The sequence below is a fragment of the Nocardioides sp. J54 genome, assembly GCF_000519005.1.
In the GTDB taxonomy this organism is placed as follows: Bacteria; Actinomycetota; Actinomycetes; order Propionibacteriales; family Nocardioidaceae; genus Nocardioides.
This window is the reverse complement of the sequence record NZ_JAER01000023.1, coordinates 1-53,552: the sequence shown is the minus strand read 5'-3', so window position 1 is coordinate 53,552 and position 53,552 is coordinate 1. Positions and strand designations below refer to the sequence as shown.

Annotated in this window: 64 protein-coding genes (1 of these 64 running past the window's edge); 25 read left to right on the top strand and 39 right to left on the bottom strand. The window is 73.1% G+C overall.

All coding sequences use genetic code 11. The features are described from left to right. The 3 genes from NOCJ54_RS0114945 to NOCJ54_RS0114935 form a co-directional block, all read left to right on the top strand. Window positions 1-1,115, top strand: the 3' portion of a protein-coding gene (locus NOCJ54_RS0114945) for a hypothetical protein (RefSeq protein ID WP_028656140.1). 220 nt of this gene lie to the left of the window's left edge; only the last 1,115 of its 1,335 coding nucleotides appear in the window; its start codon lies beyond the left edge, outside the window; it ends in the stop codon at window positions 1,113-1,115. A 71-nt stretch (window positions 1,116-1,186) separates the two neighbouring features. Then, window positions 1,187-1,465, top strand: coding sequence for a hypothetical protein (locus tag NOCJ54_RS0114940; protein ID WP_157514918.1), 279 nt, complete (start codon window positions 1,187-1,189; stop codon window positions 1,463-1,465). A 94-nt stretch (window positions 1,466-1,559) separates the two neighbouring features. Further along, a complete protein-coding gene (locus NOCJ54_RS0114935; RefSeq protein WP_028656138.1) occupies window positions 1,560-2,525 on the top strand; it encodes a hypothetical protein in 966 nt (321 codons plus the stop codon). Window positions 2,526-2,543: 18 nt separating this feature from the next. On the opposite strand, the gene NOCJ54_RS0114930 is transcribed toward NOCJ54_RS0114935, so the two are convergent. After that, entirely contained in the window at window positions 2,544-2,993 is a 450-nt protein-coding gene (locus NOCJ54_RS0114930) for an Lrp/AsnC family transcriptional regulator (protein WP_028656137.1), read from the bottom strand. Window positions 2,994-3,153: 160 nt separating this feature from the next. Here NOCJ54_RS0114930 and NOCJ54_RS0114925 point away from each other — a divergent pair, with 160 nt between their 5' ends. Genes NOCJ54_RS0114925 through NOCJ54_RS0114915 form a run of 3 tightly spaced genes read left to right on the top strand, consistent with a single transcriptional unit; the run spans window position 3,154 to window position 8,729 of the window. After that, complete coding sequence (locus tag NOCJ54_RS0114925; protein WP_036518155.1) at window positions 3,154-4,251, top strand: Glu/Leu/Phe/Val family dehydrogenase; 1,098 nt, start codon at window positions 3,154-3,156, stop codon at window positions 4,249-4,251. After that, window positions 4,248-7,790 carry an indolepyruvate ferredoxin oxidoreductase family protein gene (locus NOCJ54_RS0114920; RefSeq protein WP_028656135.1) on the top strand — a complete coding sequence of 1,181 codons (3,543 nt, stop codon included), beginning with the start codon at window positions 4,248-4,250 and terminating at the stop codon, window positions 7,788-7,790. Before NOCJ54_RS0114925 ends, NOCJ54_RS0114920 begins: the two co-directional genes overlap by 4 nt. 54 nt (window positions 7,791-7,844) lie before the next feature. Beyond that, a complete protein-coding gene (locus tag NOCJ54_RS0114915; RefSeq protein ID WP_036518154.1) occupies window positions 7,845-8,729 on the top strand; it encodes an alpha/beta hydrolase fold domain-containing protein in 885 nt (294 codons plus the stop codon). A 1-nt stretch (window position 8,730) separates the two neighbouring features. Here NOCJ54_RS0114915 and NOCJ54_RS0114910 read toward each other — a convergent pair whose 3' ends face one another. The 3 genes from NOCJ54_RS0114910 to NOCJ54_RS0114900 all read right to left on the bottom strand — a co-directional run bounded on the left by NOCJ54_RS0114910 (window position 8,731) and on the right by NOCJ54_RS0114900 (window position 10,772). Further along, complete coding sequence (locus NOCJ54_RS0114910) at window positions 8,731-9,501, bottom strand: enoyl-CoA hydratase-related protein (protein ID WP_232221800.1); 771 nt, start codon at window positions 9,499-9,501, stop codon at window positions 8,731-8,733. Window positions 9,502-9,662: 161 nt separating this feature from the next. Beyond that, complete coding sequence (locus tag NOCJ54_RS0114905; protein WP_036518152.1) at window positions 9,663-10,277, bottom strand: TetR/AcrR family transcriptional regulator; 615 nt, start codon at window positions 10,275-10,277, stop codon at window positions 9,663-9,665. Window positions 10,278-10,391: 114 nt separating this feature from the next. Then, a complete protein-coding gene (locus NOCJ54_RS0114900; protein WP_028656131.1) occupies window positions 10,392-10,772 on the bottom strand; it encodes an MmcQ/YjbR family DNA-binding protein in 381 nt (126 codons plus the stop codon). Window positions 10,773-10,874: 102 nt separating this feature from the next. Here NOCJ54_RS0114900 and NOCJ54_RS0114895 point away from each other — a divergent pair, with 102 nt between their 5' ends. Together NOCJ54_RS0114895 and NOCJ54_RS26030 are read left to right on the top strand one after the other, a co-directional pair. Further along, window positions 10,875-11,168 carry a hypothetical protein gene (locus tag NOCJ54_RS0114895; RefSeq protein ID WP_028656130.1) on the top strand — a complete coding sequence of 98 codons (294 nt, stop codon included), beginning with the start codon at window positions 10,875-10,877 and terminating at the stop codon, window positions 11,166-11,168. After that, complete coding sequence (locus NOCJ54_RS26030) at window positions 11,165-11,701, top strand: hypothetical protein (protein ID WP_036518150.1); 537 nt, start codon at window positions 11,165-11,167, stop codon at window positions 11,699-11,701. The genes NOCJ54_RS0114895 and NOCJ54_RS26030 overlap by 4 nt, the downstream gene beginning before the upstream one ends. A gap of 41 nt (window positions 11,702-11,742) precedes the next feature. Here NOCJ54_RS26030 and NOCJ54_RS0114885 read toward each other — a convergent pair whose 3' ends face one another. Further along, on the bottom strand, window positions 11,743-12,999 hold the full coding sequence (locus tag NOCJ54_RS0114885; RefSeq protein ID WP_028656129.1) for an oxygenase MpaB family protein: 1,257 nt from the start codon (window positions 12,997-12,999) through the stop codon (window positions 11,743-11,745). Between the two features lie 61 nt (window positions 13,000-13,060). On the opposite strand from NOCJ54_RS0114885, the gene NOCJ54_RS0114880 reads away from it, so the two are divergent. Next, window positions 13,061-13,654, top strand: a complete 594-nt coding sequence (locus NOCJ54_RS0114880) for a TetR/AcrR family transcriptional regulator (RefSeq protein WP_028656128.1) — start codon at window positions 13,061-13,063, stop codon at window positions 13,652-13,654. 57 nt (window positions 13,655-13,711) lie between these two features. Here the strand turns inward: NOCJ54_RS0114880 and NOCJ54_RS0114875 are convergent, their stop codons facing one another. Further along, a complete protein-coding gene (locus NOCJ54_RS0114875) occupies window positions 13,712-13,960 on the bottom strand; it encodes a hypothetical protein (RefSeq protein ID WP_028656127.1) in 249 nt (82 codons plus the stop codon). A 25-nt stretch (window positions 13,961-13,985) separates the two neighbouring features. Continuing rightward, window positions 13,986-14,885, bottom strand: a complete 900-nt coding sequence (gene mca, locus NOCJ54_RS0114870) for a mycothiol conjugate amidase Mca (protein ID WP_051485888.1) — start codon at window positions 14,883-14,885, stop codon at window positions 13,986-13,988. A gap of 41 nt (window positions 14,886-14,926) precedes the next feature. On the opposite strand from mca, the gene NOCJ54_RS0114865 reads away from it, so the two are divergent. Next, window positions 14,927-15,337, top strand: a complete 411-nt coding sequence (locus NOCJ54_RS0114865; protein ID WP_028656125.1) for a DUF4307 domain-containing protein — start codon at window positions 14,927-14,929, stop codon at window positions 15,335-15,337. A gap of 151 nt (window positions 15,338-15,488) precedes the next feature. Beyond that, window positions 15,489-15,998 carry a transcription elongation factor GreA gene (gene greA / locus NOCJ54_RS0114860; protein WP_028656124.1) on the top strand — a complete coding sequence of 170 codons (510 nt, stop codon included), beginning with the start codon at window positions 15,489-15,491 and terminating at the stop codon, window positions 15,996-15,998. Between the two features lie 12 nt (window positions 15,999-16,010). Here the strand turns inward: greA and NOCJ54_RS26025 are convergent, their stop codons facing one another. Further along, window positions 16,011-17,432, bottom strand: coding sequence for an AI-2E family transporter (locus tag NOCJ54_RS26025; RefSeq protein ID WP_232221799.1), 1,422 nt, complete (start codon window positions 17,430-17,432; stop codon window positions 16,011-16,013). 52 nt (window positions 17,433-17,484) lie between these two features. Continuing rightward, window positions 17,485-18,675, bottom strand: a complete 1,191-nt coding sequence (locus NOCJ54_RS0114850; RefSeq protein ID WP_051485883.1) for a cystathionine gamma-synthase — start codon at window positions 18,673-18,675, stop codon at window positions 17,485-17,487. Window positions 18,676-18,793: 118 nt separating this feature from the next. On the opposite strand from NOCJ54_RS0114850, the gene NOCJ54_RS0114845 reads away from it, so the two are divergent. The 3 genes from NOCJ54_RS0114845 to NOCJ54_RS0114835 all read left to right on the top strand — a co-directional run bounded on the left by NOCJ54_RS0114845 (window position 18,794) and on the right by NOCJ54_RS0114835 (window position 20,776). Next, window positions 18,794-19,744, top strand: a complete 951-nt coding sequence (locus tag NOCJ54_RS0114845) for a DUF5995 family protein (RefSeq protein ID WP_232221798.1) — start codon at window positions 18,794-18,796, stop codon at window positions 19,742-19,744. Window positions 19,745-19,793: 49 nt separating this feature from the next. Further along, entirely contained in the window at window positions 19,794-20,435 is a 642-nt protein-coding gene (gene msrA / locus NOCJ54_RS0114840) for a peptide-methionine (S)-S-oxide reductase MsrA (RefSeq protein ID WP_028656121.1), read from the top strand. A 107-nt stretch (window positions 20,436-20,542) separates the two neighbouring features. Then, complete coding sequence (locus NOCJ54_RS0114835; protein WP_028656120.1) at window positions 20,543-20,776, top strand: YiaA/YiaB family inner membrane protein; 234 nt, start codon at window positions 20,543-20,545, stop codon at window positions 20,774-20,776. Window positions 20,777-20,890: 114 nt separating this feature from the next. On the opposite strand, the gene NOCJ54_RS0114830 is transcribed toward NOCJ54_RS0114835, so the two are convergent. Next, window positions 20,891-21,106: a hypothetical protein gene (locus tag NOCJ54_RS0114830; protein WP_028656119.1), complete on the bottom strand. Its 216-nt coding sequence runs from the start codon at window positions 21,104-21,106 to the stop codon at window positions 20,891-20,893. Between the two features lie 106 nt (window positions 21,107-21,212). Between NOCJ54_RS0114830 and NOCJ54_RS0114825 the strand changes: the two genes are divergently transcribed. Next, window positions 21,213-22,556, top strand: coding sequence for an ABC1 kinase family protein (locus tag NOCJ54_RS0114825; protein ID WP_028656118.1), 1,344 nt, complete (start codon window positions 21,213-21,215; stop codon window positions 22,554-22,556). Here NOCJ54_RS0114825 and NOCJ54_RS0114820 read toward each other — a convergent pair. From NOCJ54_RS0114820 to NOCJ54_RS0114775, 10 genes are all read right to left on the bottom strand, one after another. Beyond that, window positions 22,534-23,274, bottom strand: a complete 741-nt coding sequence (locus tag NOCJ54_RS0114820; protein ID WP_028656117.1) for a VOC family protein — start codon at window positions 23,272-23,274, stop codon at window positions 22,534-22,536. The genes NOCJ54_RS0114825 and NOCJ54_RS0114820 overlap by 23 nt on opposite strands. Next, the gene (locus tag NOCJ54_RS0114815; RefSeq protein ID WP_028656116.1) at window positions 23,271-23,657 is read right to left on the bottom strand and encodes a hypothetical protein; all 387 of its coding nucleotides are present in this window, start codon (window positions 23,655-23,657) and stop codon (window positions 23,271-23,273) included. Before NOCJ54_RS0114815 ends, NOCJ54_RS0114820 begins: the two co-directional genes overlap by 4 nt. A 30-nt stretch (window positions 23,658-23,687) precedes the next feature. Continuing rightward, window positions 23,688-24,467 (bottom strand): TSUP family transporter, encoded by a 780-nt coding sequence (locus NOCJ54_RS0114810; protein WP_028656115.1) that lies wholly within the window; start codon window positions 24,465-24,467, stop codon window positions 23,688-23,690. A gap of 10 nt (window positions 24,468-24,477) precedes the next feature. Beyond that, entirely contained in the window at window positions 24,478-25,029 is a 552-nt protein-coding gene (locus NOCJ54_RS0114805) for a hypothetical protein (protein ID WP_157514917.1), read from the bottom strand. A gap of 61 nt (window positions 25,030-25,090) precedes the next feature. Beyond that, entirely contained in the window at window positions 25,091-26,896 is a 1,806-nt protein-coding gene (locus NOCJ54_RS0114800; RefSeq protein WP_028656113.1) for an alpha/beta hydrolase, read from the bottom strand. A gap of 1 nt (window position 26,897) precedes the next feature. Continuing rightward, window positions 26,898-27,224, bottom strand: a complete 327-nt coding sequence (locus tag NOCJ54_RS0114795) for a hypothetical protein (RefSeq protein ID WP_145724035.1) — start codon at window positions 27,222-27,224, stop codon at window positions 26,898-26,900. Further along, a complete protein-coding gene (locus tag NOCJ54_RS0114790) occupies window positions 27,215-27,802 on the bottom strand; it encodes a hypothetical protein (protein WP_028656111.1) in 588 nt (195 codons plus the stop codon). The genes NOCJ54_RS0114795 and NOCJ54_RS0114790 overlap by 10 nt, the downstream gene beginning before the upstream one ends. Before the next feature lie 73 nt (window positions 27,803-27,875). Then, complete coding sequence (locus NOCJ54_RS26020; protein WP_036518148.1) at window positions 27,876-29,888, bottom strand: vWA domain-containing protein; 2,013 nt, start codon at window positions 29,886-29,888, stop codon at window positions 27,876-27,878. Further along, entirely contained in the window at window positions 29,885-30,280 is a 396-nt protein-coding gene (locus NOCJ54_RS0114780) for an OsmC family protein (protein ID WP_028656110.1), read from the bottom strand. The genes NOCJ54_RS26020 and NOCJ54_RS0114780 overlap by 4 nt, the downstream gene beginning before the upstream one ends. Beyond that, entirely contained in the window at window positions 30,273-31,685 is a 1,413-nt protein-coding gene (locus tag NOCJ54_RS0114775; RefSeq protein ID WP_028656109.1) for an AAA family ATPase, read from the bottom strand. Before NOCJ54_RS0114775 ends, NOCJ54_RS0114780 begins: the two co-directional genes overlap by 8 nt. A gap of 48 nt (window positions 31,686-31,733) precedes the next feature. On the opposite strand from NOCJ54_RS0114775, the gene NOCJ54_RS26015 reads away from it, so the two are divergent. After that, window positions 31,734-32,558 (top strand): adenylate/guanylate cyclase domain-containing protein, encoded by an 825-nt coding sequence (locus NOCJ54_RS26015; protein WP_036518147.1) that lies wholly within the window; start codon window positions 31,734-31,736, stop codon window positions 32,556-32,558. Here the strand turns inward: NOCJ54_RS26015 and NOCJ54_RS26010 are convergent. The 6 genes from NOCJ54_RS26010 to mshB all read right to left on the bottom strand — a co-directional run bounded on the left by NOCJ54_RS26010 (window position 32,506) and on the right by mshB (window position 38,426). Then, a complete protein-coding gene (locus NOCJ54_RS26010; protein ID WP_051485882.1) occupies window positions 32,506-33,444 on the bottom strand; it encodes a phosphatase PAP2 family protein in 939 nt (312 codons plus the stop codon). The two genes, NOCJ54_RS26015 and NOCJ54_RS26010, sit on opposite strands and share 53 nt — an antisense overlap. A gap of 134 nt (window positions 33,445-33,578) precedes the next feature. Then, entirely contained in the window at window positions 33,579-34,766 is a 1,188-nt protein-coding gene (locus tag NOCJ54_RS0114760) for a lipid-transfer protein (protein WP_028656108.1), read from the bottom strand. Continuing rightward, on the bottom strand, window positions 34,763-35,239 hold the full coding sequence (locus NOCJ54_RS0114755) for a Zn-ribbon domain-containing OB-fold protein (RefSeq protein WP_028656107.1): 477 nt from the start codon (window positions 35,237-35,239) through the stop codon (window positions 34,763-34,765). Before NOCJ54_RS0114755 ends, NOCJ54_RS0114760 begins: the two co-directional genes overlap by 4 nt. A 68-nt stretch (window positions 35,240-35,307) precedes the next feature. After that, a complete protein-coding gene (locus NOCJ54_RS26005) occupies window positions 35,308-37,107 on the bottom strand; it encodes a VanW family protein (RefSeq protein ID WP_036518143.1) in 1,800 nt (599 codons plus the stop codon). Between the two features lie 16 nt (window positions 37,108-37,123). Continuing rightward, complete coding sequence (locus NOCJ54_RS28390) at window positions 37,124-37,486, bottom strand: DUF6113 family protein (RefSeq protein WP_051485881.1); 363 nt, start codon at window positions 37,484-37,486, stop codon at window positions 37,124-37,126. Window positions 37,487-37,502: 16 nt separating this feature from the next. Continuing rightward, window positions 37,503-38,426, bottom strand: coding sequence for an N-acetyl-1-D-myo-inositol-2-amino-2-deoxy-alpha-D-glucopyranoside deacetylase (mshB, locus tag NOCJ54_RS0114740; protein WP_028656106.1), 924 nt, complete (start codon window positions 38,424-38,426; stop codon window positions 37,503-37,505). Window positions 38,427-38,451: 25 nt separating this feature from the next. Between mshB and NOCJ54_RS25995 the strand changes: the two genes are divergently transcribed. Further along, complete coding sequence (locus NOCJ54_RS25995) at window positions 38,452-39,492, top strand: hypothetical protein (RefSeq protein ID WP_036518140.1); 1,041 nt, start codon at window positions 38,452-38,454, stop codon at window positions 39,490-39,492. Here the strand turns inward: NOCJ54_RS25995 and NOCJ54_RS25990 are convergent. Then, on the bottom strand, window positions 39,470-39,772 hold the full coding sequence (locus NOCJ54_RS25990) for a hypothetical protein (RefSeq protein WP_036518137.1): 303 nt from the start codon (window positions 39,770-39,772) through the stop codon (window positions 39,470-39,472). The genes NOCJ54_RS25995 and NOCJ54_RS25990 overlap by 23 nt on opposite strands. Window positions 39,773-39,834: 62 nt before the next feature. On the opposite strand from NOCJ54_RS25990, the gene NOCJ54_RS0114725 reads away from it, so the two are divergent. Beyond that, a complete protein-coding gene (locus NOCJ54_RS0114725; protein ID WP_145724044.1) occupies window positions 39,835-40,875 on the top strand; it encodes a hypothetical protein in 1,041 nt (346 codons plus the stop codon). A gap of 83 nt (window positions 40,876-40,958) precedes the next feature. On the opposite strand, the gene NOCJ54_RS0114720 is transcribed toward NOCJ54_RS0114725, so the two are convergent. Then, entirely contained in the window at window positions 40,959-41,603 is a 645-nt protein-coding gene (locus tag NOCJ54_RS0114720) for a LysE family translocator (RefSeq protein ID WP_028656104.1), read from the bottom strand. Between the two features lie 111 nt (window positions 41,604-41,714). On the opposite strand from NOCJ54_RS0114720, the gene NOCJ54_RS0114715 reads away from it, so the two are divergent. Further along, the gene (locus NOCJ54_RS0114715; protein WP_145726513.1) at window positions 41,715-42,053 is read left to right on the top strand and encodes a hypothetical protein; all 339 of its coding nucleotides are present in this window, start codon (window positions 41,715-41,717) and stop codon (window positions 42,051-42,053) included. A 14-nt stretch (window positions 42,054-42,067) separates the two neighbouring features. Here the strand turns inward: NOCJ54_RS0114715 and NOCJ54_RS0114710 are convergent, their stop codons facing one another. Next, window positions 42,068-42,415 carry a VOC family protein gene (locus tag NOCJ54_RS0114710; RefSeq protein ID WP_028656102.1) on the bottom strand — a complete coding sequence of 116 codons (348 nt, stop codon included), beginning with the start codon at window positions 42,413-42,415 and terminating at the stop codon, window positions 42,068-42,070. Between the two features lie 32 nt (window positions 42,416-42,447). Beyond that, a complete protein-coding gene (locus NOCJ54_RS0114705; protein ID WP_028656101.1) occupies window positions 42,448-43,329 on the bottom strand; it encodes a LysR family transcriptional regulator ArgP in 882 nt (293 codons plus the stop codon). Window positions 43,330-43,411: 82 nt separating this feature from the next. Here NOCJ54_RS0114705 and NOCJ54_RS0114700 point away from each other — a divergent pair, with 82 nt between their 5' ends. Then, window positions 43,412-44,026 (top strand): LysE/ArgO family amino acid transporter, encoded by a 615-nt coding sequence (locus tag NOCJ54_RS0114700; RefSeq protein WP_028656100.1) that lies wholly within the window; start codon window positions 43,412-43,414, stop codon window positions 44,024-44,026. Between the two features lie 8 nt (window positions 44,027-44,034). Here NOCJ54_RS0114700 and NOCJ54_RS0114695 read toward each other — a convergent pair whose 3' ends face one another. Beyond that, window positions 44,035-44,691: a glyoxalase gene (locus NOCJ54_RS0114695; RefSeq protein WP_028656099.1), complete on the bottom strand. Its 657-nt coding sequence runs from the start codon at window positions 44,689-44,691 to the stop codon at window positions 44,035-44,037. A gap of 80 nt (window positions 44,692-44,771) precedes the next feature. Here NOCJ54_RS0114695 and NOCJ54_RS0114690 point away from each other — a divergent pair, with 80 nt between their 5' ends. Both NOCJ54_RS0114690 and bfr read left to right on the top strand, forming a co-directional pair. Further along, window positions 44,772-44,975: a (2Fe-2S)-binding protein gene (locus tag NOCJ54_RS0114690; RefSeq protein ID WP_028656098.1), complete on the top strand. Its 204-nt coding sequence runs from the start codon at window positions 44,772-44,774 to the stop codon at window positions 44,973-44,975. A 115-nt stretch (window positions 44,976-45,090) separates the two neighbouring features. Beyond that, on the top strand, window positions 45,091-45,579 hold the full coding sequence (bfr, locus tag NOCJ54_RS0114685) for a bacterioferritin (protein ID WP_028656097.1): 489 nt from the start codon (window positions 45,091-45,093) through the stop codon (window positions 45,577-45,579). Between the two features lie 53 nt (window positions 45,580-45,632). On the opposite strand, the gene NOCJ54_RS0114675 is transcribed toward bfr, so the two are convergent. The 3 genes from NOCJ54_RS0114675 to NOCJ54_RS0114665 all read right to left on the bottom strand — a co-directional run bounded on the left by NOCJ54_RS0114675 (window position 45,633) and on the right by NOCJ54_RS0114665 (window position 46,859). Beyond that, on the bottom strand, window positions 45,633-45,875 hold the full coding sequence (locus NOCJ54_RS0114675) for a DUF2798 domain-containing protein (protein ID WP_028656096.1): 243 nt from the start codon (window positions 45,873-45,875) through the stop codon (window positions 45,633-45,635). A gap of 41 nt (window positions 45,876-45,916) precedes the next feature. After that, a complete protein-coding gene (locus NOCJ54_RS25985; protein ID WP_028656095.1) occupies window positions 45,917-46,246 on the bottom strand; it encodes a hypothetical protein in 330 nt (109 codons plus the stop codon). Window positions 46,247-46,367: 121 nt separating this feature from the next. Next, on the bottom strand, window positions 46,368-46,859 hold the full coding sequence (locus NOCJ54_RS0114665) for a hypothetical protein (RefSeq protein WP_028656094.1): 492 nt from the start codon (window positions 46,857-46,859) through the stop codon (window positions 46,368-46,370). Between the two features lie 194 nt (window positions 46,860-47,053). Between NOCJ54_RS0114665 and NOCJ54_RS0114660 the strand changes: the two genes are divergently transcribed. Then, window positions 47,054-47,284: a hypothetical protein gene (locus NOCJ54_RS0114660; protein WP_028656093.1), complete on the top strand. Its 231-nt coding sequence runs from the start codon at window positions 47,054-47,056 to the stop codon at window positions 47,282-47,284. A 24-nt stretch (window positions 47,285-47,308) separates the two neighbouring features. Here the strand turns inward: NOCJ54_RS0114660 and ku are convergent, their stop codons facing one another. Further along, complete coding sequence (gene ku, locus NOCJ54_RS0114655) at window positions 47,309-48,340, bottom strand: non-homologous end joining protein Ku (protein ID WP_028656092.1); 1,032 nt, start codon at window positions 48,338-48,340, stop codon at window positions 47,309-47,311. Between the two features lie 167 nt (window positions 48,341-48,507). On the opposite strand from ku, the gene NOCJ54_RS28385 reads away from it, so the two are divergent. Further along, window positions 48,508-49,698 (top strand): hypothetical protein, encoded by a 1,191-nt coding sequence (locus NOCJ54_RS28385; RefSeq protein WP_051485880.1) that lies wholly within the window; start codon window positions 48,508-48,510, stop codon window positions 49,696-49,698. Between the two features lie 61 nt (window positions 49,699-49,759). On the opposite strand, the gene NOCJ54_RS0114645 is transcribed toward NOCJ54_RS28385, so the two are convergent. The 4 genes from NOCJ54_RS0114645 to NOCJ54_RS0114630 are packed head-to-tail and all read right to left on the bottom strand — an operon-like array spanning window position 49,760 to window position 52,279. Further along, complete coding sequence (locus NOCJ54_RS0114645; protein WP_028656091.1) at window positions 49,760-50,077, bottom strand: hypothetical protein; 318 nt, start codon at window positions 50,075-50,077, stop codon at window positions 49,760-49,762. Between the two features lie 10 nt (window positions 50,078-50,087). Continuing rightward, window positions 50,088-51,164 carry a redox-regulated ATPase YchF gene (gene ychF, locus NOCJ54_RS0114640; protein WP_028656090.1) on the bottom strand — a complete coding sequence of 359 codons (1,077 nt, stop codon included), beginning with the start codon at window positions 51,162-51,164 and terminating at the stop codon, window positions 50,088-50,090. A gap of 39 nt (window positions 51,165-51,203) precedes the next feature. After that, entirely contained in the window at window positions 51,204-51,434 is a 231-nt protein-coding gene (locus NOCJ54_RS0114635; RefSeq protein ID WP_157514915.1) for a hypothetical protein, read from the bottom strand. Window positions 51,435-51,460: 26 nt separating this feature from the next. Further along, window positions 51,461-52,279: a M57 family metalloprotease gene (locus tag NOCJ54_RS0114630; protein ID WP_028656088.1), complete on the bottom strand. Its 819-nt coding sequence runs from the start codon at window positions 52,277-52,279 to the stop codon at window positions 51,461-51,463. 512 nt (window positions 52,280-52,791) lie between these two features. Between NOCJ54_RS0114630 and NOCJ54_RS25975 the strand changes: the two genes are divergently transcribed. Continuing rightward, on the top strand, window positions 52,792-53,552 hold a 761-nt coding region (locus NOCJ54_RS25975; protein WP_036518132.1), incomplete at its 3' end, for a DUF222 domain-containing protein.

Below are 53,552 nucleotides of genomic sequence, written 5' to 3'. Positions count from 1 at the left end.
AGGTCGGCGAGAAGTTCTACCTGCGTGGCTACGTCGCCCTCGTCGGGCTGCCGTGCAGCGACAAGGTCTACACGATCCCCGAGATCCTCCCGCCGCCCGGCCTCGCCTACCCCGAGGAGCCGGTCATCTGGGGCATCAACCAGGTCGACCAGCCGGGCACGCTGACCGACGCCGACCTCGGCATCTGGGAGGGCGTCAACGGCGGCATCGCGCTGACCCAGGCCGACGGCGAGCCCTTCCTGCTGCGTCGCGGCCAGATCCTGGAGTTCCAGTTCCCCGTCGTCGCGACCCGTGAGCTCAAGGGCACCGCGACGCCGGCGCCGACCTGCCAGTCCCGCCGCGACGGCACGGCGCCCTGCCCGGTCGCGCAGTCCGGCGACCACCTGCAGGTCGCGTTCACCGTCACCGGCCACGGCAGCGACAAGCAGTACGTCACGCCGTACGTGCCGCTCTTCGCCACGAAGGCCGGCACCGGTGGTGGCGGCGGTGGCGGTGGCGACTCCACCCCGCCGAGCACGTCGCTGTCCGGCGGCCCGGCGAACGGCGCCATCACCACGTCGACCTCGGCGTCGTTCACGCTCGGCTCCTCCGAGGCCGGGTCCAGCTTCGGCTGCAGCCTCGACGGCCGGGACCGCGCCTGCACCGCCGGCAAGCACACGATGACCGGGCTCACCCCCGGCACCCACGTGTTCCGGGCCAGCGCGACCGACGCGGCCGGCAACACCGACCCGACGGCCGCGACCCGCACCTGGACGGTGCCCGTGCCCGCGCGCTCGCTCAAGCGCTCGGCCGGCTGGAAGCTGGCGTCCGCCTCGACGGCGTACGGCGGCAAGGTGGCCACGACCTCGCGCCGCGGTGCCTCGCTGACCTACCCGGTGAAGAAGGCGCGCCGCGTCGCACTGGTCGCCAGCGGCGGCAGCACCCACGGCACCGTGCGGGTCTACGCCGGCAAGCGCCTGGTGAAGACGGTCAAGCTCAGGACGGCCCGCACCACCACCAGGCGGGTCATCCCGGTCACCACGTTCGGCTCGGCCTGGTCCGGGACGATCAAGGTCGTCGTGGTCTCCTCCGGGCGTCCGGTCCGGGTCGAGGGCCTCGCCGCCCCGACCCGCTGAGCACCCGCTGACCAGCAGTGATCCCGATCTCCGCGGCGACTGCCGCCGTCGCTTCCGGGCACCCTCCCGTCATGGCTGTCTGCATGGCATGGCTCGGGGACCCGGCGGTCGTCGCGGAGGTCCGCTCGGCACCCGGACCCTGGCGCGAGATGCACGAAGCCGGGCCGGGCCTCCTCCTGATCGAGGCGACGGACACGCTGTCCCGGGTCTTCCACGAGATCAAGTGGATGATCCCCGACGACTGCGCGCTCCTCGTCGCCCCGCTCGACCACCGTCCGAAGGCCCGGGGCGCGGCCGCCGGCACGGTGTCCTGGCTCCGCTCGCGCCTGCCCCTCCCCGACCGGGACTGACCGGCGGCCTGGGGCGAGAAACCCGGTCCCGGCCGGCAACCCGGCGGCCCCGCCGGGCGTACCCCTCTCGACAACCACCCCAGGAGAAACAGCCATGCCCGTCACCCCTCCCCGCGCCCTCCGGGCCGGCCTCGGTGCCGCCTGCGGCGCCGCCCTCCTCGCACTCGCCGCCGCGCCGGCCGACGCCGGTGCCCCGACCCGCATCGACGCCGAGTACTGGGGCGCCAGCTGCGTCGCCGACCTCGGCGACGGCCACACCCTCTTCCTCGTCGGCGGCGGCGCCACCGACGGCTCCGAGGGAGGCGTGAGCGCGTTCGTCGAGGACGCCGACGGCGGCCTCGTCGCCCAGGGCGAGGCGACCGAGCTCACGTTCGGCAGCAGCTTCGCCGCGACCGTCCCGCTCGACGACGGCCACACCTTCGCCGTCGCCGCCGACGCCGCGCCCGGAGAGACCACCACGGAGCAGGTCGACGAGCGCGACGGCAACCGGTGGACGAAGGGCACGAGCACCTCCACCGAGGTGACGCTGTCCGGCACCACGGCGTCGTACGACGGCGCGCCGGTCGAGCTCGCGAGCAACGCGTGCACCGCCGACATCACCGGCTTCCACGTGCGCAGCAACAACCCCGCCGCGCACGTGAGCACCTGGCACGACTTCGGCTCCGACATCTGCGCCGTCCCCGGCCTGCCCGACGGCGAGGTCCGGCTCAGCGGCCAGCTGCCCGACGTCGTGGTCGAGGTGGTCCTCGACCACGGCGAGGCCGGCGCGGAGAAGGCGCAGGGCACGCTGCGCATGCCGAGCGGCCGCGGCACCCTGCACACCGACGTCGTCGACCTGTTCACCGGGGAGACCAGCACCCGCGCGAGCATCGGCGTCACCCTGCAGCAGGCGGGGACGAAGCAGCGCGAGGTCGGCGTCGAGGAGGGCGCCACGCAGCGGCAGACCGTGACGCCCTACCTCGCCACGATCGACGTGGTGCTCGCCGACGGCCGCCGCGGCACCGCCACCTGCGCGGCCGCCGCGGTCACCACCCAGGTCCGGCTCACGCCCGCGCGCTGAGGGACGAGCCGCCCCGGCTCAGCCCATCCGGGTCCACTGCTCCAGGACCACCAGCGTCTTGGTGCTGGAGATCTGGCCCCCGGCCCGCAGCCGGCTGACCACCCGCCGCAGGTCCTCCACCCCGTCGACCCGGACGCGCAGCAGCGCGTCCGGGTCGCCGGCGAGGGTGAGGACCTCCTCGACCTCGGGGATGCCGGCGACGTACTCCATGATCTGCGCGAGGTCGAGGTCGTCGGCGAACTGCAGCTCGGTGACCGCCTCGATCCCGCCGGTGATCCGGCCGTGGTTGATCTGCACGGTGTAGCGCTCGATCACCCCCAGCCGCTCCAGCCGTGCGATGCGTCGCTGGACGGGCGCGACGGTGAGCCCGACGGCCTCCGCGATCTCGCGCAGCGGGCGCCGTGCGTTCTCGCGCAGGAGGTCGAGGATCTCGCGGTCGGTCTGGTCGATGACGGCCGGTTCGCTCACGCAACAGATCGTAGGTCACGCAGTCGATCTGTTGCGCGCCCGTCGTGGCTGACCCCGAGGGCGTTGCCCGTCGTCGCCAAACTGGACGATCATGGTTGTGACCGGGCCCACCCAGGCCGCAGGCTCTGCGCTGACCCGTTCCTCGCGCACAGGAGAGCCGATGACCATCACCGCCCCGCACGCCGACCTCGTCTTCGAGCGCACCGACGAGCTGAGCGCCGCCGGCCACGAGCAGGTGGTCTTCTGCCGCGACGAGGCCAGCGGCCTGCGGGCGATCATCGCGATCCACGACACCCGCCTGGGCCCGGCCCTGGGCGGCACCCGCTTCCACCGCTACGCCTCGGAGGCCGAGGCACTGACCGACGTGCTGCGCCTCTCGCAGGGCATGACCCACAAGGCCGCGGCCGCCGGCCTGCCCCTGGGTGGCGGCAAGGCCGTCATCATCGGCGACCCGGCGACGACGAAGACCCCTGAGCTGCTGGCGGCGTACGGCCGCTTCGTCGACACCCTCGCCGGCCGCTACTTCACCGCCGCCGACGTGGGCACCACCGCCGACGACCTCGACGTCGTGGCGACGCGCACGAAGTACGTCGTGGGCCACAACGGCGGCTCCGGCGACAGCGGCTTCTCCACGGCGTACGGCGTCTTCTGCTCGCTGCGCACCGCCGCCGAGCACCGGTGGGGTCCCGACGGCCTGCGCGGGCGCAGCGTCGGCGTCGAGGGCGTCGGCAAGGTCGGCACCCACCTGGTCCGCCTGCTGCTCGAGGCCGGCGCCCGGGTCACCGTCGCCGACCCCTACGAGCCCGGCGTCACGCGGCTGCGTGCCGCCCATCCGGAGGTCGAGGTCCGTGGCTCGGTCCTCGACGCCCCGGTCGACGTCTACGCCCCGTGCGCGCTGGGCGCGACGCTGACCCCCTCGTCGGTCGACGCCATCCGCGCCAGCGTGGTGTGCGGCGCCGCCAACAACCAGCTCCTGCACTCCTCCGTCGCCGCGCTGCTGCAGCGCCGCGACATCACCTGGGTGCCCGACTTCGTGGCGAACGCCGGCGGCCTGATCCAGGTCGCCAGCGAGATCTGGTCGCGCACCCCCGAGGAGGTGCGTGCGGAGATCGGCGCGATCGCCACCACCGTCGAGGCCATCCTCACCCGCGCCGCGGCCGAGGGCCGCACCACCAGCGACGTCGCCGCCGACATCGTCGCGGAGCGGCTGGCCGCCGCCCCGTCCGTCCCCGAGAGCACCCCGGAGGTGCGCGCATGACCGAGCTCCTCGACCGCCCCGGCACCCCGGCAGAGCCGGCTGCGCCGTACGACCTGGACGACCGGTTCCGCCACGACGCGCCGCCGGTGCTGCTCACCGGCGTGCAGGCCATCGCGCGCCTGCTCGTCGAGCACCGCGCGCTCGACCGCCGCCGCGGCCTGCACACCGCGACCTTCGTGTCCGGCTACCAGGGCAGCCCGCTCGGCGGCCTCGACAAGATGCTGTCGGGGATGAAGGACGTCCTCGACGAGAACGACATCCGCTTCGTACCGGGCCTCAACGAGGAGCTCGCCGCCACCGCCGTGTGGGGCAGCCAGATCGACCTGCCGGCCGCCGGCTCGAAGTTCGACGGCGTCACCGGCTTCTGGTACGGCAAGGGCCCCGGCGTCGACCGCGCGACGGACGCCCTGCGCCACGCCAACATGTACGGCGTCAACCGCCGCGGCGGTGCCGTGCTGCTCGTCGGCGACGACCCGGCGTCGAAGTCGTCGACCGTCCCGGCCGTCAGCGAGCGCTCGCTCGCTGCGCTCGGCATCCCGGTGCTCTTCCCGCGCAACGCCACCGAGATCGTCACCCTCGGCCTGCACGCGGTCGAGATGTCGCGCAACACCGGCTGCGTCGTCGCACTGAAGATCGTCGCCGACGTCGCCGACGGCGCGTGGGTCGTCGACGGCGCCGACCTCGGCGTCGACCCCGTCATGCCGACCATCGACTGGAACGGCAACCCCTACGCCTACACGCAGAGCCCGATCGTGCTGCGCCCGGCGATGATCGTCGGCGCCGAGGCCGAGCTGGTCGGCCCGCGCACCGCGCTCGTGCACGAGTACTCCGCCCGCAACGGCCTGTCCGTCACCGAGGTCGACGCCCCCGGCGCCCGCACCGGCCTGGTCGCCTCCGGCAGCTGCTTCGACTCGCTGCGCCAGGCGCTCACCGACCTCGGCGTCTCCGACGAGGACCTCGCCGCCGCCGGGATCCGCGTGCTCCGGCTCGGCATGATGAGCCCGGTCGAGCCCGAGGCGGTGCACCGCTTCGCCGAGGGCCTCGACGAGGTCATCGTGGTCGAGGACAAGACCTCCTTCATCGAGACCCAGGTCCGCGACCTGCTCTACGGCACGCCGGGCGCGCCGCGGATCCTCGGCAAGAAGGACGCGAACGGCAACCTGCTCATCCCCGCGGACGGCGAGCTCACCTCGGGCCGCCTGCTCGCGCCGCTGCGCCACCTGCTGCAGGACCGGCTGACCATGAAGCCCCCGCCGCCCTCACGCAAGCCGCTGCCGCTGCTGTCGGCCAGCCGCTCGGCGTACTTCTGCTCCGGCTGCCCGCACAACCGCTCGACCGTCCTGCCCGAGGGCTCGCTCGGTGGCGGCGGCATCGGCTGCCACGCGATGGTCACCATCTCCGACCGCCCCTCCAGCGCGGTCACCGGCGTCACCCAGATGGGTGGCGAGGGTGCGCAGTGGATCGGCCAGGCCTGGTTCACCGAGGCCGAGCACATGTTCCAGAACGTCGGGGACGGCACCTTCTTCCACTCCGCGCAGCTGGCCGTGCAGGCCTGCATCGCGGCGGGGGTGAACATCACCTACAAGATCCTCTACAACGACGTCGTCGCCATGACCGGCGCGCAGGACGCCGAGGGCGCGCTGCGGGTGCCGGCGCTGACCCACAAGCTGCACACCGAGGGCGTCAAGCAGATCATCGTCGTCGCCGACGAGCCCGAGCGGCACAAGAAGCGCGACCTGGCCCCCGGCACGCTGCTGTGGCACCGCGACCGCCTCGACGAGGCGCAGCGAATGCTGCGCGACATCCCCGGCGTCACCGTGCTGATCTACGACCAGCACTGCGCCGCGGACGCGCGCCGCCAGCGCAAGCGGGGCACGCTCCCGACGCGCACCAAGCGGGTCGTCATCAACGAGGCGGTCTGCGAGGGCTGCGGCGACTGCGGCCGCAAGTCCAACTGCCTCTCGGTGCAGCCCGTCGACACGGAGTACGGCCGCAAGACGCGGATCGACCAGACCTCCTGCAACACCGACTACAGCTGCCTCGACGGTGACTGCCCGTCGTTCGTGACCGTCGAGACGGCGCCGGTCACGCGCCGGGCGAGGCGGGCGGCCCGCAAGGCCGCCGCGGCGAAGGCAGCCGGTGCGGTGAAGTCCGGCAGGTCCGGCGGCAAGAAGTCGTACCCGACCCCGCCGAGCGTCGACCTGAGCGTCGCCGAGGAGCGGGTGGACCACACCCAGAACGTCTTCATGGTCGGCATCGGCGGCACGGGCATCGTGACCGTCAACCAGGTGCTCGCCACGGCCGCCCTGCGCGCCGGGTACGCCGTGGAGTCGCTCGACCAGACCGGCCTCAGCCAGAAGGCGGGCCCGGTCGTGGGCCACCTGCGCTTCGCCGCCGACGACCTCGAGCCGGCCAACCGGCTCACGCCCGGATCGGCGGACTGCTTCCTGGGCTTCGACCTGCTCACCCTCGCCGAGGACCGCAACCTGCAGTTCGGCAGCTCCGCGTGGACCCGCACGGTCGTCTCCACCAGCCGCACCCCCACCGGTGCGATGGTCGAGGACCCGTCGGTGCAGCACCCGGACGAGGCGGGCCTGCTCGAGCGGGTGCGCACGGTGAGTGCCGAGATGTTCGACTTCGACGCCCTCGAGGCCGCGGAGCGGATCTTCGGCAACACGACCGCCGCGAACTTCCTGCTCGTCGGTGCGGCGTACCAGACCGGCGCGCTGCGCCTGCCGGCCGCCGCGATCGAGGAGGCCATCGGGATCAACGGCACCGCCGTCGCCGCCAACGTCGCCGCGTTCCGCTGGGGCCGCGTCGCCGTGACCGACCCGGCCGCGTTCCGCGCCGCGGGCTCGCGCCCGGCACCGGTGCGCGAGCGCCACGTCCCGGCGTCCGTCGCCGCGTCCGGCCTGGAGGGCGAGGTGCGCCGCCTCGTGGAGCTGCGCGCCGCCGACCTCGTCGACTACCAGGACGAGAAGCTCGCCGACTCCTACGTCGCACTGGTCGCCGAGGTGGCCCGCGCCGAGCAGGCCGCCGGCACCGGCACCCGGTTCACCGAGGCCGTCGCGCGCAACCTCTTCAAGCTCACCGCCTACAAGGACGAGTACGAGGTCGCGCGCCTGCTGACCGACCCGGCGTTCCTCGCCGAGACCGGCTCCGCCTTCCCCGGCGGCACGATCGCCTTCCAGCTGCACCCGCCGGCGCTGCGCGCCATCGGCCGCACGAAGAAGATCTCCTTCGGCCCGAAGTCGCACGGCTCGCTGCGGGCGCTGGCGAGGATGAAGAGGCTGCGCGGCACCGCCGCCGACCCGTTCGGCCGCGCCCACGTGCGCAAGGTCGAGCGCGAGCTGCGCGACCACTACCGTGCGACGGTCACCGGCCTGGCCCGCGAGCTGGGCGCCGGCGACTACGAGCGCGCGGTGCGCATCGCCGAGCTGCCGGACATGGTCCGCGGCTACGAGGAGGTCAAGCTCCGCAACGTCGAGGGGTACGTCGCGGCGCTGGTCGAGCTGGGCGTCACCCCGCCCACAGTCTGACCGCAGTCTGACCGCACGGCGGCCGGGTGGGCGGCCGGTGCTTGGATGGGATCCATGCACCTGCCGCTCCCCGCCGCCCGCCTGGTGGTCCGCCGGCTCGTCAAGCCGGTCCTCGGCACCCGGGTCCCGCCCGCCCGCCAGCGCCAGGTGATCAACGCGCTGATGCGGGTCGCGATCCTCCCGAAGGGCACCCGCACCGAGGCTGCCCACCTCGCCGGCGTACCGGCCGAGCGGATCAGCCCTCCCGGCAGCCGCCCGGACCGGGTGCTGCTCTACCTGCACGGCGGCGCCTACCTCATCGGGTCGCCGACCACCCACCGCGCCGCGGCGGCGCACCTGGCCGACGCGGCCGGTGCCGTCGCCTACGTCCTCGACTACCGGCTCGCTCCGGAGAACCCCTACCCCGCCGCGGTCGAGGACGCCCTCGCCGCCTACCAGGGCCTGCTGGAGAGCGGCTTCTCCGCCGAGCACGTCGTCGTCGCCGGCGACTCCGCCGGTGGCGGCCTCGCCCTCGCGCTCGCCCTGCGCCTGCGCGAGGTCGGCATCCCCGCCCCGGCCGCGCTCGGCCTCATCTCGCCGTGGGTGGACCTGTCGCTCGCCGGCCTCGACACCACCGTCGACGACCCGCTGCTCAGCCGCGGCTGGCTCGAGCTCGGCGCCGCCTCCTACGCGCCCGGCGGCACCGACCTGCCCGAGGTCTCCCCGCTGCGCGCCGACCTCGCCGGCCTCCCACCGCTCTTCGTGCAGGCTGCGAGCGACGAGATGTTCCGCCTCGACGTGGAACGCTTCGTCGACGCCGCCCGCGCCGCCGGGGTCGACGTCACCTACGCCCTCCTCGAGGGCCACTGGCACGTCAGCCACCTGTTCGCCGGCATGGTCAGCGAGGCCACCGACGTGGTGCGCCAGCTCGGCGGCTGGCTGCGCGGGGCGCTGGGCTGAGCTACTCGCCCCGCCAGACCGGGTCGCGGCGCCCGAAGAAGGCGTTGATCCCCTCGCCGAGGTCCTTAGACGCCATCAGCCGGCCCAGCGCGGCGTCGCTCGCCGCCCAGTCGTCGGCCTCCTCGCCGTTGATCTCCCGGTTCGCGATCGCCAGCGACTCGCGCACGGCGAGCGGGGCGTTCCCGCAGATCGTGGCGGCCACGCCGAGGGCGACGTCGAGGGCCAGGCCGGGCTCGACGAGCCGGTTGACCAGGCCCAGCCGCTCGGCCCGCTCGGCGTCGACCGGCTCCCCGGTCAGCAGCATCTCGCGCGCGACGTTGGCGGGCAGGACCCGCGGGGCACGGAACACGCCGCCGAAGCCGGCGAGCAGGCCCCGTCGTACCTCCGGGAGGCCGAAGGTCGCCGTGCGCGAGGCGACGACCATGTCGCAGCACAGCACCAGCTCGAAGCCACCGCCGAGCGCGTAGCCCTCCACCGCGGCGATCAGCGGCTTGGGCCGCACCCGCGACATGATCCCGGCGATCCCGCCGCGCTCGGTCGGCTCCCCCGCCCCCTCCGCCAGGTCGGCGCCGGCGGAGAACAGCCGCGGCCCGCCGGTCAGCACGCCGCACCACAGCTCGTCGTCGTCCTCGAGCAGGTTGAGCGCCTCGTCGAGGCCGCGGGTGACGGCAGGGTTGATGGCGTTCCGCTTCGCCGGCCGGTCCAGCCCGATGACCAGAGTCCGCTCGTGGCGGATGGTGCGGACGGCGATCTCGCTCTCGGCCTCGCTCACCCGCCACAACCTAGCCGCCCGCCGCCGCTAGCACCGCCCACCCCTCCTGTCCACCCCTGTGCGGTAGTCCCGGGTCAAAAGCACCTTCCGACGGCGTGTCGCGGTGCTTTTGACCCGGGACTACCCCAGCTACGGACCAGCAACGGACCAGGTAGGGCGGGTCAGCGGGCGCGGAGCAGCGGGGCGAGGTAGCGGCGGGCGACCTCGCCCATGGCCGCGTCGTCGTCGAGGTCGAGCTGGTGGCTGGGGGTGAGCAGGAAGGAGGTGGTGAGGCGGACCATCACCTCGGCGACGACGTCGACGTCGACGGACTCGTCCACGTTGCCGGCGGCCTGCTCGCGGCGCAGCTGGCCGGCGACGAACTGCGAGACGAGGGCGAGGGTGCGGCCGGTGCGGCCGAGCATCGGCACCAGGGCCTGCGGCTCGGCGGCCATGAGGTGCCCGATCAGCGGGTTGGTGCGGATCGCGCGCAGCGAGCTGACGAAGCCCAGCACGACCCGCTCCTCCGCGGTGCGCGCGGGGGCGATGTCGACGAGGAACCGGTCGAGGTAGCGGCGGAACTCCCGCAGCACCACCTGCTCGACGAGGGCTTCCTTGGAGCTCACCCGGCGGTAGACGGTGATCCGGGACAACCCCGCGGCGCGGGCGACCTCCTCCATCGTGGTGCGCTGGATGCCACGGCGGCAGAACAGCTCGTGCGCCGCGTCGAGCAGCGCGGCGTTGGCCTCGTCCCCCGCGGCCGGGCCGTCGGCCTCCGCCAGGGCGCGTGCGAGCAAGGACTCGCCCGTACCGGTCGTTGCTGCCTCCACGACGCCTCCCGCGCTGGTCTCGACTGTCCCCACATTCTCACCCCGGACTGCGCGGTCCGGCGTCCCCGACCTGTGGGGTGATCACGCGGGCGGTCGGTCGACGAGGGCGACCAGCCGCTGGGGCGCCTGCAGGCAGTAGGAGTCGGTCAGGAGCTCGGCGAGCTCCTCCCAGTCGGTGTCGCCGTCGAGCAGCATCCCGACCATGTTGCCGCCCCACTCGCCGCGGAAGTACGGCGGACCGAGGTGCTCGAACGCCAGCACCTCGTCCGGCTCGGCGCGGAAGGTGATCCGGAACAGCTGGTCCTCGCCGCCGAAGACGTGCGCCACCGTGGCCGTGCGCGCGACGCGCCAGCGCACGCCGACCCAGGCGTCCTCCTCGTGGCACTCGGGCATCCGGGCGAAGATCGCCCGCAGCCGGGCGAGCACCTCGCCGGGGACGTCGGGACGGTCGGAGCGGGCCACGGCAGCAACCTCCCACACCCCGCCGACACCGGCCCAGCCCCATCCGGCGGCGCTGTCAACAGATTCTTGACAAACCGCCATGCGTCAAGAAAACCTTGACACATGACACCTCGGGACGACGCACCCGGCTCCGCCGCCTCCCCCTCGACGATCGCGCTCGTCGTCATCGGCATCGCCCTCACCACGACCGCCAACGCCCTCGACGGCTTCCTGCGCGGCCTGCTCCAGGGCGCGGGCATCGCCCTGATCCTCGCCGGCGCAGCGGTGCTCGGCGCCCACCTCCGGCGCGACCGGAGGGACAAGGGCAAGGGCAAGGGCACGGGCACCGGCAACGGCACCGGCAACGGCACCGGCGACGGCATGTGGCTGCCGAGCCGGGACGAGGACCCGTCGTGAGCGACCTCGTCGACACCATCGGCCTCGCGATCCTGACCGGCGTCGACGCCGAGGACCAGCTCGCCGTCGTACGACGTGCGGCGGAGGCCGACCGCGCGACCCACGACCTGCTCCAGCAGGCCGTCACCGCGGCCCGCGCCGGCGGCCACAGCTGGGCCGCGATCGGGAGCACCCTGGGCCTGACCCGGCAGGCCGCCCAGCAGCGCTTCGGCCGCGACGACGCGGGCGACGACACGGGCGACAACAGCAATGCCCCGGACGGCCCGGAGGAGCGCTGGCTGGGCCCGGTCACCGCCTTCGACGAGATGGCCGAGCTCGAGATCGCCGGCCGGCTCGGCTGGCACACCGTCGGCGCCGGCCTCCTGCGGCACCGGATGGTCCGCACCGCCACGCAGTGGGAGCACAAGCGGGTGCTGTGGACCGGCTCGCTGGCGCGCTACGAGCGCGACGGCTGGCAGGTGGGCTGCCGCGCGCTGCCGTGGGTCTACCTCGTGCGCGACACCGGCGAGCCCGCCCAGCAGCCGGCCCGCTGAACCGTCCGACGGGCCCCGACGAGTCGGGCGGGGCACGCGGCTCAGGCCTGGAGCGCGCCGACCTCCTCGCGGTCGCCCTGGAAGTAGCTGTCGAGCAGCCACTGCGCGCGGCGACCGCCCCAGCGCCACAGCCGCTCCTCGCCGCCGGGCAGGTGGCGCAGCACGCGGTAGCGCAGGGTGTTGAGGGCGACGATGTAGCCGTGCGCCCACGGCGGGCGCATCGGCAGCCCGAGCTCGCGCATGCTCTCCGGGCCGAGGAAGACGGTGAGCATCGAGAGCAGCCGCTCGCGCTCGTAGCGGGCCCGCACGCCCTGCAGCGCGGCCGGCCAGCCCGGGTAGTGCCGCTCGGTCTGGGCGGCGACGACGGCCTGGGCCAGCTGCGGGCCGGCGTCGGTGATCGGCCCCTGGGCGAGCAGGACGTGGTAGTCGATGCGGTGCCGCTCCCACTCGTCGTCGACGAGGAAGTCCTCGTCCACCCCCATCAGCCAGCCGACGTACTTCCACAGGTGCATGAGGGCCCGCGACTCGCGGCGGCTGAACGGCACGCCGAGGGCGCGGGCGCCGATCAGCAGCACGCCGTCGAACAGGCCGAGGGTGGAGGCCTGGTCGGCCTGGTTGATCGGCAAGCCCCAGGCGTCGGTGTCCCAGCGGCCCTCGAAGGCGTGGTTGACCAGCGCGTGCATCAGCCGCACGTGGACCGTCAACCGCCAGCCCTCGCCCGTGACGGGGAGCAGCGCGCCGGGATCGGTGAGCGACGAGCCCCACTTCTGGGTCTCGCCGAGGCGGCGCAAGGTCTGCCCGCCGGTCAGCCCGCCGGTCGCGACGAGCAGGTCGGTCGGGCCGCCGAAGCGGTAGCCGCCGACGAGGGAGAGCTGCAGCAGCACGTCCTGGGCGTTCTGGCCGAGGCGGCGGAAGACGCGGGCGCCCTCCTCGACGAGGTCGCGGTCGAGCCAGGCGGGCTCGGCCTGGACCTCGGCGAAGAAGGCGGCGAGTGCCGGCGGCGCGTCAGCGACGGCCTCGACGCCGTGCGTGAGGGCCTGCCGGAACTGCGCCATCTCGACCTTGCCGGTCGCGCCTGCTCGCAACCGGATCGCGTCCGCGAGCCGGGCCCCGAGCTCGTCACGCTCCGTCATCGCCCGCCCGATCCGGTCCATCAGGGCCTCGTCGACCTGCCTGACCCGCGCGAACAGCTGCAGCGGCCGACCGAGGCGACGGCCGCGCGCCTCGGCGGCGCGGAAGCGTGCAGGGTACGACGGTCCGTCGGTCGTGTCGCGGGTGGTGGCGAGGTCGGCGGTCATGCCATGATCGTGACGCGAGCCATCGCTCGCATTCAACTCGCGATCCACGAGGGAGGCGCCGGTGCGCAAGGCCCCGCAGCAGGCCCGCTCACGCGAGATGGTCGAGCGCATCGTGGCCGCCGGCCGGCAGGTCCTCGTCGAGCACGGCTACGACGCCTTCAGCACCAACCGGGTCGCAGCCGCCGCCGGGGTCAGCCCCGGCTCGCTCTACCAGTACTTCCCCGACAAGGGCGCCATCCTCGACGTCGTGCTCGACCGCTACTGGGCCGAGGTCGCCGACCAGGTCGCCGCGTCGCTCGCCGACCGGATCGGCGAGACCGGGCCGGGGATGGTCCGGGCGACCGCCGACGCGCTGGTCGGTGCGCTCGAGGCCGACCCCGTCGCGCTGCAGGTCCTCGCCGAGGAGCTGCCCCTCGGGCGCAACCGCGACCGCCGCGCCGACCTCGAGCGACGGGTCCGCGACATGGTCGCGATCTACCTCGCCGCACGCCCGGACGCCTCGCAGCGGCCGGACCCGGCCGTGGCCGCGTGGGTGGTGGTGCTGGCGCTGGAGAACCTCGCCCTGCGCTGGGTGCTCGACCAGCCCGCCGCGGTCACCCGCGAGGCGCTGCTCGACGAGGTGGTCGCCCTGGTCGGCGGCTACCTCACCACCTGACCGGCTCCTGCCGGGCCGGCGGGGTCAGGCCGGGGTCAGGCCGGGGTCAGGCCGGGATCAGGCGTCGTCCGCGGAGGAGTCCGACCCGGCGTCGGAGTCGACCGGGTCGCCGTACACGCCCTGGTCCTTGGCGCGCTGCGCGGTGCGCAGGCTGCGGGTCAGGGCGAAGCCGATGACCGCCACGGCGACGATCAGGCCCAGGAAGATCCAGAACGCCGTCCAGCCCGCGACGACGTCCTCGTCGGCCGGCGCCTTCTCCTCGGCGAGGACGAGCGCGTTGACCACGGAGGCAGCGAGGGCGTGCATGGGTCCAGTGTCGCAGGCGCCGGGATCAGGCGTCGGGGGTGACCCCCGCGAACAGGTCGTCCTCGGGCACCGTGGACGGCACGTGGCTGGTGACCAGCTCGTAGTCCTCCGTCGGCCAGACCTCGGCCTGCAGCTCGCGCGGCACCGCGAACCAGAAGCCGTCGGGGTCGATCTGCGTCGCGTGGGCGAGCAGTGCCTGGTCACGCACGCCGAAGTACTCCGCGCACGGCACCTTCGTGGTGATCCGGGCGTCCCACTCAGGCTCCGGCTTCCACTCCCTGAGCCGCTCCTCCCACGGCGACTCCAGGCCGTGGGCGAGCATCGCGTCGTGCAGCGCCTGCATCCGCGGGCGGTTGAACGAGTGGTGGTAGTAGAGCTTGAGCGGCTGCCACGGCTCCCCCGCGTCCGGGAAGCGCTCGGGGTCGCCTGCCGCTTCGAAGGCCGCGACGCTCACCTCGTGGCAGCGGATGTGGTCGGGGTGCGGGTAGCCGCCCCGCTCGTCGTACGTCGTCATCACGTGCGGGCGGAACTCGCGCACCAGCCGCACCAGCCGCTCGGTCGCCTCCTCCAGCGGCACGAGGCCGAAGCAGCCCTCGGGCAGCGGCGGCTTGGGGTCGCCGTCCGGCCAGCCGGAGTCGACGAAGCCCAGCCACGCCTGGTGGATCCCCAGGATGTCGCGGGCGCGCTCCATCTCCTGGCGGCGCACCTCGGTGATGTTCTCGAGGATGTCCGGGCGGTCCATCTTGGGGTTGAGGATCGAGCCCCGCTCACCGCCGGTGCAGGTCACGACGAGCACCTCGGCGCCCTCGGCGACGTACCGCGCCGTGGAGGCCGCGCCCTTGCTCGACTCGTCGTCGGGGTGGGCGTGGACGTGCATCAGTCGCAGGCCGGTGCGGTCCACGGCCGGGACGTGGGAGGAGGGCATGCCGCCCATCGTAGAAAAAACCATCGTGGGACGATGAACCGGTGAGCACGAGCCACGATTCCCTCGCCGACCGGTACGGCGAGCCGCCTACCGGTCGCCGGGCTGTCGCGCTCGCCGTCGCGGGTCTCGTGGTCGTCGTCCTGGCCGGCCTGCTGGCCTGGATCACCTTCTTCCACGCCGACCCCACGATCTCCTCGCAGGAGATCGGCCACGAGGTCGTCGACGACCACCACGCGACCATCCGGGTGCGCATCGAGGCCGACGACGACATCGAGGACCCGGAGTGCACGCTGCGGGCGATCTCGCACGACAAGGCGGTCGTCGGGGAGGACACCTTCGCGCCGGACCTGTCCCAGGGACCGGTGCACCGCTTCGAGGTCCGCACCGAGCGTCGGGCCACCACCGTCGAGTGGCTCGGGTGCCGGGCCGAGGGCCAGCCCCGCTACCGCTAGCCTCGGCGCCGGCACCGCCGCACGGGCCCGGGGACGACGTGGCCCCGCCTGTGGATGTGTGCGTTCAAGTCGGTCGCTGACCGCCGAGCCGGTAAACTAGAACGTTCATGTACCCGAACGGGTATGCGACGAGCAGCACAGGAGTTCACTCATGTCTCAGACCGACCAGTCCGGTGCCACCAACACCGTCTGGCTGACCCAGGACGCCTACGACAAGCTCCGGGCGGAGCTGGAGCACCTCAAGGGTCCCCGCCGCGCCGAGATCGTCGCGGAGATCAGTGCTGCGCGCGACGAGGGCGACCTCAAGGAGAACGGCGGCTACCACGCCGCCCGCGAGGAGCAGGCCAAGAACGAGGCGCGCATCCTCCAGCTGGAGGACATGCTGCGCCGCGCCGAGATCGGCGAGACGCCTCCGGACGACGGCGTCGTCGAGCCGGGCATGGTGGTGACCTACAAGTTCGAGGGCGATGACGACGACGAGGCGGAGTCCTTCCTCCTCGGCGCCCGCGAGATCGAGCCCGACGGCCTCACCGTCTACTCGCCGCAGTCGCCGCTGGGCCAGGCCATCAACGGCCGCACCAAGGGCGAGACCGTCAGCTACGAGGTCAACGGCAAGACCCAGACGGTGATCATCCTCGACGCCAAGCCGTACGTCGGCTGACGCGCCGGCCGGTCATGCCGGCCGGCCCGCCGACTGCTCCGAGCCGTCCGTCCCCCCGGGGTCGGGCGGCTCGGCCGTTCCCGGGGGTGCGCCCGCGGGTTCCTGCTCGGGCATCTCGGCGAGCTCGGCGAGGTGGAGCACCACCGCGTTCGCGGCGGCGGCGATCGGCACCGCGACCAGCGCCCCGGCGATGCCCGCGACCAGCACACCGCAGGCGATCGCGAGGATGACCGCGAGCGGGTGCACCGAGACCCAGCGGCCGAGCAGGAAGGGCTGCAGGAAGTGGCCCTCGACCTGCTGGACGCCGACGACGACCGCGATCATCAGCAGCGCGTCGACCGGTCCCTGGTCGACGAGGGCGACGAGCACGGCGACGCTGCCGGCGATGGTGGCACCGATCATCGGCACGAACGCCCCGAGGAAGACCAGCACGCCGATCGCGAGCACGAACGGCACCCCGAGCGCCGCGGCGCCGATCATGATGCCGATGGCGTCGACGAGGGCGACCACGACCGTGGCCCGGACGAACTGGACCAGCGAGATCCACGCGACGCGGCCCGAGCTGTCCACGCGCACCCGCGCCGCGCGCGGCGCGAGCCGCACCAGCCACGACCAGATCCGCTCGCCGTCGGCGAGGAAGAAGTAGGTCGCGAACAGCGAGATGAAGAACCCGGCGAGCACGTGGCCGACCGCGGCGCCGACCGACCCGACCTGGCTGAGCACCGCGCCGTCCTTGGAGCGCTCGGTGATCAGGTCCTGGACGCTCTTGATGTAGTCGTTGATCTGCGAGTCGCTGGCCTGGACCGGCCCCTCCTGCAGCCAGTCGCGGACCTCCTGCAGCCCGTCGACCACGCCGTCGGCGAGGTCCTGCGCCCCGTCCGCCACCTGGTTGCCGGCGAAGGTCAGCAGCGAGCCGACGACCACGAACCCGAGGACCACGATGAGCAGCGCGGCGATCCCGCGCGCCAGGCCCAGGCGGACCAGGCCCTGCACGAAGGGGGCCGCCAGCGCGCTGATCAGCAGCGCGACCGCGATCGGCACGGTGACCACGGCGAAGTAGCCGACCAGCCACAGCAGCACGTAGCCCGCGCCGGCGATGAGCAGCAGCCGCCACGCCCATCCGGCCGCGAGGTCGAGGCCGTAGGGCACCTCGGCGCGACGCAGGTTCGACGGACCCGCGATGATCGCCGGCACCTCGTGCCGGCGTCCCTCGCGCTCCTCCCGGGCGAGGGTCCACTGGTGGATGAACCGCCGGAGCAGCCGCTCCTCCTGCACGCCCTCGTCCGGACCGAGCGGCGGCTCGTCGTCGGCGACGACCTGCTGCGCGGCGTCGCGGGCCTCCTCGGAGACCCGCTGGTCCTGCCCGGCGTCCTCAGCGGCGTCGGGCTCGGAAGTGCCGTCGTTCGGGCCGTCCTGCGGGCCGTCGGTGCTCACACCGCGACCCTAGACGACCGCTGGTACGACGACCGGTCGTCGCGATGCGCCGCTAGGAGGTCGCGCCGAGCGCTCGCTCCAGGTCGGCGAGCAGGTCCTCGGGGGTCTCGATGCCGACGCTGAGGCGGACCAGGTCGGCGGGCACCTCGAGGTCGGTGCCGGCGACGCTGGCGTGGGTCATCCGGCCCGGGTGCTCGATCAGCGACTCCACACCACCCAGCGACTCCCCGAGGGTGAACACCTTCGTGGCCGCGCAGATCGCGAGCGCCTGCTCCTCGCCGCCGCGCACGCGGAAGGACACCATGCCGCCGTAGCGGCGCATCTGCCGCGACGCGACCTCGTGCCCCGGGTGCTCGGCCAGGCCGGGGTAGATCACCTGGGCGACGGCCGGGTGGCCGGCGAGGAACTCCACGACCCGCTCGGCGTTGTCGCTGTGCCGCTCCATCCGCAGCGCCAGCGTCTTGAGTCCCCGCAGCACCAGCCAGGAGTCGAAGGGACCGGCGACGCCGCCGATCGAGTTCTGGTGGAAGCCGATCGTCTCGGCGAGCTCGTCGTCGTCGACGACGAGCGCTCCCCCGACCACGTCGGAGTGCCCGCCGGCGTACTTGGTCGTCGAGTGCACGACCACGTCGGCGCCCAGCGCCAGCGGCTGCTGGAGGTACGACGACGCGAAGGTGTTGTCGACGACGAGGCGTGCCCCGGCGTCGTGGGCGACGGCGGCCAGGGCCTCGATGTCGCCGATCGACAGCAGCGGGTTGGTCGGCGTCTCGAGCCACACCAACTTCGTCTCGCCCGGGCGGATCGCGGCGCGCACGGCGTCGGGGTCGTTGACCGGCGCCGGGCTGTGGGCCAGGCCCCAGTTCGTCGCGACCTTGTCGAAGAGTCGGAAGGTGCCGCCGTAGGCGTCGTTCGGCAGCACCACGTGGTCGCCGGGCCGGCACAGCGCCCGCAGCAGCGTGTCCTCGGCGGCGAGGCCGGAGGCGAACGCGAAACCGTGTGCCCCGCCCTCGAGCGCCGCCAGGGTCGACTCCAGCGCGGTGCGCGTCGGGTTGGCCGACCGGCTGTACTCATAGCCGTTGCGCAGCCCGCCGACGCCGTCCTGGGCGTAGGTCGAGGTCGCGTAGATGGGTGGGATCACCGCGCCGGTGGTCGGGTCGGGCGCGTAGCCGGCGTGGATGGCCCGGGTCTCGAAGCCCGCCCCGTCGAGGTGGTCGGTGTGCGCCTGGGTGTGGTTGTCGCTCACCCTGCGAGCGTAGCGAGGGGGCCGGCGGGGCCTCGGCACACGGTCGGCCGCCCGGCTGCGCGACCGGCGCCCCAGCGGCGTGCGCGTGACAACGCGAGCAGTCGCTCGTTTCCGGGATGTGACCCGCATCACCCGCGCCCTCGCCACCGTCGCCGCGAGCGCCCTCGCCGCCGCCGTGCTCGCCCTGCCCGCCGCACCGGCCTCGGCGGGTGACTACGACGGCGACCCGGACCCACTGCGTGGCCTGCTGCTGCCCCCGATCGACGGCCTCGTGGCCCTCCTGGCGCCGTTGCCGATCCCGGCGACGCCGTACCCGGGCGACGTGTGCGTCAGCGGCGGCGACGAGTGCATCGACGAGGTCGTCGTGCGGATGGAGGAGCGCCTCGACCGGCTGGTCGGGACCTGCTCGCACAGCGCGGTGTTCTCGCTGGCCTACCTGCGGGTGACCGAGAACGTCCGCGACGCCGTCCGCTCCGGCTTCTTCGAGGACCGGGCGTGGCTCAACCGCGTGGACGCGGTGTTCGCCGAGATGTACTTCGACACCACCTCCCGCTGGGAGGCCGGCCAGCGCACCGGTCTGCCGAAGGCGTGGCAGATCGCGCTGAAGGCCGAGGACGACCGCGCGGTGAGCGGCCTGGGCAACTTCCTGCTCGCGATGAACGCCCACATCAACTGGGACTTCCCGCACGTGCTCGCCGAGGTCGGCCTGACCGGGCCGGACGGCAGCCACAAGGCCGACCACAACCGCTACAACGACCGCCTCGACAGCCTCTACGTCCCGGTCTTCACCGAGATGGCCGCCCGCTTCGACCCGACCTTCGACGACATCGACCTCGGGACCCTCGACGACATCGGCGTCGGCGTGGTCATGCGCGGGTGGCGCGAGATGGTCTGGCGGCACGCGGAGGCCCTGACGCTCGCCCGCACACCCGCGGCCCGCAGGCTCGTGCAGAAGGAGATCGAGCTCTACTCCGCGCTGCAGGCCCAGCTGATCCGCAGCGTGTTCACCGCCCGGCCGGCGAAGCGCGACGCCTGGTGCGCCGAGCACGGCGCCGCGCAGCCCGGGTGAGCCGATCCGGGCGACGGGCACGGCTTGCGCGACGGGCGACAATGGAGGCATGTTCACCCGCCGCAAGACCGAGATGGTCGACCCCGCCGAGGCCCTGCCCGGCCGCAGCGCGCCCGCGTTCGCCCTGCCGACGCTGCACGAGGTCCTGCACACGCCGCTGGTCACCGACGAGGTCCCGGACGGCATGGAGGTCGCGGTCTTCGGGCTCGGCTGCTTCTGGGGCGCCGAGGAGATCTACTGGCAGCTCCCCGGCGTCTGGTCGACGTCGGTCGGCTACGCCGGCGGCACGACCCCGCACCCGACGTACGAGGAGGTCTGCAGCGGGCGCACCGGCCACACCGAGGCCGTGCGCATCGTCTTCGACCCGACGAAGGTCTCCTACGCCGACCTGGTGAGGAAGTTCTTCGAGGTCCACGACCCGACCCAGGGCATGCGCCAGGGCAACGACGTCGGCACCCAGTACCGCTCGGCGATCTACTTCACCACCCCCGAGCAGGAGGCCACGGCCCGCGAGCTCACCCGGGTGTACGGCGAGGAGATCGCCCGTCGCGGCTACGGCGAGATCACCACCGAGATCGAGCCGGCCGGTGCGTACTACTACGCCGAGCCGCACCACCAGCAGTACCTCCACAAGGTGCCGCACGGCTACCGCTGCCACGCCAACACCGGCGTTCCGTTCCCGGAGGCCTGAGCGCGGGACCGGCCCACTGCCGGGACCGGTACTCAGGAACCCGCACGGCCGGGGTTGAGTAGTCCGACTCAGGCCGGGCCGGTGCCCTGCGGGCGAGGCTTCTCGGCATGACGAACATCAAGACGACCTACGCCTTCTACGTGCAGTCCGCCATCTCGTTCGCCGCCGCCCTGCTGTTCATGGTCGGCGGCATCTACTTCCTGCCGGTCGACGGCTGGATCCGCGCCTTCCTCTGCCTGGGCGCGCTGTTCCTCGTGAACTCGACCTTCGCGCTCGCCAAGTGCGTGCGCGACCAGCAGGAGCAGCGGGCCGGCGAGGTCCGGGTCGAGGCCTACCGCTGACCGGCACACCCTCACCCGTCGACCTCCACCGGACCCGCTGCACCACGCTCGCTCAGTCACCTTCACGTCACCTTCGCCCCGTCGACACCGCGAGGCCCAGAGACACCGCCGGCGTCAGCCGGCGAGCACCTCGCGGGCGTCGACGGCGGCGTGCTTGTCCTCGATCACGTCGGCCAGCTTCGCGACCTCGTCGTCGCTGAGGTCGACACCGGCCTCCGTCGCCCCCTTGCGCAGCTCCTCGGCCACGGTGCCCTCGGTGGCGCCGTCCTGCCACGAGGTGACGCGGTCGACGACGGCCTGGATCGCTTCGAATCGGTTCTCATCAGCCATGGCGGGGTGGTACCCGGCGCCCCCGCAGGCAGTCGGCGCCGCTCAGGCGACCGTCCCGGCGCCGGCACCGGCGCCGCGCCTTGCCGGGCGCTGCCAGACTGGCGGCATGGCCGACCTTCCCCGCAAGGCGGCGGCTCGCACCGCTCGCCTCGCCGCGCTCCCCCTCGGGTACGCCGGCCGCACCGCCGTCGGCTTCGGTCGCCGCCTCGGCGGCGCCCCGGCCGAGGCGGTGATGAGCGAGATCCAGCAGCGCACCGCCGAGCAGCTGTTCCGCACGCTGGGCGAGCTCAAGGGCGGCGCGATGAAGTTCGGCCAGGCGCTGTCGGTGCTGGAGTCGGCGCTGCCGGAGGAGATGGCGGCGCCGTACCGCGAGCACCTGACGAAGCTGCAGGACTCCGCACCGCCGATGCCCACCCAGACCGTGCGCGACATCCTCGCCGAGGACCTCGGCGACGACTGGCGCGACCGCCTGACCTGGCTCGACGGCGCGCCCACCGCAGCGGCGTCGATCGGGCAGGTCCACGAGGGCCGCTGGCACGACGGGCGCCGGGTCGCGGTGAAGGTGCAGTACCCCGACGCCGGCGCGGCGCTGATGGCCGACCTGCGCACCCTGGCCCGCGCCGCCCGCGCGATCGGGCCGCTGGTGCCGGGCGTCGACATGAAGCCGCTGGTCGAGGAGGTCCAGGCGCGGGCGCGCGAGGAGCTCGACTACGAGCTCGAGGCCCAGGCCCAGCGCGAGTTCGCCGCCGCCTTCCGCGACGACCCCCTGATCGTGGTCCCGGACGTGGTCGCGGTCGGGCCACGGGTGCTGGTCACCGAGTGGCTGGACTCGGCCGGCTCGCTGGCGACGGTGATCGCCGGCGGCAGCCAGGCCGAGCGCGACCACTACGGCGAGGTGTTCACCCGCTTCCTCTTCTCCGGTCCCGCACGCACCGGGCTGCTGCACGCCGACCCGCACCCCGGGAACTTCCGGGTCATCCCCGAGGCGGACGGCTCGCCGGGCCGGATGGGCGTGCTCGACTACGGCGCCGTGGCCCGGCTCCCCCAGCGCGGCCTGCCCGAGCCGATGGGGCGGCTGATCACGCTCTGCGCGGCCGGTGACGGGGACGGGTTGATCGAGGCGCTGCGCTCGGAGGGCTTCCTCAAGGAGCGGATCCGGATCGAGCCGGAGCTGCTGATGGACTACCTCTCCCCGTTCGTCGAGCCCACCCTCGTCGAGCGGTTCCGGTTCAGCCGGGAGTGGATGCGCGAGCAGTTCCAGCGGATCAACAACCCGAGGGACCCGGCCTACACGGTGAGCATCAAGCTCAACCTGCCACCGTCGTACGTGCTCATCCACCGCACCTGGCTGGGCGGCGTCGGCGTGCTGAGCCAGCTCGAGGCGGAGGCGCCGTTCCGCGCGCTCATGGAGGAGTTCCTCCCGGGGTTCACCCCGGGTCCGCGTCCGTGAGGCAGTAGGTCCGCCCCACGGGGTCGGTGAGCACGGTCCAGTGCGAGTGGACCGCGAGCACCCGCGCCCCGAGGGCGAGGTGGCGCTCGGTCTCCGCCGCACGGTCCGTGGTGCCCCAGTCGAGGTGGGCGCGCAGCGGTCCGTCCTCCTCGTCGAGGCGCTGGAGCAGCAGGCCGAGCGGCTGGCCGTCCGGCGGCAGGAGGAAGCGGAAGTGGGCGGCGATCGAGGACTGGTGCTCGCGCCAGCCGGTCAGCGTGCGCCAGAACGCCAGCTCCGCGTCGTACGACGCCCGCGGGACGTCGATGGCGACCTGGTCGACCCGCGCGGCGGACCCGCCGGGGTGCACCGTCGCGGACGGGCGGACCGAGGCCGGGCTGTCGACGAAGCAGAAGACGAGCCCGCCGGGCGAGGCCAGCACGACGTGGCCGCGGTCGACCAGCTCCACGGCGCCGGCGACCACGGCGGCGTCCGCGGCCGCCCGCGGGTCGGCGACGTGCAGGTCGAGGTGGACGCGGTCCGGTCCGGACTGCAGCCGCTGCACCCGCAGGAAGGCGTCGCCGTCGGGCGGGAGCAGGGTCGCGAACTCCTCGTGCTCCCCGCGCGGCGGCGAGAGGGCGTAGCCGGTGGCGCCCTGCCAGAACCCCACGCCGTGCTGGTGGTGCTCGGGGGCACTGTCGAGGAAGGCGGTGACCCAACGGGGGTGGGACCGCGTGGTCATCCGCCCACCGGTGCGCAGTCGTGGCCGCAGCCGTCGGGCGGCACCGGGCCGTCCGCGTGGGCGGCCGGGCGGTGCAGGACGGCGCCGGTGGCGGTGACCACGACGTCGTCACCGTCGACGCGGGCGGTGCCGTCGACGAGCAGGGTGTAGCCGTGCCGCTCGCGGGGCGGCAGCACGACGGTCACCGCGTCGTTGGCGTCGAGGTTGCGCAGCGTGCCCCGACCGGGGCCTGCGATCCGCAGCGTCCCGTCCTCGCCCGCGACGGGGTCGACGGTCACGACCTTCACCCGCGGCGCGTCACCGGTCGTGGTGGTCAGCAGGTAGCCGCTCTCGAAGTCGGCGAGGGCCTGGTGCAGGTCGGCGGGGTCGACGGGGATGCTCACCCTCCCGAGCCTAGGGAGACTCGGCGCGGCTCACCAGAGGCCGAGCACACCGCCGCCGATCCGGACCACGAAGGCTCCGACCACGACGATGAAGAACGCGCGGACGAAACCGGTGCCGCGGGCCACGGCGGTACGGGCGCCGAGGTGGCCGCCGACGAGGTTGCACGCACCCATCACCAGCCCGACGTCCCACAGGACGGCGCCGGTGGGGATGAACAGGAGCAGCGCGCCGAGGTTGGTGGCGAAGTTGGCGAGCCGCGCCTTCGCGCTGGCCTGGAGGAAGTCGTAGCCCATCAGGCCGACCAGGGCGAAGACGAAGAAGCTGCCGGTGCCGGGACCGAGCACGCCGTCGTACAGGCCGATGGCGAAGCCTACGACCATCGCCGCGGCGAGGTGCCGGTGGCCGGCGAAGCGGAGCTCGGCCTCCTCCCCCAGCCGCGGGCGCAGCACCACGTAGGCGCCGACCACGACGAGCGCGACCAGCACGATCGGCTCGAACGCCTCGCGCGGTATGCGGGACGCCGCGAGCGCGCCGGTGAAGGCCCCGGCGAGCGCGAGCAGCATCAACGGGCCGAACGTGCGGGGGTCCGGACGGATCCGGCGGTAGTAGGTGACCGAGGCGGCTGCGGTGCCGCAGATGGACGCGACCTTGTTGGTGGCCAGCACCTGCACCGGGCTGGCGCCGGGCAGCCCGACCAGCAGGGCCGGCAGCTGCACCAGTCCCCCGCCCCCGACGACGGCGTCGACGAAGCCGGCGGTGAGGGCGGCGAGGGCGAGCAGCGCCAGCACGCCCGGGGCGAGGTCGGACACCGGGCCGACACTACGGGCCGGCCGGGTCGTCCTCCCACGTGACGTCCTCGCGCTCGCGCTCGCCGAACTCCCGGGCGACGTCGTGGCCGGTGTCGACGCAGTCGGGGTTGCCGACGCCCACCTGTACCGCCGCGCCTCCCTCGACCCGCACCTGCACCTGCCCGCGCGTGCCGAGCACGATCGAGGGGTTCCCCGGACGCTCGACGCTCCAGCCCTCCTCCTCGAGCACGCGAGCGGCGGCGTCGACCGCCGGCCCCGCGCCGAGCGGGCTCGGCCCGAAGCGCAGGTGCTCGTCGACCTTCACGCCGTGGTAGGCGAAGGACTCGCCGCAGGCCCGGAACCGGCGGGTGCCGGCCTCGAGCTCGACGTCCAGCGCGTCCGCGATGGCGCGCACGACACCGTGGGCCGCGTCGACCTCCGCCTCCAGCCCGGCGACCCGGGCCTCCTCGTCGCCGGCACCGCCGCCCCCGCCCCCACCGTCGCCGTCACCGTCGCCGCCGCAACCCGCGACCGCAGCCGCGAGCGCGAGCACGGAGGTGGTCACCCCGAGAAACCGCTTCACCCTCGTGATCGTGCCCATGCCGTCCGTCCTCACTCCTCTGCGCTTCCTGCCCACCTCGTCGTCACCGCCCCGGCCGGAACAGGTCCGGCAGGCCCATCAGGCCCTCGCCGAGGCCCTCCACGGAGTCGCGGACGCCGGTGACGAGGTCCTCGCCCACGCCCCACACCCACTCCCCGCCGCTGGTCAGGCTCGAGCCGACCAGCAGCTCGTCGAGGGCCTGGTAGCCGCCGGGGTGGCGGCCCTCGACCAGGTCCGGGTCGCGGCCGGTGACGATGTCGGTGATGTTGTCGAGCGACTCGTCCTGGAAGTACGACGAGTGGTTGTCCAGCAGGTCCTGCACGCGGTAGGACCCGGCGTCGACCTCGAAGCGGTGCCCGCCGTACGCCGCTTGGGCCGGGTCGTGGCCGAGCGGGCCGGGCAGGGTGCCTGAGGAGCCGAGCAGCGTGATCGGGTCGTGGTCGGCCGAGCCGACCCAGACCTCGGCGCCGGTCAGCGCGTCGGCCGTGCTGGTCGGGGAGCCCGGGCTGCCGAGCAGCACCAGCTCGTCGACCGGTGCGCCGTCGAGCGCGGCGTGCGCCGACGTGGTGGCGCCGTAGCTGTGCCCGACCAGCGAGAGGTGTGCGGGCGCGCCGGCGTCGCTGGCGCGCAGGCCGTCGAGGTAGTCGGCGAGGTCCCGACCGCCCTCCGCCGCCTCGCCGGGCGTCACGACGCTGGCGAGGTCCCAGACCTCCGCGGGCGAGACGCCGTCGATGCTGGGGGCGTCGTAGTCGAGCCAGAAGCCGACGGCGGCCGAGCCCCGGTCGTGGGCCGCGTCGTAGAGGGCGTCGACGTTGTTGATCGTCGAGTCGAGGTTGCCGGTCTCCGACAGCGTGCCGGGCACGTAGACCGACACGTGGTCGGCGTGGTCGGGGTCGCCGAGGAAGAGTGCGACGCCGCCGTCGCCGGTGTGCTCGTCGGGCTGGTACTGGGTCAGCCGCGCCAGGGGTTCGCCGGTCAGCGGGTCGAGCTGCTCCCGGTAGTCGTCGAGGACGTCCTGGACGGCCTCGGCGTTGGCGAGCCGGTCGCGCTCGGCGGCGGTGAGCGGCTCCCCCTTGTCCTGCCGGGCGGTGAGCTCGTCGACGTCGGCGCCGACCGCGGCCCGGTTGGCGGCGTCGCGGGCGTCGGCCGGGACTCCGCCGAGGTTGCCGATGAGGGCGGGGTACGCCGCGACGAGGGCGGCCCGCTCCGCCGCCGTCAGGCTGCGCCACCACGCCGCCACCCTGGCGGGGACCCGCCGTGCGGGCATGCCCGCCAGCACGGCGGCAGGGTCGACCCGTCCCGGGTCGCCGGCGGCACCACGGCCCTCGCGCACGGTGTCGACCGCGGCGAGCGCGGCGACGAGGTCGGCCTCCGCCTCGTCGTACCGCACAGCCCAGTCCGCGATGTCGGCCCGCAACCGCGCGGCGCGCGCCTGCAGCCGCTCGGCGCGGCGCTGGAGCTCGGGGGCGTCGGCCTCGGTCGCTGCCTGGACCGCGATGCGCAGGTCGTCGATCGCCGCGTTGGTCCCGGTGCGGTCGCCGTCGAGCGTCAGCCACTGGGTGTGGAGGGCGACCAGGCGGTCCTCGAAGCGACTGGTCGCCAGCACGGCCTGCTCGAGCGCAGCCTCGGAGGTGTCCAGGCGCCGGGCGAAGCGGGTGAGCGCGTGCTCGGACGCCTCGGCAGCGTCGCCCTGGAAGGCGTCCGCCGAGGCCCGGTAGGCCCAGTCCTGGACGTCGTTGACGTTGACCAGCGCGGCGCGCAGGTCGGTCGCGAGGTCCGCCGCACCGGCAGGCAGCGAGGTCATCACCGGTAGCGGAGGGACCTGGGCCGGGATCGTGACGGTGGCCATCTCACGACTCCTGGATCGGTGCGGCGTGGTAGGTCCACGGCAGCAGCGAGCGGAGCCGCGCGGCCTCCGCCGTGTCGCTGGCGCCGAGGTCTCCGTCGAGGTCGACGAACGCGAGGGCGTTGGCCGAGGCCTGGCGCGACAGCACCGCCACCTCGCCGGACCACACCTCGAGGAAGGTCGCGACGGCCGCGGTGACGGTGGCGGACAGCTTCGCCGGCGCGACGCCGTCGAGGCGGGAGACGCTGCCGGACAGCTGGTCGTGGGCGTCGTCCCAGGCGTCGCGCGCCCGGGACAGGACGCCGGGCGGGACGTCGAGGGTCACAGCCACGACCGCACCTCCTCCCGCACCCTCGCCCGCTCCTCACGCCCCACGGGCAGGACGGGGCCGGCGAGGGTGAGCACGGTCGCGCCGGGGCCGGCCTCGCCCCGCAGCTCCGCGGCGGGCCCCCGGGCGGCCAGGACGGCGACCTCACCGCGGCTCGAGGGCCGCAGCAGCCAGCCGTCGCCCCCCAGCCGGCCGGCGACCGAGCGCAGCACCGCGGTCCCGCGCTCGAGGCCGGTCCCGGGCAACGCCTTCTGCACGACCAGGGCGTGCCCGCCGGGCCGGCCGCGCCAGGCGACGGAGGGCGGGTCGTCCGCGCCGGCCGCAGCGACGACCGGGGCGATCGCGCGCCAGGCGTCGGCGAGCGCGCGAGCCACCTCGTCGAGCACCGGGCCGGGGATGCCGCGAGCCCCGGCGGCCCTGTCGGCCCCGTCGCCCCGGTCGCCCCCGGCGGCCCCGGCGGCGCCCGGTGGCGGGAGCAGGACGAGGTCGACGTCGGGGTGCCGCTGCCGCACCGCCGACCAGAAGGGGTCGTCGTCGACCGCACGGGGGTCGACCCGTCGAAGGAGCCCGAGACCGTCCATGGGTGCTGGCTGCCCGCGTGGCGTGGGCCACAAACCCGGGCTGCGGGTCGTCCACAGCCACCGGGGCCGGGCGTCAGCCCACCCAGAACCCCCGGGAGCCGAACCAGTCGCCGTAGCTGCCCGGTCCGCCCGTCCCCGGCTGGCCGCCGCGGCGCGAGCCCAGGTAGGACCCGACGACCGCGGCGCCGAGGTCGCCCGCCTCCGGCGCGATCACCGAGCCGTCGACGCGACGCGCCATGGACTCGATGAAGCGGGCCAGGCCGGGGTCCTCTCCGAGCCGGAAGAAGGTCGTGTGCGCGCCGAGACGCCGGGCGTTGTCGAGCTCGCGGACGGCGAGGGCGATGGTCAGCGGGTGCGGCGGGTAGTTGAAGTAGACCTCGCCGCTCGACTCCAGGTGCGACGTCGGCTCGCCGTCGGTGACGATCAGCAGCACCGGCTGCGCGTTCGGGTGCTTGCGGAAGTGCCGGTTGGCGAGCAGCAGCGCGTGGTGGAGGTTCGTCCCCTTGGCCCAGCGCGCGTCGAGAGCGGTCAGCTCCTCGATCCGCATGGTCTGCGCGTGCCGGCCGAAGCCGATCAGCTCGAGGCTGTCGCCACGGAAGCGGGTCCCGATGAGTGTGTGCAGGGCGAGCGCCGTCTGCTTCATCGGCACCCAGCGGCCGTCCATCGCCATCGAGAAGGAGGTGTCGACGCACAGCGCGACCGCGGCCTGGGTGCGGGCCTCGGTCTCGGCCACCTCGACGTCGTCGATGGACAGCAGGGGCCCGCCGGGCTCACCGGCACGGCGCAGCACCCCGTTGAGCATGGTCCGCGGCAGGTCCCACGGCTCGGTGTCGCCGAACGCCCAGGGCCGGGTGGCGCCGGACAGGTCGCCGGCGGCCCCGGCCTGGCGCAGGTCGCGTTGCCCCTGGCGGCCCGACATCTTCTCGGCGACGTCGCGCAGCAGCGCCCTGCCGAGCTGGCGCATCGCCTTGGGGGTCAGCCGCAGCTCGCCGTCGAAGCCGCGCTCCATCGCGCCGGACTCGCGCAGGGCCTTCTCCAGCTCCTGCAGCTTGCGGGCGTCGACCGCGGCCTCGTTGCCGAGCTGCCGGGCGAGCTTGTCGAGGTCGACGTCGTCGAGCCGCGCCCCGCCGTACGACTGGGAGAGCTGGTCGGCGAGCACGTCGAGGTCGGCGAGGTCCTGCAGCACGCCGGTCCCGTCGCCCAGGCCCAGGCCCTGCTCGCCCTCGCCGAACTGCTCCGAGCCGGTCCAGTCCTCCCCGGGCCGCAGGGACTGCAGGTTGGCGTCGAGCCGGCCGAGCTGCTCCATCAGCGCGGGCGATCCGAAGGCCTGGGCGGAGAGCTTCATGAGCTCGCGACGCTGCTCCTCGGTCATCGAGTTGAGCATCCGCTGGGCAGCGGCGGCGCGCTGCGCCATGGCGTCGATCAGCTCGTCGACGTCCTGGGGGTTCTCCGGGAAGTGCTGCCCGTGCTTGTCCATGAACTCCTGGAAGTCCTCGGGGGTGTCCTCCCCGCGGGCGTGCTTCTCGAGGAGCTCGTTGAGGTCGGCGAGCATCTCGCTGATCGCCTGCCGATCGGCGTCCGTGGCGTTCTCGAGCGCCTGCTTCATGCCGGCGAAGCGCTGGTCGAGCAGCTCGCGGCCGAGCAGGTCCTTGATCTGCTCGTAGGCCTCGCGCGCCTCGCGCGACTGCCAGTCGTAGTCGCCCAGCTCGGTGACCGCCGCCGCCGGAGAGTCGGGCAGGTTCTGCATCCGCATCTCGCGGAAGGCGCGGTCGGCGTCGTCCATCATCGCGTCGCGGGCCAGCTGCTTGCGCTCCTCGAGGACGGCCTTCTCGAGCAGCTCGCGGACCTCGGCGAGGGTGCCGTCGAGGTTGTGCCGCTGCAGCAGCTCGCGCCGCCGCTCGGCGACCCGGCGGGCGAGGTCGTCGAGGCCGGCCTGGTCCTGGCCCCCGCGGCGCAGGAACTCGCGCATCGCCCGCTCCGGGCTGTAGCCGGCCATGACGTCCTGGCCGATGGCGTCGAGCGCCTCGGCGATGTCGACCGGCGGGGCGAGCGGGTCGCCGCCGTCGTACCTGCGGTAGCGGCTCATGGCTCGACCCTCCTCACGGCGGCGCCGGCGCGCAGCGCACGGGGGACCTCGGCGACCTCGTCGACGACCGCCAGCAGCTGGTCCACTGCCTCCGCCGATGCCTCGGAGTCGACGACGACGGAGTAGCTGATGCCGGTCGAGGCCCACGCCTGGTCGAAGCCGCCGTCGGCACTCACCGCGACCCCCTCCACGGGGATCCCCAGCTCCCGTGCCTCGCGGTGGACGTCGTTGAGCACGCACAGGGCCACCGAGAGGTGGAGGGCCTGTGCCCCGTTGGTCACCGGCCCGGCGAGCACGCCCTCGGGCGACCAGGCGTGCGGGAGCTCCACCCCGGGGCCCTCCCCGCGGAGGGTGCCCGAGGCCGCGCGGACCCCGAACGCAGCGTCAGCCATAGACCGTCTCGGAACCGTCGCTGTCCTTGCCGATGCGGCGGGCGAGGTACAGGCCCTCGAGGGCCAGCTCGATCGCTGCGGCACGCTCGCCGTCGTTGCGGCCGCCGCCGGGGCCGTTGACCCGCTCGCAGGCGGCGTCGTAGAGGTCGGACTCGCCCAGCACCGGCAGGCCCGCGAGGACGTCGCGAGCGGTCACGGAGGCACCGGTGGTGATCGTGGCGCCGTCCTCGACGGCGGCGACGAGGAGGGCGAAGTCGAGGCCGCGGAACTTCTCGCGCACCACCTCGGCGGTCGCGGTGCGGAGCAGGTGGGTGAGGATCTCGGCCTCGCGGCCCTCCTCGCCGGACTCGAACTCGATCTTGCCGCCGAGCACGTCGACGGCCGTCTCGAGGTCGACGACGCGGGCCACCGCCCGCTCCTCCCCGTGGATCGTCGCCCGGCGGAGCGCGGCCGCGGCGATCGTCTCGGCGCCGGCGATCGCGAACCGGGCGGACACGCCCGAGCGCTGGTCGACGGCGCTGGACTCGCGCAGGTTGCGGGTGAACCGGGCGAGGACCTCGACCAGGAAGTCCGGCACGTCCACGTGCTCGGGCAGCAGGTCGGCCTCCTGCCGGACCACCGCGACCTCGGCCTCGAGCGCGCGCGGGTAGTGGGTGCGGATCTCGGCGCCGAAGCGGTCCTTGAGCGGGGTGATGATCCTGCCGCGGTTCGTGTAGTCCTCGGGGTTGGCGGAGGCGACGACGAAGACGTCGAGCGGCAGGCGCAGGACGTAGCCGCGGATCTGGATGTCGCGCTCCTCCATCACGTTGAGCATCGCGACCTGGATCCGCTCGGCGAGGTCAGGGAGCTCGTTGATGGCGACGATGCCGCGGTGCGAGCGCGGGACGAGCCCGAAGTGGATGGTCTCCGGGTCGCCGAGCGAGCGGCCTTCGGCGACCTTCATCGGGTCGACGTCACCGATCAGGTCGGCGACCGAGGTGTCCGGCGTCGCCAGCTTCTCGGCGTACCGCTCGTCGCGGTGGCGCCACGCCACCGGGAGGTCGTCGCCGAGCTCGGCCGCGCGGCGCCGCGAGGCCACCGTGATCGGCTCGTAGGGGTGCTCGCCGAGCTCGGAGCCGTCGATGACGGGGGTCCACTCGTCGAGGAGGCCGACCAGGGTGCGCAGCAGCCGGGTCTTGCCCTGGCCGCGCTCGCCGAGCAGGACGACGTCGTGGCCGGCGATGATCGCGCGCTCGAGCTGGGGGATGACGGTGTCCTCGAGGCCGTGCAGGCCCGGCCACGGGTCCTCGCCACGGGCGAGCAGGTCGAGGAGGTTGGTGCGGAGCTCGGCCCGCAGCGACTTCTGCTGGTGGCCGGAGGCGCGCAGGGCGCCGAGGGTGGAGATGCCAGGAGCGGACGTGGTCACCGTCTCACGCTACTGCGGACGCACAACGGCCGTCGCTAGTCTTCGCTCGTGGCGATCGTCCTGGGGGTGCTCTGCCTGCTGCTCGTCGGCGTGGTCGTCGCCTTCGCCCGCGACCGCGGGCGCCTGCAGCGGCAGCTGGCCGACGCCCGGGCCCACATCGGCCAGCTCGAGGCCGACCTCGACGCGGCGCTCCGGCCGCCCCCGCCGTCCACGTCGGCCGACCGCGCCGTGCGTCGGGTCATCCGGGCCGCGAGCCGGGTGCGTGAGCGCGGGATCACCGGGCTGGTGCAGAGCACCATCGAGGACCTGCAGACCTGGGCGAGCGACGACGAGCGCGCCGACATCGTCAACATGGCCGCCTCCGACGGCACGGTCACCTTGTTCTTCTCCGACATCGAGGACTCGACCCGCCTCAACGACCGGCTCGGCGACGGCACGTTCGTGAAGGTGCTGGCCGCGCACGACCGGGTGCTGCGCGCCCAGATCGAGAAGTACCGCGGGCAGGTGGTCAAGACCGCCGGGGACGGTTTCATGGTGGCCTTCCGCGACGCAGAGGCGGCGTGCCGTGCGGCGCTGGGGATCCAGCGCGACCTGCGGCGCGACGTCACCCTGCGCCGGCACGGTCCGATCCTGGTCCGGATCGGCATCCACACCGGGCAGGTGGTCGCCCGCGACGGTGACTACTTCGGGCGCAACGTCGCGATGGCGGCCCGGGTCGCCGACCTCGCGCACGGTGGCGAGGTGCTCGCCAGCGACGCGGTCCGCGACGCCCTGGACGAGGACGCCGCGGTGGAGCTGGCCGAGCGGGAGCCCGTCGAGCTCAAGGGCCTGGCTGGCGAGCACGTGGTCTGGGAGGTCCTCCCGCCGCAGTGAGCCGCGACTCCTCCCGGACGTGGTCCCCGACCGGGGCCGCGGCCGCGGAGGCCGTGGCCGCGGAGGCCGTGGTCGCGGGCCGGTCGCCGGTGGGAGGTACGACGGGAGCGGGTTCGGGCGCCCGACGGTCGCGGGAGCGTCGTACGACCCGACCGACGAGCTCCACCACCAGGTAGGCGGTGACCACGCAGGCGCCCCCGGCGACGACGTCGAGGACGAAGTGGTTGGCGGTGGCGAGGACGGCGAACACCTGCAGGGTCGGGTACGCGACCGCCGCGACCCGCCACCAGGTGCGGCCCAGCCCCCACATCTGCACCGCGCACCACAGCGACCAGCCGAAGTGCAGCGAGGGCATCGCGGCGAACTGGTTCGTGGCGTCGCCCAGGCCGCGCGGGGCCGAGGCGGCACTCCCCCACCAGCCGTACTCGGAGAAGTGCGCCATCACGTCGACGGTGCCGAGCTCGGGCATCAGCCGCGGGGGTGCGGTCGGCAGCAGGGCGTAGCCGACGAGCGCGATCGCCGAGGCGAGCACGAGCGCCCAGTAGCCGCGCCAGTAGTGCCAGCCCCCGTGGCGCCGGGACACGAGGAGCACCAGTGGGGTCATCGCGTAGTGCATGAGGGCGTAGAAGTAGCAGGTCGCCACGGCGAGGGCCGGCAGGCCGAGGATCCACTCGTTGAGCGGGAGCTCGACCAGCGAGAAGAGGTCACCCTCGATCCGCAGGACCCCGCGGGCGTGGCCGAACGCGGCGGCCGGGTCGTCGCCCCACACCGCGCGGATCGCGTTGTAGGCGGTGAAGAGAGCCACCAGCACGCCCATCTCGACCAGCCAGGACCAGCCGCCGCCCAGGGGCAGCGGACGACGCGCAGTGGTGCGACTGGTCGTCACAGTGACCTCCTGCCCGGTGCGCCGGGAGCGGGTTCGTGCTCCCGCAAGTTACCCGGACCCCCGGCTGGGAGCGACGGATTTCTGGTGCGCGCGGACCAGCGGCGAGCCCCTCACGACCCTGCTCGCAGGCTCCGTCAGACGGCCAGCAGGACCGAGGAACCGTGGCCGAAGAGGCCCTGGTTGGCGGTGATGCCGACCTTTGCACCCTCGACCTGCCGACCGGTCGCCTGGCCGCGCAGCTGCCAGGTGAGCTCGCAGACCTGCGCGATCGCCTGGGCCGGGACGGCCTCGCCGAAGCACGCCAGCCCACCCGACGGGTTGACCGGGATCCGGCCACCGATCGTGGTGTCGCCGGAACGGAGCAGGACCTCGGCCTCGCCCCGCTTGCACAGCTGCAGGTCCTCGATCCAGTCCAGCTCGAGGGCGGTGGAGAGGTCGTAGACCTCGGCGACGTCGACGTCCTCGGGGCCGATGCCGGCCTCCTCGTACGCCGCCTGCCCGATCGCCTCCTTGAAGGTGCGCTCCGGGGCGCCGACCGCAGCGGACGAGTCGGTCGCGAGCAGCGGCATGTCGATGACGGTGTTCGGGAAGGTCGGGGTCACCGTCGAGACGGCGGCGACGCGGACCGGGTTGGCGATGCCGTGCTTGCGGGCGTACTCCGTGCTGCACAGCACCACCGCGGCGGCGCCGTCGGAGGTCGCGCAGATGTCGAGCAGGTGCAGCGGGTCGGAGACCACCGCGGAGGACAGCACGTCCTCGACGCTGACCTCCTTGCGGTAGCGCGCGTTCGGGTTGGCCAGGCCGTGGCGGGCGTTCTTGACCTTGACCTGCGCGAAGTCCTCGCTGGTCGCGCCGTAGAGGTCCATGCGCCGGCGGGCGTAGAGGGCGAAGTAGGCAGGGTTGGTCATGCCCAGCAGCCGGAAGCGCAGCCAGTCGGGGTCGTTCCAGCGCTCACCCGCGTTGGGGGCGAGGAAGCCCTTGGGCGTGGTGTCGGCACCGACGACGAGGGCGACCTCGCACAGGCCGGCGAGGATGCGTGCCCGGGCCGTGTCGATGGCCTGGGCACCCGTGGCGCAGGCGGCGTACGACGTCGCGATCCGCGCGCCGTTCCACCCGAGTGCCTGGGCGAAGGTCGACCCGGCGACGTAGCCGGCGTAGCCGTTGCGGACCGTCTCCCCGCCCACGACGAGGTCGACGTCGGTCCACGGGATGCCGGCGTCGGCCAGCGCGGCCCGGGCCGCGTGCACGCCGTACTCGGTGAAGTTGCGGCCCCACTTGCCCCAGGGGTGCATGCCGACCCCGGCGATCGCGACCCCGCTCATCGGGCCTCCTCCGTCGTGTCGGTGACCGGCTTCCACCGGTAGATCGTGCGCTCGCCGGTCTCGTCGACGTGGAGGACCTCCACGACCAGCTCGACCTCGCCGCCCACCTCCAGGTCGTCGACGCCGAAGCCGTCGGCGACCTGGCCGAGCACGACGATGCCCTCGGGCAGCTCGACCGCGGCCAGCGCGAAGGGCACGTAGGGGTCCGTGGCCGGCACGTACGGCGCCGGCGGCTGGTAGCGGGCGTCGGTGTAGGACCACACCGCGCCGCGCCGGGACAGCTCGACGCTCTCGTGCTGGTCGCCGTCGCAGTACGGGTTGCGGCAGAAGGCGCCCGCAGCGCCCTCCTCGGCGACGGGCACCGGCGGGAAGACGAGGTTGCTGCAGGCGGTGCAGCGCGACGCCAGCAGGCGCGGCTCGTCACCGGTGGTGAACCAGCCCTCGATGACGGGGGTGGCGGACGTGGTGGTCACGCTGGAGGCCTCCTGAACTAGAACGCGTTCTACATCCTAGCAAGGTGACCGCCCGCGCGATGCCGGGCTCAGCCCTCGTCCGGGTCCTCCGGCGGCGGCGGACCGGGCTTCTTGCAGACCACGGTGTCCGAGGGTGTGTAGACGGTGTGGAACTTCTCGGTGTGGTCGACGGCCGACTCGCCGTGCTTGCGGAAGATCCGGGTGACGTCGACCTGGAACCCGGACCAGCCGGAGTGCGGCTCGCAGTCGGGCGTGTTCAGCGTGCGGGTCGCCGGCGGTGTGTAGCCGTAGCGGTCCGAGGTCGTGGACTCGATGTCCCACACCTTGGTGGACCACATCTGCACGGTGACCTTGCCCGCGCGGGAGTAGCTGCTCGGCTCGACCCAGGCGTGGATGAGCACGCCGTGGTCGGTGTCGTTCTGGAAGCGCAGGTCGACCGTGGGCCACGCCACGGTCGCCTCGCGGCCGACCGGGTAGCGGTCGATGTAGAACGAGTGCGGCTTGTGCTCGATGTCCTTGAGGCCGGCGAAGAACATGGCGTTGAAGAGCGTGGTCGCCATCTGCGAGACGCCGCCGCCGAGGTCCTTGCGCAGGATGCCGTTGCTGATGATGTAGCCGGACGTGAAGCCGTTCTCGACGGTGCGCTCGCCGACGGTCTCGTTGAGGGAGAAGGTCTCCCCCGGCTTGAGCACGGTGCCGTCGATGATCTCGGCGGCACGGCCGATGTTGACGTTGCGGTAGTCCGCGTGGGGGTACGTCGTGGAGAACTCCGAGACCTTCTCCACGATCTTGAGGTCGCGGGCGTCCTTCGTGGTGAACTCGGCCTCGGTGACCTCGGCCTCGACCTCGCCGCTGCGCGAGCCCTTCGCGGCGGTGAGCAGGCCGGTGAACACCTCGACCACGTCGGCCGGGTCGAACTCGACGCCGGGCTTGGCGGGCACGACGCGGGGCTTGTTGCGCACGAGCCGGACCGTGGCGTCCACGGGCTTGCCGTCGGAGGTGGCCGCCTCGACCAGCTTCAGCAGCTTCTTCTCGTCGACGACGGGGGCCAGCTCACCGTCGCGGGGCGCCATCGAGAGCACGCGGGCGAAGCGCCTGGGAGCCAGGCGCACCTCGTTCTCACCGAAGACCAGCGTGACCGGCCCGGACATCGCCGGCTCGGCGAAGTCCTCGACGGCCTCGGCCACCTGCTCGGCGCCGATCTCGGGCTGGGCGGTGGTGACCGCGAGGTCGACCGCGTCCTCGCCCTCGAGGAAGGCGTCGGTGATCGCGTCCCGCGCGGCGGCGGCATCGATCGCCTCACCCGGGACCGGGTCGACCGTCTCGACGCCGTCGGCGGTGAACAGGACCTGACCGTCCTTCGGCGGGGTGCCCAGGCCACGGGCGGCCTCGGTCAGGCGCTCCTCGAAGAGCTCCTCGTCGAGGGTGACCACGGCGTCGAGGTCGTCGCCGCCGGTGAAGTAGTCCCACTGCCGGCCGGGGCTCCAGCTGTCCTCGGCCCCGGCCTCGTCGAGGGAGGCGTCGTAGTCGACGGCCAGCCCGACGTCGGCGGGCTTGATCCGCGCGCGGGCCTGGTCGCCGTTGTTGCCCTCCCCGGGCAGCCGGTGCTCGACCGTGATGGCGATGGGGTCGTCGGCGCGCGGCCCGAAGGCCTCCTCGAGCTTCTCCCGCGCCGCGGCGCGGGTCAGGCCTCCGACGTCGACGCCGGAGATCATGGTGCCCGGCGGCACCTTGTCGCCGGCGACCGCGTGGGCTGCGGCGTAGCCGCCGCCGACCAGCAGGAGGAGCACGACCACGACCACCACGACGGCCCTGCCGCCGGGGCGCTCGCGCTTGGCGTCGGCGTCCTTCGCCACGTCATCCCACATTCCCACGGGCGCCATCCTAGGGAGCCGTCTCCACTCCCCCTGAATCGTGGACCCGGCGGGGGCGGCGGAAGAAGCCGGCGACACCGGCCGCCAGGACGACCGTCCCGGACAGCAGGAGGGTGTAGCCGCGGCCGTCCGCGGCGATCAGGTAGTCGCCCTCGGCGCGCTCCGCGCTCGCCACCGCGAGCACGACGAGCCACCCCGCGGCGAAGGCCGGGCGCCCCCACCAGCCCGGCACAGCGGCGACCAGCACGGCGGCAGTGGTGGCGAGGCCGAGCAGCAGCCCCCAGGGGTAGCGGTGCAGGAGGACGGCACAGGTGCCGACCGCCGCGCCGGCGAGCAGCCACAGCACGGCGAGCAGCACCCGCTGCAGGACCACCACGGCGTCGTACCGCTCAGGCAGGGATGCCGGCGAAGAGGTCGGTCTCCCAGCCGTTGTCCCCGTCGGTGTCGCCGGGGACGCCCTTGACCAGGCAGTACTGCTCGCGACCGAAGGCCTGCGCGCCCTGGTTGTTGGAGAGCGCGAAGAACGGCCCGTCGGTGGTGATCTGGGTGGCGTGCGCGCGCAGCGCGGCGAGCTTGCGCTCGACGAAGTCGGAGGCGTCGACCTCGCAGGTGATGTCCTCGTCGCGACGGAAGATCGGCGGCAGGTCCCCCTCGGGGTCCATGCCCTCGAACGTCGTCGTGTCACCCTCGGCGCGCAGGCGGCGCAGCCCCTCGCGGACCCGGCTCTCCGACATCGCGCCCCAGTAGATCTTGGCGATGTCCCAGGCCTCCCCCAGGTCGCGGCGGTACGCCGGCGCGGCAGCCAGCTGCGCGGCGTACATCGCGACGCGGTGGGCCTGGATGTGGTCGGGGTGGCCGTAGCCGCCGAACTCGTCGTAGGTGACCAGCACCTGCGGCCGCACCTCGCGGATCACGGAGACCAGGTGGGTCGCGGCCGCGGTGAGGTCGGCGTTCCAGAAGGCGTTCTCGTGCACGTCGTCGGCGGCGACGGCGTGGCCGTCCTCGTGCCACTTCATGCCGGAGTCGCGGTAGGTGCCGAAGCCGCCGAGGAAGCGGTGGTCGCTGACGCCGAGCTCGGCCATCGCGGCAGCGAGCTCGCCCTTGCGGTGCTCGCCGAGGCGGTCCTCCCGGTCGGCGGCGAGGTGCTCGAGCTCCGGGACGAGGATCTCGCCCATCTCCCCCGCCGTGCAGGTCACGAGCGTCACGCCGCGACCCTCGGCGACGTACTTCGCCATCGTCGCGCCCTGCCCGATCGACTCGTCGTCCGGGTGGGCGTGGACGAGCAGCAACCGGTGTGCCGGGGTGTCGGTCATGCACCCGAGGGTAATGATGGGCGCCATGACGGACTCGCCCGGGCGGATCACGGGGACCGCCGCCGCGCTCACCCTGCTCGCCTCCGCGCTCACCGGCTGCGGGCTGCTCGCCGGGAGCTCCGACCTCGAGGACGCGCTGGAGTACCTGCCCGGCGACAGCACGACGGTGACCTTCGTGCACCGTGCCGCCGTCGCCGAGCGCGTCGGGCTCGAGGACCTCTCCACCCCGGCGTCGGACGAGGAGATGGACCAGTGGGTGCAGTCGCAGCTCGAGGAGGGCTACGGCACCGAGCTCGCGAACTGGGTGCAGGTCATGCAGGACGCCGCCTTCAGCGACCTCGACGTGGTGTGGGAGGCGGTGGGCAGCCACCCCGACCGCGCGCCGGTGCGGGTCTGGAAGCTGGACGACGGGATCGACGTCGACGAGGTCGCCGACGACCTGGAGGACGCGGGCTACGAGCGGGGCGAGGACGGCGACGTGCTGACCTTCGAGATCACCCTCGACCAGGCCGAGGGCAGCCTGTACGGCGACCGGTACCCGGCTGTCCTGCAGCGGCTCGCGCTGGTGCCGGACGAGCGGCTGGTGCTCTCCGGCGACGTCGAGCTCGCGATCGACGTCGCGGAGGACGACGTGGACTCGCTCTCGGACGAGGGCAGCCTCGACGACCTCCTCGACCACGCCGCCGACCTCGAAGAGCTGGAGTACGCCGGGTTGCAGCTCGACCCCGCCTGCGGGCCCGCCGGCGGGCAGGTGAGCCCCGAGGTGCTCGAGCGGGAGTACGACGGCCTCGCACACCCGGACGCCGGGCTGGCGCTGTTCTCCGCCCCGGACGAGCTGCTGGCGGTGCGGTCCTTCGACGACGAGGACACCGCGGCGGGCGACGCCGAGGGACTGGAGACCTGGCTGGCCGAGCGTGCGCCGGCGACCGGGTTCGAGGCCGACCTCGACGTCCGCGCCGACGGCAGCACGGTGCTCGCCGAGGGCTCGTTCGACGACGACCGGCGGATCCTCGCGACGGCCTGGGTCCAGCGCGGCGGACCGTTCAGCTGCCCTCCGGCCTCTTGATCCGGCGCGGCTGGTCGGGCAGTGGCAGCACGAGCGGGCGTGCCTGCGGCGACTCGCCCGCAGCAGGCTCGGGGGCGTCGTAGTCCAGCCATCCGTCGTACATCTCGACGAGCATGTCCAGCTGGATCTCCGGCGCGTCGGTGAGCACCGCCCACGGGTGGTCCTCGTCGTCGTCCTCGCCGGCGAGCCGCTCCCGCACGACCTCGGCGGCGTAGCCGCCCCGCACCAGCGTCTCGGCGGCCTGCCGCGCGTGCTCCTCGTCGAAGAAGATGCCCCTCACGCCTCCCATGATGGCGCAGGCGCCGTCGCCGGGACTTCGGTGGCGGGGCTACCGTGGCCGCCGTGGCCGGACTGCACCTGACCCGAACCGCCGAGAACATCGACGAGATCGACGCACTCGCCGCTGCCCTCGCCGCCGACGGCGGCGGCCGGGTCGGCATCACCGGGATGGTGCCCGACCTGCCCGGCCGGCTCCGGCGGACCTTCGCCCCGACCCCGCGGCTGCTCGGCCGCAAGGTGGTGCGCGCCTACACCTGGGACGCCCACGACCGTCGCGACCCGGCCTGGTACCCGCAGGGCATCACCACGTCGGTCGGCACCGGCTTCCGCGAGCAGCACGGCCACGACGTGCTCGCGACCTCGTGGTACTCCAAGCAGGGCGCCGGCTCGCGGATCAGCATCGTCGACGTCGAGCACCGCCGCTACGCGCACGTGCTGCTGGTGACGCCGACCGTCGAGGACGGCGTGCCGGGGCTGCGCCCGCTCAAGGTGCACGCGGGCGGCATCGTGTGGCACGGCGACTACCTGCACGTCGGCGCGACCGGCAAGGGCCTCTTCACCTGCCGGATGGACGACATCCTGCGGGTGCCCGCCGGGTCGTCGTACGAGACGTGGGGACACCGCTACGTGCTGCCGGTCCGCTTCGCCTACCAGGGTCAGGCCGACGAGGGCATGACCCGGCTGCGCTTCTCGTTCTTCACCGTCGACCACAGCGCCAGCACCCCGTCCCTGCTCGTCGGCGAGTACGGCTCGACGAAGCAGACCCGTCGGTTCGCGCGCTTCCCGCTGGACCCCGAGACCCGGCTGCTGCTGGCCGACGTCGAGGGCCGGTCGCTGCCCGACGTCGACGACCGCGGCCAGACCCGGATGCAGGGCGTGTCCGTCGTCGACGGCACCTACTACGCCACCGCGTCACGCACCCCGCTCTTCCCCGGCTCGATGTACGTCGGCACGCCGGGCGAGTTCCGCGAGGTGCGGTGGGCCACCCCGATCGGTCCCGAGGACCTCGTCTGGTGGCCGGACACGGGCTGCCTGTGGTCGGTCACCGAGCACCCGCACCGCCGCTGGGTGTTCGCGATGCGCCGCTCCGAGCTGCGCCGCTGAGGCCGGCTGCCGCGCGTACCGCGGCTGGTCAGTGGCCGGTCAGGGGCCGGTCAGGGGCCGGTCAGGGGCCGGTCAGGGGCTGGTCAGTGGCTGGTGGTCGCGAGCGTCGCGCCGAGGCCGACCATCATCACGCCGCCCGCCGCGCCGAGGCCGTCCAGGCGCTCGGGCCGGCGCGCGAACCAGTCGCGGGCCCGGCCCGCGGCCAGCGCCCAGCAGCCGTCGGAGCACACCGCCATCACGCCGAAGAGCACGCCGAGCAGCAGCAGCTGCGGTCCGGCCGGGGCGCCGCCGTCGACGAACTGCGGCAGGAAGGCGACGAAGAAGACGATGGTCTTCGGGTTGGTCGCGCCGACGATGAAGCCGGTCCTCACCGACGCGAGCCCGCTGCGGGCCGGTTGCCCGGCCCCGTCGCCGGCCGCAGCCAGGGCGGCTCGGGCGTCGCCGCGGTGCCGGATGGCCTGGACGCCGAGGTAGACGACGTAGGCCGCGCCGGCGAGCTTGAGCACGGTGAACGCGGTCGCCGACGCAGCGACGACCGCGCCGAGGCCGACGGCGACCAGCACCACCTGGGCGACGAGGCCGAGCGCGTTGCCGACGACCGAGAGCAGTGCGTCCCGCCGCCCGACCGTCAGCGCGCGGCCGATGGTGAACAGCAGGCTCGGCCCCGGCACCTGGATGAACAGGAACGAGGCGACCGCGAAGGCGGCGAGCTGGCTGGTCGAGGGCATGGTCGAAGTATCCGGCACGCGCGGCCTCGGTGACGACCTGATTGACCCATGCCGGGCGTCACACCCCCGCCGACACCTCAGGGGGTCGGGTGCCGTGCCGATCGGCGAGGCATGGAGCCCGACTGCCCGCCGTGGTGCGTGACCGACGCCGCCGAGCACGAGAAGGACGACCCGGGCGCGTGGCTGCACGAGGGGCCGCGTTTCGGGCTGCTGCGCACGTGGTGCCTGGACGGTGCCGAGCCGGTCTTCAGCGCGACCTTCGCGGAGCCGGTGGCGGAGGCCGGTGAGCTGGACGCCGACGAGCTGCGCCAGCTGGCCACCGACGCGCTCGACGCTGCGATGTGGATGGACCGGGCGGCGCGACAGGTGCCGGGCGGGTCGACCGGCGCCCAGCCGTCGGTCGTGGACCTGGTGCGCGCTGCGCACGCCCGGGCGACCCGCTCGGCCTGAGCCCGACCGCCCGGTCAGGCAGCGGCGGGCTCGCCCCCGAAGCCGATCTCGTTGCCGTCCGGGTCGCGGTAGGTCGTCTTGCGCACGCCGTTGTCGTAGGTCTCGGTCGACGCCGGCTCCAGCCCGCGGTCCGCGATCGCCTCGACCCACGCGTCGAGGTCGTCCACGAACAGCGTGTGCCGCGCGTGCCCGGCGTGCTCGGGCAGCACCTCGGTGAACAGGTAGCGGTGCTCGGCGAGGTCCCACACCGCCTCGACCTCGTTCGGCTGGAAGGACGGCGGCGCACCGAGCAGCCGGGAGTACCACTCCACCGCACGCTCGTGGTCGCTGACCGGGCAGCCGGCGAACAGGTCGATGCTCACCCCGCACACCCTAGCTAGGGACGTGGCGGCAGCTAGGGGCGCGGCGGCCGCAGGCCCAGGGCCGCGGCGGAGCGGACCGCGTCAGTGAGCGTGGTGAGCGCCGGGCTGTCGAGGCGCCACCGCTGCCAGAAGAGCGGTACGTCGACCGGCCGGCCGCCCGGCAGGCGCACCACCTCGCCGGAAGCCAGCCCCGGCTGCAGCTGGGCGTCGAGCAGCATCCCCCAGCCCAGTCCCGCCAGCACCGCCTCGTGGAAGTCCGCCGTGCTCGGCACCCGGTGCACGACCGGCGGCCGGGCGGAACCGTGCGCGGCGAGCACCTCGTCCTGCAGGTGGTCCTTCTCGTTGAACACCACAACCGGCATCGCCGCCCAGTCGACCGACCGGCCACGGCGGTGCTGCTCGACCAGCCAGGGAGCGGCAGCCGGCGTGTAGCGCAGCCGGCCCAGGGGCTCGACCGAGCAGCCCTGCACGGGCGCGGCCTCGTGGGTCACCACGGCCAGCACCTCGCCCCGGCGCAGCAGGTCGTGGGAGTAGGCCTGGTCCTCGATCCGGAGCCGCAGCGCGGCCCCGGGCATCGCCGCCACGTCGCGCAGCACCGGTCGCCACCACGTCGCCAGGGAGTCGGCGTTGACGGCCACCGCCAGCTCGACGACGTCGCTGGCACCCAGCGCCGCGGCAGCCTCCCCGGCCAGCAGGCGCAGCTGCCGCCCCAGCCGCACGAGGGGTTCCCCCGCCGGCGTGAGCACGCACGGCGTCGTACGGGCGACGAGGACCTGTCCGGCGGCGTGCTCGAGGGCCCGCACCCGCTGGCTCACCGCACTGGGCGTGACGTGCAGCCGGCGGGCGGCCGCCTCGAAGGTGCCCTCCTCGGAGATCGCGAGCAACGTCTCGAGCTGGACCGGGTCGAAGCGCATGGTCTCCGAGGTTAAGCGATGCTTCATCATCGTCAGGAACATTCGCTGGCCTGCACATCATCGAGTGCCTACGGTCGACGCCGTGATCACCCCTGCAGCAGCGGGCCTCGCGACCGGTCTGTCCCTCATCGTCGCGATCGGCGCGCAGAACGCGTTCGTCCTGCGGCAGGGACTCCGGCGCTCGCACGTCGGTCCGGTCGTCGCGGTGTGCGCGCTGTCCGACGCCGTGCTGATCGCGGCCGGCGTCGCCGGGATCGGCACGCTCGTCGACCGGGCGGGCTGGGTGGTCGAGGTCGTCCGCTGGCTCGGCGTCGTCTTCCTGCTCTGGTACGCCGCCAGCTCGCTGCGCCGCGCCCGGCGCCCCGAGGCCCTCGCACCCCGCAACGGCAACGACAGCGAGGCGCTCGGCGGCGTCCTCGCCCGCACGGTCGCGCTGACCTGGCTCAACCCGCACGTCTACCTCGACACCGTGCTCCTCATCGGCTCGATCGCCGCCGCCCACGACGGCGGGAGCGAGGCGGGTCGCTGGTGGTTCGGCGCGGGCGCGGTCCTCGGCAGCATCGTGTGGTTCTGCGGCCTCGGCTTCGGCGCCCGCCTGCTCGCCCCCCTGCTCGCCCGGCCCCGGGCCTGGCAGGTGCTGGAGGTCGCGATCGCGGTGACGATGGTCGCGGTGGCGGTGAAGCTCGCGACCGGCTGACCGCGGCGTCAGGCCTTCACGTGCGGCGAGATGAGCGCCGTGCGCACCGACATGCCCAGCTCGCGGGTGCGCAGCGTGGTGATCCGGCGCCCCGGCTGGACGGCGTCCTTGACCGGACCGGCGTGCTCGCCGAGCAGCGCCGCCGCCGCGTCGACGTCCGCGACGGTGTGGGTGAGGCCCCAGATCCGGGCCGGCCCCTCACCCGCCTCGTCGGGCGACCCCACCAGCTCGAGGATCACCTCGCCGAGCCGGTAGAACACCTGCCGCACGGCACGTCCGCCGAGCTCGCCGTCACGCTCGCGGCGCGGCTCGAGGCCCGCCTCGCGCAGCGCGGCGACGGCTCGCGCGAGGTCGGGCGAGAGCAGGACGACGTGGTCGACGTACTGCGCACCGTTGGGGTGCGGCGGCACCTCCCCGGCCGGCGGGACCGCGCCCTCGACCCACGTCGTCGGGACCCCGTCGACGTCTGCCGGCCGCTGCTGCCCGTCGTTGGCCCCCCGGCAGGACAGGGTCCAGCCCACGACCCCCCGGCCGGCGTCCGGCCCGAGCAGGCGCACCGTCACGCTCCCGATCCGGCAGGTGCCACCGTCGGCCACGGCGAACCCCGCGGCCCGCCACACCTCCGGGGTGTCGGCGACGTGGAGCTCGGCGATCGTCACGGTCACGGCGCCGACCCTATCCGGGGGTGTTCCCGGGCGTGAGACGCCCGTTTCGAGAGTTGCTTAGGTTCGGCTAACCTATCCACATGATCGTCTGCCAGTGCCGCGTCGTCACGGACCGTGACGTCGATGCTGCCCTGGCCGACGGTGCGCGCACGGTCGCGGCGGTCTGCCGCTCCACCGGCGCCGCCCAGGACTGCGGGTCCTGCATCTTCTCCGTCAAGGCCCAGGTCGTGCGCCACCACGTGCAGGAGTGCGCGCACCTGCAGGCCGACGGCGCGGCGAGCTGAGCCGTCCGGGACCGCTCCGGGCCCCGCGACAAGCCGGCCGCAACTGAGTCTGGCCTCACCCAGGGTGTGCTGTGCCAGCATCGGCGTACCGACTCCCCACCATCCGAGGTGCTTCATGCAGCCAGTGGATCCCCGCGTCGTCGACCTCCTCAACGAGGCGCTCACCTTCGAGCTCACGGTCACCAACACCTACTTCCTGCACGCCCGGATGCTCGACAACTGGGGCCTGCCGAAGCTGGGCAAGGTGTTCTACGACCTCTCCATCGACGAGATGCGCGACGCCGACGACCTGATCAACCGCATCCTGATGTTCGACGGCCACCCCAACGTGCAGCGCCTCGGCGCCATCCAGGTGGGCGAGTCCGCCGACGAGATGCTCGAGCTCGCGCTGGCGAGCGAGCGGCAGGCGGTCGCCCAGTTCAACGCCTCGGCCAAGGAGTGCCACGACCTCGGCGACCACGGCACCGCCTCGGTCTTCGAGGAGATGGTGCGCGACGAGGAGAAGCACGCCGACTGGTTCGAGAGCCAGCTCGACGCGATCGCCCGGGTGGGCCTGCAGCAGTACCTCGCCCAGCAGATCGCCTCTGGCGAGGGCCCGGGCTGACGCACCGCCCGCCGCCGTACGACGGCACGACGGCGGGCGGGTCGCGCCGCCGCTCAGCCCTGCGCTGCGTCAGCGCCGCGGGCGCGCAGCACGGCGCCCGCGAGCCGCATCGCGGCCGGCCAGGCGACCATCGTCAGGCAGAACGCGATCGGCCACGCGACCACGAGCTGCAGCGGCCAGCCCTTGAGCCACTCGACGGTGGGGCCCTCGTGGATCAGGCTCATCAGGCCGGACATCGACGCGGCCATCATGAAGGTCATGAAGACCTGCGAGAGCAGGATGAAGCTCTTGTTCACCGTGGATTCCTTGTCCGCGGCGGCGACGTCCGGTCCCGGCGTCACCGTCCGCTGGTTGCGGGTAGGGACGCCATGGGTTCGCGTGGGGCGACTTCATCCCGGCGAGCGCCGGGGGCCGGAATAACCACACCGGCCTCAATGGCCGCTTCCTTGGCGACGTCGACGAGCCGGCCGGTCAGCTGCCCCTGCAGCTCCTTGAGCTGCGGGGTGTTCTCGATGAGCTCCGCACCCTGCGCGAGCAGCTCCCGGTTGCTGGCGAGCTTCTTGCCCGCGAGCATCCCGGCGAGCGACACCGCCAGCCGCAGCTTCTTCGTCCGACCCAACAGGTAGCCCCCGGCAACAGCCAGGGCGATCTTGGAATTGGCAGACATCTCCCAGACCGCGATGCACTCCCCCCGAGCGCAGGTCGCGGTCCCCTCCCTGCGCTGCGATGTACCCCGCCACCCGGGGCACAATCGGGATGAATGTGGCCCGCGCCACAATTCCCGCGGATCAGTGGGATGAGCCCTGCACGGCGTCGCGGAGCAGGTCGACGGTCTCGGCCGTCAGGTCGGCGTGGACCATCACCACGTCGCGGCGGGTGCGCCCCCGCTCGACGATGGGTCGTACGACAGCCAGGTCGACGTCGCGTGCGAGGACCAGCAGCGCCGACGTACCGGGCGCGAGCGCGCAGCGCGCCTGGCTCAACATCTCCTGGTCGATGCCGGAGCCGGCGAGGCGTCGGGCGAGGTCGGCGACGCGGCGGTCGCCCTCCGGTCCGTCGTCGGTGAGCAGGTCGACGAGCCCGCCGAGCAGCGAGCCGTCGGGCTGCGCGGAGCGGCGACGCAGGTGACCCACGTGCGGCCGGTGGGTCCCCTTCACCCAGGTCACGGTCACCGCGTCGGTGACCAGCACGGCACCGCGCCGCACGAGCTCCTTGAACCGGACCTCGCCAGCGGCTGCGCCCAGCGTGGAGTCGTAGACCCAGATCGTGAGGGATGGCACCGCCCGCCAACTGCCGGACGCTGCGGCCCTCCCGGACAACCGCACCACTCGCCCCCCTTCGGCGAACAGTCGTGATGTACCCAGATTGGTCCAATCCACGATGTGCGGAAGTGCTTTTTCGCGGAATCGGGCATCCGACCCGGGACGGCGGGGTACCGGGCTGGGCCGGAGGGAGACCACGAGGGGGGAACCTGATGCCTGACACCGACAACGACGACACGCGCGCCCGGATCGTCGACCTGCTGCTCGAGAAGGTCGCGGAGGACCGCTTCCCGTCGATCCCGATGATGGAGCTGCTCGAGGACCTGCTGACACCGGACGAGGTGCCGGCCTACGCAGCAGTCCTGATGCAGAAGATCAGGGAGACGACGTACCCGAGCGTCTCGATGCTGTCGCGGCTGGCTTCGCTGGCCGACACGCGCTGACGGCCGGGCGCGGGTCGGCACCGGTCAGCTGGCCTTCCTGGACTGCTTCGACTGCTTCGACTGCTTCGACTGCTTCGTCGAGCCGGCATCGTCCCGCGCCTTGTCGACCGCCGTGCGGAGCTGGGCGGCGGTCATCTTCGAGCGTCCCTTGACCTCGAGCTCCTTCGCGAGCGCGTCGAGCTCCTTCTTGGTGAGGTCGGCCAGGTCGACGTCGGCGGCTTCCCTCTCGCGGGTCTCGAGCTTCCCGCCCGTGCGCTTGTTGCCGGGACGGTGCTTCTTGCTGCCCTCGATGGACTGCTGGAGTGCGGTGAGCAGGTCGACCACCTTGTCCCCGGCGGCCTCGGGGTCGCGCTCGGCGACGACGACGCGGTCCTTCTTCTTCGCCTCGACGAGCTCCTCGACCCGGTCGGTGTAGGTGTCGCGGTAGTTCTCCGGGTCCCACGTCGTGGTGAGCGCCTCGACGAGGTCGACGGCCATCTGCAGGTCCTTGCCGCGGCTGGCAGCGCGCTGCGGCAGGTTGTCGAGCTGCTCGGCCGGGTCGCGGACCTCGTCGGCGAAGTACATCGTCTCCAGCACCAGCACGTTGTCCTTGGGCCGTACGGCGGCGAGGTACTGCTTGCCACGCATCACGAAGGTCGCGATCCCGATCCGCTCGGCCTTCGCCATCGCGCCGGCGAGCAACGCGTAGGCCTTCTTCGCGGTCTCGTCGGAGGGCGCGAGGTAGTAGCTCTTCTGGAAGTAGATCGGGTCGATCTCCGCGGCGTCGACGAAGTCGCTGATGTCGATGGTGCGGCTCTTGCCGGGCTCGACGGACTCGAGCTCCCCCTGGGTGAGCATGACGTACTCACCGTCGTCGACCTCCGCGCCCTTCACGATGTCGCCGTAGGACACCTCGTCCCCGGTGTCCTCATTGACCCGCTTGTAGCGGATCCGCGACGAGGTCCCCTCCTCGAACTGCTGGAAGTGCACCTCGTGCGCCTGGGTCGCCGAGTAGAGCCCGACCGGCACGTTGACCAGTCCGAAGGACAACGACCCCGACCAGATCGACCGTGCCACGCCATTCCTCCTCGTCCCCGACCGCGGCCGCGGTCAGTCGTCCCCGAGGTACCCGTGCCGTCAGGGAGTACGCCGCGCGGCGCTGGCGAGGAGGTCCTCGACGTCGCGGCGGGCGCAGAGCCGCCGGTGCCCCCGTCCGGGCCCGTCCTGCTCGCTAGGCTTCGGACGTGACCGGCACGGACGAGCGTAGCCCGCGCGGCCGCCTGGGCATCGTCGTCGACGCGCTGGGTGCGCGCAGCTCCGACGAGGCGGCGCGACGGCTCCTCGACGCCGCGGGTGGGGCGGCGGACCAGGTCGTCGAGCACGGGCTCGGTGTTCCGGCCGTGCAGGTGCGCAAGCTGCGCTTCGCGAGCGGGGTCGAGGTCGTGCTGCACGACGACGTGGTGGTCGGCGTGCTCCTGCACCTGCGCCCGGTTGAGGGCGGTGGCGTCGTCGACCTGTCCAGCTGGCTACCGCGGACCGGGAACGACGCGAGCCTGAAGGACCTCGAGCGCGCGTTCCGGCGCAAGGCGAGGTTCGCCGGGATCAGGTCGCCGTACGTCCCGGTCGGGCGGGCCTTCGCGCAGCTGCGGTTCGCGGGTCCCCACGGGGGTGGCTGGAAGGAGCGCGGCAACCTCGCCACCATCGTCGTCACCCTCGACCGGCCGGGGCTGGCACTGGCGCCCGACGCCGACGAGTGCCCGGCCTGTTCGACGCTGGCTGTGCTCGACGACCGGGGAGGCCTCGACGTCGACGCGGCCCTAGCCCGGATGCGGGACGCCGTCGAGGCGGGCAAGGTCGAGGAGGAGCCGGGCCGGGTGCCGCTGGACGACGTGCCGCCCCTGCACGCCTCGGGGTTGATGGACGTCGTCGAGAGCCAGCTGACGTGCCGCACCTGCGCCCGCACCGCCTGCCTGACCCTCCACCGCGACGCCGCCCCCACCTTCACCTGGGTCAGCCGCGCCGAGGCCGAGCGCCGACCACTGGCCGCGGTCCCGCCGGTCGAGCGGTGGGGCAGCCCGGACCGCGTCACCAAGGCTCGCCGGGCGCTGACCGTGGTCGACCACGAGCCGGCAGCCTGGTTCCTCCTCGCCGAGGGCGAACGGCTCTACCTCGACGCGCGCTACTCCTACAGCGCCGTCATCGACGACTCCGCGCTGGTAGAGCTCGACGCCACCGAGCGCGAGGCCTGGCGGACCGGCGGCCACGCCTACCTGCAGCGGCTCGCCGAGGCGATCCACATGAGCGCGCCCTACGAGGACACCTCGCCCTACTACGCCCGCGACCTCTTCCGCCGCGGCGGCGAGCCGGGTCGTGACTACCGCGGCGAGGTCACCGGCGCCGTCGTCGAACACCGGATGCGGTCCGAGCTGCGCTGACAGTGAGCCCCGCCGCCCGCGGCCCGGTCAGACGTTGAAGCGGAACTCGACCGCGTAGATGTCAGCCACGTTCGCGTCCCGGGAGCGGGGCACCGTCAAGGAACGACTCGTACGCCTCACGAGCGTCGTCCTCGACCACTGTTGTCGCGGGGCCATAGCGCGTGTCTGTACGGTCGCGCTTCGGCCCAGAGAGCCAGAACTCTTCGCCGGTCGCGACATCGTAGAAGTTGCTGTCGAACCCGGGCGCCCGGCGCAGTTCCCGTCCTTGGAAGCGAGCGGTACCCCACGAGCGGTTGAAGTCCACCCAGCCGATCCACGACGGCCCACGATCGACGTCGTATCCGGTCTTCAACTGAACGAACATGATCCGGCGCGCCACGACCGTCTCCTCACGACTTATTGAAGCGGAACTCCACGACGTCGCCGTCGGCCATGACGTAGTCCTTGCCCTCCATGCGGACCTTGCCGGCCTCCTTGGCCTTGGCCATCGAGCCGGCCTCGACCAGGTCGTCGAAGGAGACGACCTCGGCCTTGATGAAGCCCTTCTCGAAGTCGGTGTGGATGACACCGGCGGCCTGCGGGGCGGTGGCGCCCTTGGGGATGGTCCACGCGCGCGCCTCCTTCGGGCCCGCGGTGAGGTAGGTCTGGAGGCCGAGGGTGTCGAAGCCGACGCGGGCGAGGACCTCGAGGCCGGGCTCGGTGACACCCGCCTCGGCCAGGAACTCCGCGGCCTCCTCGTCGTCGAGCTCGATCAGCTCGGACTCGAACTTCGCGTCGAGGAAGATCGCCTCGGCGGGCGCGACGAGCTCGCGCATCCGGGTCTTGAGCTCCTCGTCCTGCAGCTCGTCGGCGTCGCAGTTGAAGACGTAGATGAACGGCTTGGCCGTGAGCAGGGAGAGCTCGCGCAGCAGGGACCGGTCGATGTCGGTGGAGATGATCGGCGTACCGGCCTCCAGCGCCTCCTTCGCGGCCTTGGCGGCCTCGAGGTTCGCGACGAGGTCCTTGTTCTTCCGCGACTCCTTCTCGAGTCGCACGACCGCCTTCTCGACCGTCTCGAGGTCGGCGAAGATCAGCTCGGTCTGGATCGTGGAGATGTCGTTGCCGGGGTTGACCTCGCCGTCGACGTGGGTGACGTCCTCGTCACGGAAGACGCGGGTCACCTGGCAGATCGCCGCGGACTCGCGGATGTGGGCGAGGAACTTGTTGCCGAGGCCCTCGCCCTGCGAGGCGCCGCGCACGATGCCGGCGATGTCGACGAACTCCACGGTGGCCGGGAGGATCCGCTCGGAGCCGAAGATCTCGGCAAGCTTTGCCAGGCGCGGGTCGGGCACGCCCACCACGCCCACGTTGGGCTCGATGGTGGCGAACGGGTAGTTCGCCGCGAGGACGTCGTTCTTGGTCAGCGCGTTGAAGAGCGTCGACTTGCCCGCGTTCGGGAGCCCGACGATTCCGATGGTGAGTGCCACGGGGCGCGATTCTATGGCCGTACGACGGGTGGCGATGAATCAGCGACGGGCCCGCAGCCGCTTGCGGGCGCTCCACAGGAGCAGGGTCGCCGGGGCGGTGGCCAGCAGGCACACCGTGCCGAGGATGAGCGTGTACCCGTGCGGGTCGTCCTCGGCGGGTCCCAGCCACGCCCGCAGCACGCTGAGCAGCAGGAGCACCTGGAACCCGCCGAGGACGACGAGCAGGCCGGTCACGACGGCCCCGGTGACGGGGCGGGTGGACTGCGCCATGTCGTCCACCTGCCCCGTCGGGGAGGTCACGAACCGTAGAGGGCCCGGATCCCTTCGGCGTCGCTCGCCTGGAACTCCAGGTCGGACGAGCTGCCGTTGCACTGCGGGTAGTGCATGATCGACTTGCTGTCGTACGGCGTCAGCGGGCGCCAGTTGTTGTCCTCGAAGCACGTGCCGGCCTCCGGCCGGGTGTGCTCGTGGCGGAACCCGAGGGCGTGGCCGAGCTCGTGGCCGAGGATGTCGCCGGGCTCCCAGTTGCCGGAGCTCCAGATGGAGTCGTCGACCAGCACGTTGCGCTGCCGCTTGGGCGTGCTCGGGAAGAAGGCCCGGGCGATGTACTGCGTCGTGTTGACCGGCTCGACCGAGAACAGCACCGAGCTGTTGCGGGTGTTGCAGTTGCTGTTCTGCGACGACACGTAGACGAAGTTGACCCGCGACGTGGCGTTCTCCCACAGCGCCGCACCGGCGTTCATCGCGTTCACGATGTCGCCGTGCCGGCTGCCGAACTTCGTGCTGACGCAGTAGGTCAGGTTGAGCGCCTGCGACGAGCTCCACTTGTCGTCGGCACCGTTGACCCGGTTGACGATGAGCCCGTCCTTCTGCGACTTCGGCTTCACCATCTGCTCGTAGAACTTCTTGAGCGCGCCGTCGTTGGAGATCACCTCGTCGCCGTTGACGACGTACGCACCGTCGACGTCGACGTACGTCGAGGCCTTGAACTCCTGGTAGGTGGGGGCGTCCGTCGCGTCACTGTCCGCGGCCGACGCCGAGACGGTGGCCCCCGCGAACGCGGCGGCCAGGCACGCGATGCCGACGGAAATCCTGCTGGTCCGGCTAGACAACATCCAAGAACCTTTCTCCCGAGAATGGATTGGCGACATCGAAACGCCGGGGAGGTGTGAGCCACAAGAGATCTTGCGGCTCACAAATGCGCAGGCTCTGGGGCTGCAGGAAAGTGAGCCACGGTTTCGGGGGTGGTCTTTGCGGGCTGGGGTCGCGTAGTCGGCACAGTCGGAGTGGCAGCGACGACGAGGCTGGGTAGGTGGTCGGGGCCGGCGGTCGGCGTGCCGTCGCGTAGGACGAGACGGGCTGGTCCCCGCAGGTTGCAGTCACGCAGCCGGCACAGTCTCGAAAGGCAGCGACGAGAAGGCTGGTTGGGTGGCGGGTCCGGCGGTCGGCCTGCGGTCCCGTAGGCGACGCCGGCTCCCGGTGGGTGAGGTGCGAGGCGCCCCAGCGCCGAGCCTCGAAACCACCGGGCCTTCGAGGCGGGCTGTGGATAGAGAACTGGGAGATTTCCCAGTCCACAGGCGGGTTTCCGGACCACCTTAGTGTCGGCGGTGTGTGGAAGAATCCAGTCATGGATCTCGGAACCAGCGCTCCCTCGGCGGAGCAGTACGACGGCCACTCGGTCGCCGAGCTGTTCACCGAGCTCCGCGCCGGAGCCCGGATCCGCACCACCGCGATGATCAACGAGTGGATCGCCATCGTCGCCTGGGCTGACCAGAACGTCGTCAAGTCGCCTGAGGGCGCAGCCACGTTGCTGGACGGGGTCGTCGACACCGGCGTCCCGATCGCCGGGCCGGGTGCACCGCTGGTGTCGGAGTTCGCGTTGATGGAGCTCATCGCCGTTCTCGGCCGTTCCCCTATCAGTGGACGCGCCTACGTCGGCCAGGTGATCGAGTGCGCCTGGCGCCTGCCCCGCCTCTACCGGGCCGTGGTCGCGGGTCGTGTGGACACGTGGAAGGCACAGCGCATCGCGGACCTCACCCACCCGCTCTCCCCCGAGGCCGTCGAGTTCGTCGACCGGCAGCTCGCAGCCGCCGTCGACGACGTCGGCTGGAAACAGCTCGAACGCCTCGTGGCCGAGGCGGTCCTGCGGTTCGACCCGGAACGAGCAGAAGCCGAACGGCAGCGGGTATCGGACCACCGGCACTTCGACATCGACGAACCCAGCGACACCGGCCACGTCGTGATCCACGGCCTGATGGACGCAGCCGACGGCCACGACCTCGATGAAGCGGTCACCCGCCGAGCGATCCTCCTCGGCAAGTGCGGCGACGATTCATCGTTGGACGTCCGCCGTTCCAAGGCCGCCGCTGAGCTGGCACGGCAGGACCT

Coding starts and splice junctions, on each gene's coding strand:
- NOCJ54_RS0114915 (WP_036518154.1), top strand. CDS start 7,845: ATGCACCTGCCGCTCCCCGCCGCCCGCCTGGTGGTCCGCCGGCTCGTC.
- NOCJ54_RS0114820 (WP_028656117.1), bottom strand. CDS start 23,274: ATGACCACGCGGTCCCACCCCCGTTGGGTCACCGCCTTCCTCGACAGT.
- bfr (WP_028656097.1), top strand. CDS start 45,091: ATGCAGCCAGTGGATCCCCGCGTCGTCGACCTCCTCAACGAGGCGCTC.
- NOCJ54_RS0114825 (WP_028656118.1), top strand. CDS start 21,213: ATGGCCGACCTTCCCCGCAAGGCGGCGGCTCGCACCGCTCGCCTCGCC.
- NOCJ54_RS0114920 (WP_028656135.1), top strand. CDS start 4,248: ATGACCGAGCTCCTCGACCGCCCCGGCACCCCGGCAGAGCCGGCTGCG.
- NOCJ54_RS0114705 (WP_028656101.1), bottom strand. CDS start 43,329: ATGCGCTTCGACCCGGTCCAGCTCGAGACGTTGCTCGCGATCTCCGAG.
- NOCJ54_RS0114925 (WP_036518155.1), top strand. CDS start 3,154: ATGACCATCACCGCCCCGCACGCCGACCTCGTCTTCGAGCGCACCGAC.
- NOCJ54_RS25985 (WP_028656095.1), bottom strand. CDS start 46,246: ATGTCTGCCAATTCCAAGATCGCCCTGGCTGTTGCCGGGGGCTACCTG.
- NOCJ54_RS0114940 (WP_157514918.1), top strand. CDS start 1,187: ATGGCTGTCTGCATGGCATGGCTCGGGGACCCGGCGGTCGTCGCGGAG.
- NOCJ54_RS0114895 (WP_028656130.1), top strand. CDS start 10,875: ATGACACCTCGGGACGACGCACCCGGCTCCGCCGCCTCCCCCTCGACG.
- NOCJ54_RS0114780 (WP_028656110.1), bottom strand. CDS start 30,280: ATGGCTGACGCTGCGTTCGGGGTCCGCGCGGCCTCGGGCACCCTCCGC.
- NOCJ54_RS0114635 (WP_157514915.1), bottom strand. CDS start 51,434: ATGGCGCAGTCCACCCGCCCCGTCACCGGGGCCGTCGTGACCGGCCTG.
- NOCJ54_RS25995 (WP_036518140.1), top strand. CDS start 38,452: ATGACGGACTCGCCCGGGCGGATCACGGGGACCGCCGCCGCGCTCACC.
- NOCJ54_RS0114720 (WP_028656104.1), bottom strand. CDS start 41,603: ATGCCCTCGACCAGCCAGCTCGCCGCCTTCGCGGTCGCCTCGTTCCTG.
- NOCJ54_RS26005 (WP_036518143.1), bottom strand. CDS start 37,107: ATGTGGGATGACGTGGCGAAGGACGCCGACGCCAAGCGCGAGCGCCCC.
- NOCJ54_RS0114690 (WP_028656098.1), top strand. CDS start 44,772: ATGATCGTCTGCCAGTGCCGCGTCGTCACGGACCGTGACGTCGATGCT.
- NOCJ54_RS26020 (WP_036518148.1), bottom strand. CDS start 29,888: ATGAGCCGCTACCGCAGGTACGACGGCGGCGACCCGCTCGCCCCGCCG.
- NOCJ54_RS0114875 (WP_028656127.1), bottom strand. CDS start 13,960: ATGCACGCCCTCGCTGCCTCCGTGGTCAACGCGCTCGTCCTCGCCGAG.
- greA (WP_028656124.1), top strand. CDS start 15,489: ATGTCTCAGACCGACCAGTCCGGTGCCACCAACACCGTCTGGCTGACC.
- mshB (WP_028656106.1), bottom strand. CDS start 38,426: ATGACCGACACCCCGGCACACCGGTTGCTGCTCGTCCACGCCCACCCG.
- NOCJ54_RS0114790 (WP_028656111.1), bottom strand. CDS start 27,802: ATGGACGGTCTCGGGCTCCTTCGACGGGTCGACCCCCGTGCGGTCGAC.
- NOCJ54_RS0114835 (WP_028656120.1), top strand. CDS start 20,543: ATGACGAACATCAAGACGACCTACGCCTTCTACGTGCAGTCCGCCATC.
- NOCJ54_RS0114885 (WP_028656129.1), bottom strand. CDS start 12,999: ATGACCGCCGACCTCGCCACCACCCGCGACACGACCGACGGACCGTCG.
- NOCJ54_RS0114800 (WP_028656113.1), bottom strand. CDS start 26,896: ATGGCCACCGTCACGATCCCGGCCCAGGTCCCTCCGCTACCGGTGATG.
- NOCJ54_RS0114760 (WP_028656108.1), bottom strand. CDS start 34,766: ATGAGCGGGGTCGCGATCGCCGGGGTCGGCATGCACCCCTGGGGCAAG.
- NOCJ54_RS0114660 (WP_028656093.1), top strand. CDS start 47,054: ATGCCTGACACCGACAACGACGACACGCGCGCCCGGATCGTCGACCTG.
- mca (WP_051485888.1), bottom strand. CDS start 14,885: ATGCCCTCCTCCCACGTCCCGGCCGTGGACCGCACCGGCCTGCGACTG.
- msrA (WP_028656121.1), top strand. CDS start 19,794: ATGTTCACCCGCCGCAAGACCGAGATGGTCGACCCCGCCGAGGCCCTG.
- NOCJ54_RS0114935 (WP_028656138.1), top strand. CDS start 1,560: ATGCCCGTCACCCCTCCCCGCGCCCTCCGGGCCGGCCTCGGTGCCGCC.
- NOCJ54_RS0114630 (WP_028656088.1), bottom strand. CDS start 52,279: ATGTTGTCTAGCCGGACCAGCAGGATTTCCGTCGGCATCGCGTGCCTG.
- NOCJ54_RS0114830 (WP_028656119.1), bottom strand. CDS start 21,106: ATGGCTGATGAGAACCGATTCGAAGCGATCCAGGCCGTCGTCGACCGC.
- NOCJ54_RS0114715 (WP_145726513.1), top strand. CDS start 41,715: ATGGAGCCCGACTGCCCGCCGTGGTGCGTGACCGACGCCGCCGAGCAC.